Here is a 55617-nt window from a genome sequence, read left to right as displayed (position 1 = left end):
GCGGATGCGCCGGATTCTCCCGATCGATCTTCATGATCATCTCCTGACCGGTGTGGTCGCCGGATCTCCGCCCGGCCTCGTGTCGGCCGGGCGACCGGCATCTCAACGCGGGGCCGCCAGCGAATCAAGCAGACAGGCTCTGCGCAGATAGGCGCGCGCCGCCACCGGATCCGCTGCCAGCGAACGCAATTGGTCGCGATGGGCCGCATCGTCACCGCGCAACCGTTGCCAGTTGTCATGGCTGGTGCGCTGCACATGGTCGATGGCGACGGCCCGCCGCAGTGCGGCGGCATCATCGAGCCCGGCTTCCGAACCTCCGGCGAGCACGTCGGCCAGGGCATCGCCCAGCCGCACGGCATCGTGGATACCGCTGTTCATTCCCATGCCGCCGAGCGGATTGTTGACATGCGCGGCATCGCCCGCAAGCAGCACCCGGCCGATCCGGAAGGATTCGGTGACGCGCTGATGCACGCGATACAGCGAACCGTGCAGCACCCGCCACGGCCTGCCCAGGTCCGCGACCGCGGCCAAACGTGCCGGGAGCCGATCCATTTCGAGGTCGTCCGCGGTATCGGCGGGTGTGGGCAGCAGTACCCGCCAGTGCTGCGGGGTGCGCAACAGCACCAGCCATTCGTGCGGATCGAAGACGTAATTGATCGGTGCGATGCCCGGCAGCGCCGTCGCGAGATCCTCATCGACCGAGGCGACCAGGAAGCGTTCGGGATAGGTACTGCCGTCGAATCCGGCGTGTACGCCATTGCGCACGATCGAATGCGCACCGTCCGCGCCGATTACCCAATCCGCGCGCACCGGTCCGTGCGAGGTGTGCAGAATGACCCCGTCGGGTCCGGCGTGCAGGCCGTGCACCTCGTGGCCGAAGCGCACCCGGGCGTGATCGGGTAAGGCGTCCAACAGGATTGGAGTCAGCTTGCTCTGTTCGCATTGCACGCGAAACGGATAGGGGGTGTCGCGCGCGAGCACGCCGAGGTCGAGCGTGGCGATCTCCCCGCCGCCACGTGCTCGATACTGGAACGTCGTGGCGATGATTCCTTGGGCGAGTAGTGGTTTCAGCACCCCGAGGGTTTCGAGCATTTCGAGTGTCGGCGGATGGAAGGTGGAGGCGCGCGATTCGGTGGCGAGCTCCTCGCCACGCTCCAGCACGGTCACCGCGATACCGCGCCGGGCCAGGGTCAGCGCGGCGGTGAGTCCCACCGGCCCCGCGCCGACCACGACCACGGTGCTCATGAGGTGTGCAGGGCGAAGCGGCCCTCCACGCCCACGACGCGCGCGCCGGTGAAGAATCGCAGCGTCTCGCCGGTGCCCTCCTCGCCGAGTCCGGACCAGCCCCAGGCCGGGCGCGGTGTCATCAGGTGCAGGCTCATCACCGAGGAGCCGTTCACCTTGACTTCCCCGGCCCGAATCCGTTGTGCCACAGCCATCGCCGATTCCTCATCGGTGCCGCAGACGTAGCCTTCCAGGCCGTAGGGCAGCGCGTTGGCCAGGTGAACTGCCTCATCGACGGATTCATAGGTGACGGTTCCCGCGACCGGGCCGAAGACCTCCTCGGTGAGATCACCATCCAAGAGTGCGGGCGGAAAGTAGTTTCCCTCCTGCGGCGGCGTGCCATAGGTCTGGAATTCGCGGCCGGACAACGCGTCTCGTACGGTTCGCAGATGCCGCGAGTGCACCAGCGGGCCGAACTCGGTCCCGGGATCCAGCGGCGGCCCGAATCGCAAGTCCCCGAGCCGTTTTCCGATGGCTTCGAGCAATTCACCGGCGCGGTCGGAGGGCAGAATCAAACGCCCGAGCGCCCGGCACCACTGTCCGTTGAGGGTGGTGAGCAGTTCCGCCGCGATGCGCGCCGCGGTCTCGGTATCGGCATCGGGCAGCACGATGAGCGGATTGTTGCCGCCCAATTCCAACTGGCACGGCCGCAAAAGCGGAGCCGAGGCGGTCGCGACCGAACGCCCGCCCGCCAATCCGCCGGTGAAGGACACCGCTTTGACGCGCGGATCGGCCACCAGCTGTGCTCCGGTCTCGGCCCCGCCCTGTACCAGCTGGAACATCCCGGCCGGGACGTGTTCGGCGATCGCCTGCGCCAGCGGAATCGCACTGTACGGGGCGAGCTCGCTGACCTTCAGCAGCACCGGACAGCCCGCCGCGAGCGCGTTGGCCACCTTATGGGCGGCCATGGGGGCCGGGGCATTCCACGGCACCAGGCACAGCGCCGGTCCGAGCGGCAGGCGGCGCACGCGGATGCCTTCGCGGTCCTCGCGCAGTATTCCGGCGCGCACCTGCGCGGCGGCCAGCCGGAACGCCCGGGCGACGATGACACCGAATAGCTCGGTCTGCCGGATCGGCACACCTGTTGCGCGCGAATCCAATTCGGCAATGTATGCGAGCTGGGGCTCGAGATCGTCCGCGATGGCATCGAGGACTTCGGGGGTGATGATCCCGGTCGCGCCGTCGGCGACGGCGAGGGCGCGGTCGACCCGTTCCGGCGCACTGGCCACCGCTCGGGCCACGGGGGTACCGGTTGCCGGATCCTCCAGTGCCACATCGAGATCCACGCCGGGGGTCGCCCACTCGCCATCGATGAATTCGACGATCGGGGGCAACTCGCCGGTCATCGCGCGGCCTCGGCGGGTGCGGTGGTGAACAACTCGTTCGCGGTCGCGTCGGTCACTATGCGCGCCACCTCGAGCATGCCGCGCTCGGCGGGGAAGGTCATGACCAGACCCATGGCGAGATCACGCAGGGCCCGGCCCGTCACCCCGCTCATCGAAGCGGCCGAGGTGCCACCGGCTTTGAGCGCGCCCAGCGCCACCGCGAAACACGCCTCGGTGACCGCGCCCTTGCCGAGTCGCCACTGCGTGAACACCTCCTGTTTGGGTTTGATCGGCGGCTCCACCGTCTCGATGCCCAGCTGATAGCGCAGCCACAGGTAGGCCGACTGCAATTGCCGGGTCATCTCGCCGATGAGCACCTGGTGCACCGGTGACGAGGCGATCGGTTCGCCGGTGTCGGCGAAGGTCTTCCGGGTGGTCGCGGCCAGCGTCTCGTCGTAGACCCGCTGCGCGCAGCCGGTGTACACCGCCGCGATGGCGAGCTGATTGCCCACGAAACTGCCCCGGCTCATGGTGAGCATCTTGGGAAACGCGCCGGGTATCGCCAGCGCCTCGTCGTCGGCGATGAACACCTCGTCCAGGCGGATGCCGTTATTGGCCGTGGCCCGCATCCCGAGCCCGTCCCATGGCGCACGCACACTCACCCCGGGAGCTTCGCGCGGGACGAAGAAGGTCGCCAGCCCATCGGCGGTGTCGTAGCCCTCGAGTTTGGCCGAGGTCAGGTAGTAGTCGGCGACGCCGGTGGCACACCCGAAGGACTTCTCGCCCCGCAGGATCCAGCCGCCGTCGACCTTGCGTGCGGTGGTGGCGATGGTGATATTTGCCTTGGCCGTCTTGACCGATTCGGAGGCGAAATTCGCCAGCCATACGCCCTCGGCCATGCGGGTCAGTACCTTCTCGGCGAAGGCGCGCACCACCGGAATCTCGGCGTCGGCGAACAATCCGGCGTCGATCGCCTCCAACGGGAGCAGGCCCCGCGAGGCGCTGGTGTTGTGGAAGAAATACGCCAATGCCGTGGACGGGCAGGCGGTGCCCATGGCGTACGTGGCCGCGGCCAGATCGCGCAGGGTGCCCCCGAGACCGCCGAATTTCTCCGGCACCACCAGGCCGAGCAGGCCCGCATCGCGCAGGAGCGTGATATGCGTGGCGGGGAAGGTGGCGGTGCGGTCGGCCTCCTCGGCGGCGGCGCGCAGGGCGGGCAGGACCTCGTCCACCCGTTGCGCGCGTGCGCGTTCGGCGTCGGTCATATCTTCGACGAGTCGTTCGCCGATCATCGAGCTATCCCCTCGTAGTAGGTGCGATCGTGGTAGATCAGTGGCGGCGCGGGTCTGGGGGTGGCCGCGTCCTGGACCAGGCCGAGCACGATGGTGTGATCACCGGCCGGATGACAGGCCGCGACGACGCAGTCCACCCAGGCCACCGCATCGGTGAGCACGGCCGCGCCGGTGCTCGCGGTATCCCAGCGTCCGGTGGCGAACCGATCGCCGCGGGTGGTGGAGGTGGCGAAGCGGCGGCCGATGTCCTCATGGTCGTGGCCCAGCACATTGACCGCGAAAACCCCGCTGTGCCGGAGGAATCGGCAGGTGCTGCTCGCGGTGGCCAGACATACCGAGACGAGCGGTGGATCCAGGGCCACACTGGTGAAGGAGCTGGCGGTCATACCGTGCCGGCCGCCGCCGTCGCGCACCGTGGTGACCACCACGACACCGCTGGCCCACTGCGCCATGACAGCACGGAGATACGTCGTATCCACCCTGCATCTCCGTTTCGATAGAGGAAACGCTGTTACGCACAAGGTAACGCTGTGTGCGAGGCCGCGCAAGTGGGAACGGCGCTGTGACGCAGCGATTTCGGCGAATACATCAGGATTTCGACGGGCTGTTTCCCATGGGGAAATTCGGTGCCCTAAGCTGAGGGCGTGTCGGACACCGAGGCCGAGAACCAGAGTCGTTCCATCGCCGCCGTCGAACGGGCCATGGACGTGTTGTTGCTGTTCGGCCGCACCGGTCGTCCCGATCTCGGGGTCACCGAGATCGCCAATGAGCTCGGCCTGACCAAGGCCGCGGTGCACCGCATCCTCACCGCGCTGCGCAATCGCGAACTCATCACCCTGGAACCGACTTCGCGTCGCTACGCGCTGGGCCACGCGGCCATCGCGCTGGGGCGCGCCTATCTGGCCCGCACCGATCTGCGCGTGATGGCGGCCCCCGAACTGCGCCGCCTGGCCCCGCTCACCGGTGAAACCGCGACGCTGTCCATTCGGCGCGGCGATACCCGAATGTACGTGGATCAGGTTGTGCCGGACCAGGAATTGCGCATGGAGGTCGCGCTCGGAGTGCCGTATCCGCTGCACGCCGGGAGCTCGTCCAAGGTGATTCTGGCGAACCTGCGCAAGCAGGAGATCGACGAGTATCTGGACCGGCACGAGCTGACCCCGTTCACCGATGCCACCATCACCACCCCGCGCAAGCTGCGCACCGAACTGGCCGAGGTGCGCAAGCGCGGATACGCGATCTCGCTGGGGGAACGGCAGATCGGCGCGGCGTCGATCGCCGCGCCCGTGCTCGACCATGACGGCGGCGTGGTGGCGGCGATCAGCATTTGCGGCCCGCTCTCGCGGTTCGAGCCGAAGATGAAGGAGTACGTGCCGCTGCTGCAGAAGGCCGCGGCCGCGCTCTCGGCCCAATTGGGTTACACCGCTTAGCTTTCCGTATGTGCGAGCTCAGCCGCCCAGGTGCGCGCCGGGTTTGAACACGCCCAGCGCCGCCGCGGTGAGCACGCTGCCCCAGATGGCCCAGACGTATGGCAGACAGCCGTCCACGCTGCCGCGCAGGGTTCGCTCGACCTGAGCGGTGGAGCCGCTCGACATGAGCGTGCCGAAGGCGGGGCCGAAGGGGCGCAACGTCATTCGAATGCCGAGCCCGGCCGCGATGGCGATGGTGTACAGCAGGATTTTGCCGCCCAGCCACTTCGGATTCGTGGTGACGCCGAAGGGTTCGCTCGCCAGCAGGGTGTAGATCCCGGCCGCGGCCATGGCGACGATGACCGCGCACCGGATGGCGAGATCGGCGCGGTACACCACTGTGCGACTGCCGTGGGTGCGGTGCTGAATCACGGTGAGCGCCAACCAGATAGCGGCGAACAACCACACCGTGACCACGAGCCACCATGGGAACAGGTCGATCCCGAACAGTGACGCGCCGTGCGGATCCAATGCCATCAGGGTGATGCCGCTGGGCAGGAACAGCACCAGGCAGATCTTGGGGCCGAGATCGAGTCCGCTCATGATCGCCAGCGCGGTCGCGCGCGCGGGCGGGGTGAGATCCGGGTTGATAACGAACCTGCTCGAGTAGTAGACGCCCAGGTCGCCGCCCAGCCAGAACACGAACAACACCAGGTGCAACAGAATCCACCAGCCGTGTGGATGCGACCCCATGGGCGGGTCTCCGTTCTCTTGGGCGAAACGCTGTTTCGGAGTATGCTCCGCCGATAGTTTCACATCGAAACAGTGTTTCCACAAGCGAAACGGGAGACCCATGCGAGCCATCTCCGCGGCCGCCCTGTCCCTGCTCCTGCTCACCGCCGCACCCGCAAACGCCGACACCGACGGCGTTCGCCATACCGCGGCACATATCTCCTCCGACGACGCCACCATCTGGTATCCCGCGAACGCCGATCATCGGCTTCCGGTGGCCCTGTTCCTGCCCGGGGCCAATGTCGGACGCCAGTACTACAGCCAATTCGCTTCCGCCGTAGCCGATTACGGCTTCGTGGTGGTGGTCCCCGAGCGGTATCCGATGCCGATGGTCGACTACCGCCTGCCCAGCGAATTCCAATTATCCGATGTGCTCGCCTGGGCGCGCTCCCAAGCGTCGGACATCTCCTCCCCGATCGGTGCGATCATCGACCCCACCACCCTGGTTGTCGCCGGACACTCCTACGGCGGCGCCGCGGCCCTGTACGCCGCCGCCGACCGCTGCCAGGTGCCCTTCTGCCTGGGCTTGACCTACCGACATCCGCCGGAGCTCAAAGCCGTTGTCGGACACGGCACCAACACCACGATCGGCCCGGTGATCGACGCCGTCGCGGTCAGCGATATCCCGGTCATGTTCATCAACGGCACCCTGGACGGGGTCAGCGAGCCCGATGAGGCGCACCAGAGCTTCACCAGGCTCACCGGGGTCCCGGCGGCTGAATTCGTGAACCTCTTGGGCGCCAATCATTTCGGGCTCGCCGATGTCGACAATCCGCCCGGGGCCGCCCCCGATCCGCACCGGGAAACAGCACCGCGCGCGCAGACCATCGCCGCCGCTGCCCGCTGGACCGCCATGTGGTTCCTCGCGCAGTTGGGCAGCGAAGCCGCCCGCGACTACGTGTATCGGACGGGTCCGCGAGAGGATTCGGCTGTGACGGTGGAAATGCGGTGAGGTGGAGTCGTCGGGCTTGCCCTGATTCGGAAACGGTGACGAATCGCTGACAGACCGCCGGACAACGGCATTTTGAGCCGGGGCGGGGTCGAGAATCGCAGTGGTGACGGTGTGGGTGCCCTCGGCCCGGCCCCGCCCGGCTCATGCGTGACCCCCGATCGGACGACTACTGAAAGGTCCGCCGCGATGCCCGACTACAGCGATCTGCGCGCCCTGTTCATCAACTGCACCCTGAAACGGTCGCCGGACCGCAGCAATACTCAGGGCCTGATCGATCTCTCGGCCCACATCATGGCGAAGAACGGGGTTTCGGTATCGCATATCCGAGCCGTCGACTACGATATCGCCACGGGTGTCTGGCCCGATATGACCGAACACGGCTGGGCGAGCGACGAATGGCCGGCCCTGCAACGGCAGGTGATGGACGCGCACATCCTGGTGCTGGCGGGACCGATCTGGCTGGGCGACAACAGTTCGGTCATGAAGCAGGTCATCGAACGGCTCTACGCCAATTCCAGTGTGCTCAACGATGCCGGGCAGTACGCCTACTACGGTCGTGTCGGCGGCTGCCTGATCACCGGTAACGAGGACGGCATCAAACACTGCGCGATGAATGTGCTCTACAGCCTGCAGCACATCGGCTACTCCATCCCGCCGCAGGCGGATGCGGGCTGGATCGGTGAGGCCGGACCGGGACCGTCGTATCTGGATCCCGGATCCGGCGGGCCCGACAACGATTTCACCAACCGCAACACCACCTTCATGACCTGGAACCTCATGCATCTGGCGCGCATCCTCGTCGACGCGGGCGGCTTTCCCGCGCACGGCAACCAGCGCAGTGAATGGGACGCCGGTTGCCGTTTCGACTTCGAGAATCCCGAGTACCGCTGACCGCTCGGCCCGGCCCCGTGCCGGGCTAACGGATCAGGATGTCCAGTGCCGCAGCCAGATTCAGGACATCGGCGTACTTGGCGTTGAGGTCGTAGAGGTTGGCATCGTGCAGGCGGGGGTCGCGGTCGCCGCAGGCGTCGGCGACCACCAGCGGGCGGAAACCGTGCTGGAGGGCGTCGGTGGCGGTGGCTCGGACGCAGCCGCTGGTGGTGAGTCCGGTGATGAGCAGGGTGTCGATGCGGTCGGCGGTGAGGTTGGCGGCCAGCGGGGTGCCGTGGAAGGCGCTGGGGTACTGCTTGGTGATGATGGATTCGCCGGGCAGTGGGGCGGGGTCATCGATGAAGTCTCCCAACGGGTTTCCCTCCTCGAAGACCGCGAGCGTCGGTACCTTGCGGCGGAACAGTCCGCCCTCGGAGGTACCGGGCCGGTAGGCCACGCGGGTGAATATGACCGGAAAGCCGTTCGCGCGAGCGTGATTCACCAGCGTGGCCGCCGCCGCGACGGCGGCCTCCACCGGTGCGCGCAGCGGCGAATCATCGTCGAGGTAGGCGGCGCAGATATCGATCACCAGCACGGCGGGGTGATCGCCCGCGCCGAGCGGTGTTCCGTATCCCGCACGGCGGGCGTCTTCGGCGAGATCCTTCACGCCCATTCCCTTCAGACCACGCCGGTGCGGGCGAGTTCGGCGAGTTGGTCCGCGTCCAGGCCGAGCAGGGTGCCGTAGACCTCGGCATTGTGCTGTCCGAGATCCGGTCCCGCATGCCGGATCGCGCCGGGGGTGGCGCTGAGTTTGGGCACCACATTGTGCATCGGCAGATCACCGAGTTCGGGGTGGGTGATGCGCACGATCGCCTCGCGGGCCGCGAAATGCGGATCGGCGAACATATCTCGCGCGGTATAAATGCGACCGGCCGGAACACCGGCGGCGTGCAGCCGGTCCAGCAGCGTCTCGGCCGCGACGGTGCTGGTCCAGGCGGCGATCAAATCGTCGAGTTCGGCCATCCGGGCTCCCCGCGCGGTGTGGTTCGCATACCGTGCGTCCGATGCGAGTTCGGGACGGCCCATGAGTTCGGTCAACCGGGCGAATACCGTGTCCTGGTTGGCGGCGATGAGGATCATGTCACCGCTCGCGGTGGGATAGACATTGCTGGGCGCGACATTCGGCAGCACCGACCCGGTGCGCTCGCGCTGATATCCCGTGATCGCGTACTCCGGCAGCAGCGATTCCATCATGGCCAGCACCGCCTCGTAGATGGCCGAGTCCACCAGCTGGCCCTGACCGGTACGGGTGCGGTGATGCACCGCGACGAGCGTGCCGATGGTGGCGAAGACCGCCGCGAGCGAGTCGCCGAGCGAGATGCCGGTGCGGGCCGGGGCGCGATCGGGATCGCCCGTGGTGTACCGGATTCCGCCCATCGCCTCGCCGATGGAGCCGTATCCGGCGCGCGGTGCGTACGGTCCGGTCTGGCCGTATCCGCTCACCCGGACCATGATCAGGCCCGGATTGTGTTCGCGGAGAGCGTCATACCCCAGGCCCCAGCGCTCCATGGTGCCCGGCCGGAAATTCTCGATCACGATATCGGCCTCGGCGATCAGCTCGCGCGCCAGCCGCTGCCCCTGCGGATCGCGCAGATTGCACGTCACCGACTTCTTATTGCGCGCCACCACCGGCCACCACAGCGATTTGCCCTGTGCCTGTTCACGTCCCCACTGGCGCATGGGATCTCCCGAACCCGGGGACTCCAGTTTGATCACCTCGGCCCCGAAGTCGCCGAGCAACTGTCCGCAGAACGGCCCGGCCAGCAACTGGCCCATTTCCACGACCCGAAGGTCTGCCAAAGGTCCTGTGGCGGTGGTGGTTTCGGGTGGCATGCGGCGGCCCCTTCCGTGGCGAGAATGGATACACTGTATCCCTGAGTGAAACGGTGCGGCAAGATAGCAGGAGGAACCATGGGCGTCACGGTGGTCGAGGTAGCCCCGCGCGACGGCTTGCAGAATGAGTCCGAGATCATCGCGACCGCGGCCAAGGTGCGGTTGATCGAGCGTTCGATCGAGGCCGGACTGCGCCGTATCGAGGCGGTGAGTTTCGTGAATCCACAGCGGGTTCCGCAAATGGCCGACGCCGAAGCGGTGATGGCCGGGGCGCCCCGCGTGCCCGGGGTGTCCTATGCCGGGCTCGTGTTCAACGATCGCGGTCTCGATCGGGCGCTCGCCGCAGGTGTGGACGAAATCAATGTGGTCGTGGTGGCGACCGATACCTTCAGCCGTCGCAACCAGGGCTGTACCACCCAGGAAGGCATCGACCGCTGGACCGCGCTGGCCGAGCGGGCGGCGGCGGCCGGGCTGCGCCGCACCGTCACCATCGCCGCCGCGTTCGGCTGCCCGTTCGAGGGCGAGGTGCACCCCAGCGCGGTGCTGGACCTGGTCGAGAGCGTCGCGGCGGCGCACCCCGATGAGATCGCGCTCGCCGACACCATCGGCGTCGGCACCCCCGACCGAGTGCGCACGGCCGTGACCGGATCGATCGAACGCGCCCCCGGCATCCCACTGCGCTGCCACTTCCACAACACGCGAAATACCGGATACGCCAACGCCATTGCCGCCCTCGAGGCCGGTGCGCGCATACTCGACGCCAGCACCGGCGGAATCGGCGGCTGCCCCTTCGCCCCGGCGGCCACCGGCAATATCGCCACCGAGGACCTGCTCTACATGCTCGACCGCATGGGCGTCCGCACCGGGGTCACCATGGAGCAGGTGAGCGCGACCGGCCGCTGGCTCGGCGACCAACTCGGCACACCGGTACCCGCCCTGCTCGGCCGGGCGGGCGGATTTCCGGCCTGAGGCAAGGCCGTTCGCCCGGCCACACGCGGCCGGGCGAACGGGTCGTAATCAAGACAATGTCTGAATTGTTCCTGCGGTGCGCAGGCTTTCGTAGTATCCGCCGCCGGGGTAGTAATCCGCGGTGGTGGAGCCGCTGACGAAATCACCGGCCCAGGCGACCGAAAGCTTCTGCAATGCGTCGACGTTCTTGGCCTGCGGTGTGCCACAGGCGACCTTGTCGGGTGCGGGGGCGCTGGAACCCTCGACATCGATATGTGCGCCGCTGGTCAAGCGGACGCCCAGGAACGATCGGTGGATCTGATCGAGCAGGACTTTCGAGCCCGCGCCGTCCCGGTTGCAGGTGTAAGGCGGCGCGGTGATCGCCAGGATGGGCAATCCGGAGTTGTCCAGGTGATTGAGCGAGCTGCTCAGGTTATTGCCGATGAAGCTCTTCACCGGATCGAACAGGATCATCCCGCGCAGGTTCGCGAACGCGGACGCGTAGCTCGCCCGCAATTGCTGCGCGACATACGGCACCGCCTCACCTCCCGCCGAATGGCCCGCGAACACGATGGCGGTGGGCAGGGTCAGATCGGTGCGCCCCGCTTTGGCCTTGGCTTCGGTGAAACTGCGGCCCAGCTTGTCGTTGGCATCGGCGGCCTTGCCGAACAGGTCGGCGACATTGTGCAGGAAATCGGTGTTGTTGCCGAGGTTTTCGAGCGTGCAGCCGAGGATGTTGGCGGTGGGCAGGGTGGGCGCGAACACCAGGAAGCCCTGGGCGGCGAACTTGCGGGCCGAATCGTCCACCGAGTCATTGGAACTGGCGAAGCCGTGCTGCAGCCACAGCAGGGCCTTGGGGGTGCCGGCGGGGAAGTACCAGTCGCTGCTCTGGTGCAGGGTGCTGAACGCGCAGCGGATGTCGACCTTGTTGGAGACCTTCGTGATTGCCGCGTCAGCGTGGGCGGTGGGCGCGATCAGGGCGGGGAGGACGGTTGCGGCGGCGATGGAACATAACGCGGCCAGCGCTCTTCGGATTCTCAAGGGGACTGCCTTGTCTCTCATGGAGAAACGCTGTTTCGTTTCCCGCGCTCCATTAGCGGTCTGAAACATTCACAAGTCAATACCTGGATGTGCTGCGTCGATAATCGAATACTGTTGTGTCGCAACAGGTCAACGCGCACACCGATGGCCCGGCAACCGGAGCGGCCGGGCTGTGGCGAAAGGTCCGGGGTTAGCCCGAGACCTCCAGTTCATTGACCTCGAGCAGTGCCAGCAGCGCCGCGAATCGGCCGGGCGCGGCCAACTCGTAGACCGTCTCGGTGATGGCGTCGGCATGGGCGGTGGTCAACGTTCGTGCGGTGTTCAAGCGGAACTTGGTGGCGAGTTCTGATGCCGAGAGTGGGTTTCCGGGACCACCGCGATTGACGTCCACGCGTTCGGTGAGCGTGCGCCCGTCCCGTAGCCGGGCGGTGAGCACGGCTGGGAATTGGAACGGGAAGATTTGCTCGGCGCGGGCATCGGGAACGCATTCGACCTTGGCGGCCAGGGCGAGTCGTTGTGGATCCGCTGCCATGGCGTCGGTGAAATCCTCGTGGAAGAGGCCCAGTCCGCCGCCGCCCAGCAGGGCGGCGGCCACCGTGTATGGGCCGGAAAAGGCTGCGTGGTAGCCGGATTCGGGGCGGCGCTTGTGGTCGATGGGTTCGGCGATGGTGCGCAGGACGGGGGTTGGCGCGCCCAGGATCAGGCTGTCGACCTCGTCAGCGTGTACGCCGCGAGCGCGTAGGCGCAGCGCGGCGTCGATTCCCGCATGGGTGAAGTGATTGCAGGGATACGGTTTGAAGAAGACACCGGGCAGCTCCCAGCGTTCTCCGAGTTCGGCGGTGACGACATCCGGCGTCGCGTGATCTCCGCAAAAGGCTTGCAGCAGACCGAATCTGCCCTCGATGACCGTCGGCGGACCGGTCAGCCCGTGCCTTGCCAGTCCGGCCGCGGTGACCGCCGCGTGTGCCGCCCATCCGCAGTGCACCCGTTTCACGGTGCCGCCGGTGCGATTGGCTTCCAGTAGACCCGAACCCATACTCGACGCGATGCCGAGAGCGTGCGCGATACCGTTCGCATCGAGGTCGTACAGCATGGCCGCCGCGGCCGCCCCGCCGACCGCGCCGCAGATGGCGGTCGCGTGCTGACCGCGTTCGAAGAACACCGAATTGCCCAGTTCCCGGTCATATCCCGCCATACCGAGGCGCACGGTGACCTCCACGCCGACCGCGATCGCGTCCAGCAGCTCCGCGCCCGAAGCATCGGTGGCTTGGGCCACGGCCAGCGCCGTGGGGACCACGGTGGCGGAGGGATGCAGCACGGACGGCAGATGGGTGTCATCGAAATCCATTGCGTGCGCCAGGGTTCCGCCGAGCAGCGCCGCACTGGCGGCGGGAAATCCGCCGGGCTGCCCCAATGCGGTCGCCTGCGGCGTGCCCGCCCATTCCAGGACCAGCGCCCGCACCGCCGCCGCGGCGGGTGTGTGCAGCGCGGCGAAGCTGTTGCCCAGCACATCCAGGACCCGTCTGGTCGCGTCCCTGCGCAGCTCGGTGCCCACCCCGTTCAGACGTACGGTGACCGCGAAGTCCGCGAGCCGTTCAACGATCGTCGGAGCGCTCATCGGCTCACCGCCGCGAGCGGACGCACGGGCGATCCCGTGCCGCCGACGATGCGCAGCGGCGCGAGCACGAAGACGAACTCGTGCAGCCGCTGGGCCGCAAGCGCTTCCAGCGCGAGGTGTTCGAGGATGTAGATCCCCGACTCCACCAGCAGTACTCGATGCACCGGAAGCACGCTGTGCCCGGCTCCCGGCGCCAGGCATTCGTACGCGGTGGTATCAGCGCCGGTAGCGGAGATACCCTGTGCGGCAAGCCATTGCGCCCCGGCGATACCTACCCCCGGCACACCTGTCGCCGTACCCAGATAGGTGGGCGGATCGTCGAACCCCCGCGACCATCCGGTGCGAATGAGCACCACATCGCCCGATTCGACTCGTACCCCGGCGTATTCGGCCGCGCGCTCGAGATCTCGCACCGTGACCTCGTAGCCGCCGGGCAGGACGTCGGTGTCGTGCACCCCGGCGATATCGAGCAGGATGCCCCGGCACACGAACCCGGGCAGCTGTTCCGCGCCGTGTTCGGTGAATACCCCACCCTGTTGCGCGGCGAGGGCATCGACGCCGCCGTGCAGCATGCCGTTCTGGCTGACGTGGCTGAGCGCGTCGATATGGGTGCCCACATGCCCGCCGGTGACGATGATCTCGGCGGCGGCCGATCCGCCGTCCGGGCGAATCAGGTCACCGTGCCTGCGCGCCAGCGTCATTCGGAATCCGGGATGGTTCGGTGAACACGGCATACCGGTGAAGAACGGCTGACCCAGCTCGATCAACCGGACGCCGCCCTGCACCGCTCGCACCAGCGGGTCCGGCGCGCTCATCGCACCACTCCCGCCGCGCGCAGCTCGGCCAGTGCATCGGGATCCACCCCGTAGCGTCCCAGGACCTCGGCGGTGTGCGCGCCCAAAGGTGGTCCGGTCCAGCGGATTCGGCCCGGGGTGTCGGAGAGCCGGAACAGCACGTTCTGCATGCGCACCCGCCCCAGCTCCGCATCGGGCAGGTCGGCGATGGTGCCGAGCGCCCGATATTGCGGATCGTCCAGGACATCGGCGGCGGTGTAGACGGGGGCGATGGCGGCCTCGGCCTGCTCGAAGGCTTTCACGACCTCCGCGGTATCGCGCGCGGCGATCCATGCGCCGACCGCGGCGTCGAGTTCGTCCGCGTGCGAGGCTCTTTCGGCCCCCGAGCCGAACCACGGCTGTTCGATCAGATCGGGTCGCCCGACCAAGCGCAGCACTCGTTCGGCCACCGATTGCGCACTCGCCGAGACCGCCACCCACCCGCCGTCGGCGGTGCGATAGAGATTGCGGGGCGCGTTGTTCGAGGACCGGTTGCCCATCCGCGGTTGCAGTTCGCCGAGCTGGTCATAGGCGATGAGCTGGGGGCCGAGCAGGGTGAGAATGGGTTCGATAATGGCCAGATCGATCTGCTGGCCCAGTCCGGTGCGATCCCGCGCGCGCAATGCGGCCATGATGGCGAAAGCGGTTGCCTGCGCGGCGATTCCATCGGCCAAACCGAACGGCGGCAGCATGGGCGGTCCGTCGGGCTCGCCGGTGATGGCGGCGAATCCGCTCATCGCCTCGGCGAGCGTGCCGAATCCCGGACGCCGGGCGTAGGGCCCGATCTGCCCGAAGCCGGTGACCCGGGCCAGCACCAGGCCCGGATTGATCTCGCGCAGTTCGGAATAGCCCAGGCCCCAGCGTTCCAAGGTGCCCGGGCGGAAGTTCTCGACGAGGACATCCGCGTCGGCCACCATGCGCCGGAATATCTGCTGTCCGGGTGCGGATCCGAGGTAGAGCGTCACCGATTTCTTGCCGCGCCCCAGCATCTTCCACCACAGTCCCACGCCGTCGCGCTGCGCACCGTGGGTGCGCACCGGATCGCCGTCGGGGTGTTCGATCTTCACCACTTCCGCGCCGAAATCCGCCAGCAGGGTCGCCGCCAGCGGTCCGGCGAACAGCGTCGCCACATCCAGTACCCGGATTCCCGACAGTGGGCCGTCCATCGCTCAACTCCTACCCGCCGCAGCATGTTTCCCACAGCGAAACATGAAAGTGGGTGCGCGGCATTGACAGTCAGCGCATAGTACTGCGATGATCGCCCAATTGGTAAAGCTGTTTCGCACAGAGAAACTGGAGTGAGCCGTGGCGACCGACCTGCTGATCCGGAACGCCCGCGTCGTGTGCCCGGGCGACCCATCCACCGACAGCCCGCCGGCGGTCGATATCGCGGTCGCGGGCGGGGTCATCACCGCGGTGGGCGCACAGCTGCCGACCGCGGGTGCGGACAATGTGATCGACGCGCACGGGCTGCTGGCTTTTCCCGGAGTGGTTGACGCCCATCAGCATTGGGGTATCTACCAGGAACTGTCGGCAGACACTGATACCGAGAGTCGCGCCTGTGCCCAGGGCGGTGTCACCACCTCGATCACCTATATGCGCACCGGGCGCTACTACCTCAATCGCGGCGGGGCCTACCGGGACTTCGTGCCGGAGGTGCTGGCCGCGATGGCCGGGCGATCCTTCGTCGACCATGCCTTGCACCTGGCTCCGATGACCGCCGAGCACATCGCCGAAATACCCTCCCTGGTCGAGGATTTCGGCATCACCTCGTTCAAGATCTTCATGTTCTACGGTGGCCACGGCTTGCACGGCCGGTCCTCCGATCAGGCCGACTTCCTGATGATCCCGCCCACCGAACGCTACGACCTGGCGCACTTCGAATTCGTCATGCGCGCGATCCAGCACGCCCGCGCGAGCGTGGGCCGACACCTCTCGCTATCGCTGCACTGCGAGACCGCCGAGATCATGGCCGCCTATACCGAACTCGTCGAACGCGAGGGCACGCTCAGCGGTCTGCGGGCCTATAGCGCGTCGCGCCCGGCACATTCGGAGGGCTTGGCCATTACCACCGCGTCCTACCTCGCGCACGAAACCGGGTTGGCGAATATCAATCTGCTGCATCTGTCCTCGGCCAAGGCCGTCGAGGCAGCGCTCACCATGGCCGCGGCCTTCCCGCACGTCGACTTCCGTCGCGAGGTCACCATCGGGCACCTGCTGGCCGATGTCGATACCGCACACGGCCTGGGCGGCAAGGTGAATCCACCGCTGCGTGAGCGCGCGGATGTCGAAGCGCTGTGGCGGCATCTGCTGGCGGGGGACATCGACTGGGTCGTCAGCGATCACGCCTGCTGTCGCGACGAACAGAAATTCGGGCCCGATCGCGAGGATGTCTTCGCCGCCAAATCCGGGTTCGGCGGTGCGGAGTATCTGCTGCCCGGCCTGGTGGGGGAGGGGATGCGCCGCGGACTGCCGCTCTCGCGTATCGCCGAACTCACCGCGCGCAACCCGGCGCGGCGGTACGGACTGGTCGACAAGGGCGAGATCGCGGCCGGATTCGACGCGGACATCGTGCTGGTCGATCCGGACGCACGGTGGACCGTACGGGCCGTGGATTCCGAATCTGCCCAGGAATACACCCCTTTCGAGGGCTTCGAGATGCGCGCTCGTGTGGACAGCGTCTTTCTGCGAGGTCAACGCGTATATGGCGACGGCAAAGTGCAGGGTGATCCGCGCGGTCGCTACCTGCGGCGCGATCCGCGCGCCGACGGCCGTCGCGATCGCGTCCCGTCCTGAGTCGCATACCGCCTTTGCCGCGTCCGACGGTTCCTGAAGCAGTCATCCGCTCGTGAACTTCCGGCTGCATCTTCGGCATATCGACCGCGCCCCTGAGCCAGGTCAGCGAGCTCAGTCGCGGGGCGGGCGGTCGTGTTCGGGTGCGTCGGCCGCCTCGGCGGTTCGTGGGCCGGATGCCGGGGTGCCATCGAGTTCGTTGGAGAATTCGCGCAGGGCGCTCACTATCTGCACCATGGCGCGATGGGTCGTCTCCAGCTCATCCTCCGACAGCGATGACAGTGCGCTCCGCATGCGAGTGGCCAGCGGCATGAAAAACGCTGCGGCCACGGCCATTCCGTGATCGGTGTAGTGCAGTTTCACGCGCCGACGATCGGTGGCGTCCACGGCGCGTTCGAGGTGGCCGGACTCGATCATGCGTTCCACCAGGTAGGTGATCGCGGCGGGGGAGACGCCCGCCAGGGTGCCCAATTGCCCGGCGGTCAGCGGCGTGCCCTCGGCCTCCGCGGTCGCCACGTGGACCAGTGCGCGGAAATCATTGGGGCGCAGATCGTGTGAGCGCGCGAACGAGTGACCGATCTGCTCGGAGACCGCGGCAAGTGCGCGGACATCGCGGGCGATCTCGGTTTCGAGCGCGGAACGCTCGGTCGCCGGTGGGGGCGTACTCGCCGGGCGGTCGGCCACCGCTACCTCCTTCGTGGTCAGGTACCCAGCCTAGTGCCCCCGCGGGCTCGGTCTTTGCGCATTAGTTAAGTTTCTGAAATAGTTGCTCGCATGGGTGTATGGGATCGCTACGCGGACCTGGTCACCGGGCGCAGAGCGTGGGCCTTGCTGCTCGCGGTCGTGCTGTTCGGAGCGCTGATCATGGGCCTGGCCGGGAGTAACGACAGCTCGGGGCAGGGACCCAAGTCATTGCCGGATAGCGCGGAGTCCGCGCGTGTCGCCACCGCCGTCGAGCGGTTCCCGGGCGGTGACACCGCCGCCGCCGTGCTCGTGGCCAGTCGAGCCGACGGCGCGGAGCTGAGCCCCCAGGATCTCGCGGCGGTCGACGCGGCGGCGGATCGTATGCGTTCCGGTGGTGAGGGCGCACCGGCGGTGGTCTCGCCCGATCACAAGGCCGTGCTGGTCTCGGTGCCGGTACCGGCATCGCTGAGCGGGTTCGAGCTCTCCGATAAGGTCGCCGACCTGCGCGCGGCCGCGAATCGGGATGCACCGGCGCAGTTGGACTTTCAGGTCACCGGTGGTCCGGCCTTCGGGGCAGATATCGCCGAATCGTTCTCCGGGGCGAACGTGCTGCTGCTGGTGGTCACCGCGTTGGTGGTGATGGTGCTGCTCATCCTCACCTACCGCTCACCGGTGCTGTGGCTGCTGCCGCTGTCGGTGGTGGCGTTCGCGGATCGGGTCGCCACCGGGGTCGGCACCGCGCTGTCGCAGCTGACCGGACTCGCGTTCGACGGATCCACCAGCGGGATCACCAGTGTGCTCGTGTTCGGCGCGGGCACTAACTACGCGCTGCTGCTGGTGTCGCGGTATCGGGATGAGCTGCACCACAACGAGTCTCATCGAGACGCGTTGCGCGCCGCCGTCCGCCGGGCCGCGCCCGCGATTCTGGCCAGCAATGCCACCGTGGTGATGGCGCTACTGACCCTGCTGCTCGCCGCGCTCCCGAACACTCGCAGCCTCGGGGCCTTCGCCGCGGCGGGGTTGGTCGTGGCATTGGTGTTCGTGCTTTTCGCGCTGCCGCCGTTGCTGGCATTGTGCGGTCGAAAAGTGTTCTGGCCCTTCGTTCCCCGCCCCGATGGGCGTGATGAGGCGCAGTCCGGAGTCTGGTATTCGATCGCGCGCGGGGTGGTGCGGCGACCGGTGCTCGTGGTGGTGCCGGTGCTGGCCGCACTGCTGCTCTGCGCGAGCGGACTCCTGGTGACCAAGGTCGGGCTCGCGCAGACCGAGCAGTTCCGAGTGCGCGCGGAATCGGTGGACGGACTGGACACCCTGGCCGCTCACTTCCCTTCCGGCACATCCGATCCCGCTATCGTGCTGGCCCGTACCGATACGCGCGCCGCGGTTCAGGCCGCACTCGACCACACCGAGGGAGTCTCACGGGCGAGCGTCAGCGGTGACTCGGGCAGCGGGTTGACTCGATGGTCGGTGGTCCTGGACGCCCCGCCCGCGTCGGCCCAGGCGTTCACCACCATCGAAGCCCTGCGGTCCGAGCTGCGCGCCATCCCCGGCTCCGAGGCGATGGTCGGGGGTTCCGATGCCCAGGCGCTCGATATCCGGGATTCGGCTCGGCGCGATCAATTGCTGGTCATCCCACTGATTCTCGCGGTCATCCTGCTGGTGTTGCTCGCACTGCTGCGCGCGGTTCCGGCAGCGCTCATCCTGGTGGCGGTCACGGTGCTCAGTGCGCTGGCGGCGCTGGGTCTGGGCAGTCTGGTCAGTGACCACGTGTTCGGATTCCCCGCGCTCGACACCAATGTGCCCCTGTTCGGATTCCTGTTCCTGGTCGCGCTGGGTGTGGACTACACGATCTTCCTGGTCGTCCGGGCGCGCGAGGAAGCCGAGCGGCACGGGACCGTCGACGGCATGGTGCGCGCGGTTTCCTCCACCGGCGCGGTGATCACCAGCGCCGGAGTGGTGCTGGCCGCGGTCTTCTGCGTGCTCGGGGTGCTGCCACTGATCACCCTCACCCAGCTGGGCATCGTCGTCGGAATCGGCATTCTGCTCGACACCTTCGTCGTGCGCACGGTGGCGGTTCCCGCGTTGTTCGCCATTCTCGGCGACCGCATCTGGTGGCCCGGTACCCATCATTCGGACAGGTCCGGAAAGGAGGCCGAACCCGCAGTCGCGCACTGAACGAACCTTCGAGCTCGTCGGACGAGTACACCGCTAGGTAAGGACAAGCATCATGAATCGGAACCACTTACGAGTGCTGGCAACGACTTTCGCCGCCGCCGCGGCCGTATCCGTCGCTGGAATCATGCCTCTGGCGAACGCGCAATCCGATCAGCCGCAGCCGATCGCCTCGCTGGATCTGAGCCGGTACCTGGGTACCTGGTACCAATTGGCCGCAATGCCACAGTATTTCAACCTGGTCTGCGCCCGTGACACCCGCGCCGAATACGCGCTGGACGCACAAGGTGATGTGTCGGTGCACAATTCGTGCACCACCTGGACCGGCGGGCCGAACGAGATTCGCGGTACCGCCACCGTGACCGACCCCGTCACCAACGCGCAACTGCACGTCAGCTTCCCCGGGGTGCCCACCCAGGAGTCGCGCTACGGGTCACCCAACTACATCGTGACCGCGCTCGGCCAGGACTACTCGTGGGCGCTGGTCACGGATCCGAATCGCCTCTCGGGTTTCGTGCTCTCGCGCACCCCCGCCCTGGACCCCGCCCAGTGGAGCGATATCCGTGCCGCGATCACCTCGGCGGGGGAGAACACCTGCTGGTACCTCACCAGCCCCACCACCGGCGGACTCGAGACGCTCGCGCCGCTGTGCGCGGTCTGACCCGGACCTCCGGCGAGTGACTCGGCGACGGGTATTGCATCGATAGTGCATCGAATAGCGCTAGGGTGGAGGCATGAGCGCATCGATCGTGCTTTTCACCCGAGACCTGCGTGTGCACGACAACCCCGCCCTGGAAGCGGCATGCCGGGAGAGCGAGCAGGTGGTCCCCCTATTCGTGCTGGACGAGGACCTGCTCGCCAAGGTGTCCGACGCGCCCAACCGGCTACGGTTCCTGTACGCCGCGCTCGGTGAGCTCGACGCCGAATTGCGTTCTCGCGGTGGACAATTGGTGGTGCGTCGCGGCAATGTCGTCGATGAGGTCGAGCGGCTCGCGGCACAGGTGAAAGCCCCGAGCGTGCATATGGCGGCCGATGTCACCCGCTACAGCGTGAAGCGGGGGACAGCGCTGCGGGAACGGTTGTCCCGCAACGGTTGTGCGCTGCACGACCACCCCGCCTCCATCACCGCGGTGGACACCGCCACACTGCGACCCGACACCGGGCGCAGCCACTACGCCATCTTCAGCCCGTACTTCCGGCGCTGGCTGGACACCCCGATGCGGCGACCGCTGACCCCACCGGCCGCCATTCGGGTACCGAAGGTCGCTAGCGAGCCGATTCCGGATCCCACCACGGTCGAGGGCGGATCGCCCGACCTCGCCCTCGGCGGGGAGAGCACTGGACGGAAACTGCTGGAACAGTGGCTTTCCGGTCCGGTGCGCGAGTACGCGGACGTCAAGGACATCCCGTCGGTCGACGGCACCTCCGGGCTGTCGCCGTACCTGCATTTCGGTTGCCTGTCCGCGGGTGAAATCGCCTTCCGGACCGATGCGTCCGACCCGGGCGGCAATGCCTTCGTGCGGCAGGTGGCCTGGCGCGATTTCTACCATCAGGTGCTCGCCGACCGCCCCGAAGTGGCCATCGACGACTATCGCGAGACGAACGAGCCGTGGCGCAACGATCCACACGCGGTCGCGGCCTGGCAGGCCGGCCGGACCGGAATTCCGATGGTCGACGCCGGCATGCGCCAGCTCACCGCGACCGGCTTGATGCCCGGTCGTTCCCGGCTGATCGCCGCCAGCTTCCTGGTCAAGACCATGCGCGTGGATTGGCGTATCGGCGCGGGCTACTTCGAGCAGTGGCTGGTGGACGGCGATGTGGCCAACAACCGGATGAACTGGCAGTGGATGGCCGGAACCGGCACCGATACGCGATCGAGCCGGGTGCTCAATCCACTGCGCCAGGCCGAGCGCTTCGACCCCGAGGGTGACTATGTGCGGCGCTGGCTCCCGGAACTGGCGGATCTGCCGGGTGCGGAGATCCACAAACCATGGCGCGCGGGCATGCTCGCCGGGGACTATCCGCCGCCGATCGTCGAATTCAACGGTATGTGAACGGGATTCATCGCTCCGGGAGTCCGGCGACGGCCGCGCAGTAGCGCCACAGGCGCTCGCGGTCGGCGTCGGATTCGCGGGTGCGGCGCAGATAATGCTCGGGCCGGGCGCGCCGGTCATGCCAGAACCGCCCGGAGGGAACCTCGGTCGCGGCCAGCCAGATCGCGGTGTCCGCGCCCTCGGCCGGGGTGCGCAGCAGCGGCCGGGTCAGGGTGCGAAAACGCGGCAGCGAGGTGGCCACGCCCGGGGTGTCCACCCAGCCCGGATGCATGCCGTGCACCGAAATGCCCTCGGCCGCATAGCGATCGGAGAGTTTCGGGAGCAGGGCCACCTGCATGCGTTTGGTGCGCGCGTACGCGGTCGCACCGCGGTATTCGCCCGTCTTGTATTCGAAATCCTCGGTGGGCAGGGGCTGGGTGTACATCCCGCCGGAGGACACCAGGATCACCCGGCCGCCCGCCATGACCGGTGCGAGTCGTTCGGTCAACAGCAGCGGCCCCAGAACGTGGGTGGCCAGGCAGATCTCATGGCCCTGCGGGCTTTCCGTGCGCGTCGCGGGCAGCACACCCGCATTGTGCACCAGGACGTCCAGGTGCTCGTTGCGCTCGGCGAAGTCCGTGGCGAACCGGTGTACATCGGCCAGATCGGAGATATCGCAGCGTTCGACGCGGGGCTGCGGACCGGATCCGGCCGCCGCGATCTCGGCCGCCGCCTCCGCACCCCGCTGCTCATCCCTGACCAGCAGCGTGACCGCGGCCCCGAGTTCGGCCAACCCGGCCGCGATGGCCTTGCCGATGCCCGAGTTCGCGCCGGTGACCATCGCGGTCCGCCCGCGCAACGCCTGCGGCGGCAGCGGTGGCCAGGTTCGGCTGCGCAGCGCGAATCCGGTTCGGCCGTACCCGAGCACCACGGTGCGATCGAGCACGTCGTCGACAACGGTTCGGACGTCAATGGTCATTGGTCAGCTCTTCCGAGGTTCGCGTGGAGCGCAGGCTGCGAGGCGATGGGAATGCGGCGCCGCGATTGCATCGAATATGCATCGATTCAATGATAGCGTCGAAAGTGCCAACCCGGCAGCACCGAGCGCTCGACGGCGGAGGATCAATGAACGTCAACCCGGTCAGCAGCGGTCGATCCACCGAGCCCGGCCGATGAATCCCACCGCTCCCGGACGGATTCTCGGGGTCGTCACCGCGGCCTACGGTGCCGCCGTGGCGGTGCGACCGGCGATACTGCTGCGTCCCACCGGTTTGGGCATCGGCGACGAGCCGGAGCTGCGCGTTTTGGCTCGAATGGTCGGCCTGCGTGATCTGGCCTCGGGTCTGGCTCTCGCGGCAGCCTCGACGCCGCGTGCTCGCACCGTGGCCGCACTGGTGCGCATCGCCTCCGATACCGCGGACACGGCCGTATTCGCCCGTGCGCTCGCCGGACGTCCCGAACGCGCCAAAACCCTTGCGGTGACCAGCCTGTGGGGACTGTTGAGCGCGGCCGCGCTGCGCTACGAACAGCGTGGACATCGGGGTGCGGTGATCCCCACGGCGGCGCATCTGCCATGACCGGCGCGCCGGAGGCAGCGGGGAGCGCGGAGTTGGCGGAATTCACCGTCGGCGCGGTCGCGCGCCGCCTGGGCATTCCGGTTGCCACACTGCGCAGTTGGAATCGGCGCTACGGTATCGGCCCCACCCGGCTACCCGGTCGACACCGCCACTACACCGCCGCCGACCTCGCCGCGTTGAGCAGGATGGTCGAGCTGATCCGCGCGGGTGCGAGTCCCGCCAGCGCCGCCAAGGCCGGACGCCTGGTGCTCGAGCCGACTCCCGAACTCGGCGCGGTCGATCCGGTGGTGGCCGCCGCCGAAGCCATGGACGTCGCTCGCCTGCTACATCTGCTCGACGCGCACCTCGCTCATCACGGTGTGATCGCCACCTGGAATCGCCTGTGCCGCCCCGCATTCGCGCGGATCGTCGACCATCAACACCGGGGCGACGGATACATCGATGTCGAGCACCTGCTGTCCTGGGCGCTCACCACGAGCCTGCATCGCTGCGTGCCCGCCGTGGCCGCGCCGGGCGGGCAGGTGGATATCGTGCTGGCCTGCACTCCCGGCGAACAGCACGTGCTTCCCCTCGAGGTGCTGCGTGCCGCACTGGCCGAGAATCGCCGCCCCGCACTGCTGTTGGGCGCGAATGTACCCACTTCCGCCCTGGCACAAGCCCTCTCGCGATACCCGGAACCGCCGACGGTGCTGCTGTGGTCGCAATCGGCTCGGACCGCCTCGGTTGCCTCGGTGCATGCGTCCGAGCTCGGCCGGTGCGAGGTCCTGCTGGCAGGCCCCGGCTGGGCGATGTCGGCGGCCGTCCCCGAGCGATACGTCCTGCGCACACTCGAGGAAGCGGTCGAGGTGTTGTGCGGTGAGACCTCATGATCCCCACCGGGACTCGCCCATGACGAGGCCGACACGGGGCCAGGTTGCCGCCGATGGTGCGGCGAGCGCCGCCCGGCCGAAGCCGCCCGGGCAGGGTGGGCGGTGGCTACTCCCTGGGGTGCGGCCCCGGGTGGGTGCGATCTCTATGACGACAGGGCTACCCGCGATGCCGCCCGGGCTGTGCGCGATGACTGGCCTGCCTGCGATGACGTCCGGCTTAGACGCGGACGTTGTGGTCCTCGCGCACACCCAGGTGGGTGAGGGCCTCGGCCAGGGTGGTGACGCGGTGCGCCGAATCGGGCAGGAGCAGGCCATCCCAGCCCGGCCCGCCGACGTGGACCCGCGCACCGGCCGCGGCGCAGGTGCGCACCGCGGAGGTGAGCGCGGTCGCCTCCTGCTGCGACCACAGCAGCACCGTGGCGGGGGCGCGCAGTCGATTCAGCGTGTCGGACAGGGCGATCGAGGGCACATCGGGTCCGAGCATGCGCGCGCCGATACCCTGTTCGGCCAGCGCGGCCCGCAGCACTTCCAGTGGCAGCGAATGGGTTTCACCGCTGGTGCAGGCCAGCACGATCGGCACGGACTCATCGATCGCGGCGGGAGCCACCGCTCGATGCAGGGCCGTCACCACGCACCAGGACAGCAGATGCTCCACATCCACGCAGCCCTCGCCGTCGATCTGCCGGTCCACGATTCCCGCGAATACCGGGCGGCACAGGCGATCCCAGGTGTCGACGACCCCGTATTCGCGCAGATGGTTCTCCAGCAGTCCGCATGCCGTACTCGAATCGAGCGCGAAGGCCGCCGACAGCAGGGTCGCCTGATCGCCGAAGGACAATACGGGCCTGCGCACGGCTTCCGCTGCGGCGGCGGGCGTGGATCCCGCCCGGATGAGGTCGACCATTCGCGTCAGCGCGGCGATATCGCTTTCGGAGTAGAGCCGATGCCGTCCGGGCCGATCCTGGCGCGGCCCGATCCCGTAGCGCCGATTCCAACTGCGCAGCGTCGCGGTGGGGATGTCCAGCCTTTCCGCGACCGCGCGGACCGAGAGCTCGGTCGGTTCGGGCGCGGACATCGGGCGGTGCATGTCTTGATTGTGCCTGTTCGCGATCGAAAGGAGTGATCACGTGCGGTGTGTGGTTTTCGGGGCGACCGGCTATATCGGCGGCAGATTGGTGCCGGAGTTGCTCGCCGCCGGTCATGAGGTACGCGTATTCGCCCGGGACCCGGGCAAACTCGACGACGCGCCGTGGCGCGATCAGGTCTCGGTGAGCAAGGGCGATGTCATGCGCGCCGAGGACGTCCGGGCCGCCGTGGCGGATCAGGAGGTTCTCTACTATCTGGTGCATTCGCTGACCCGGTCCGATTTCGCCGACGTCGACCGTGACGCGGCGAAAATCGTTGCCGCCGAAGCCGACCGCGCCGAACTGGCCCGGATCGTCTACCTGGGCGGGATCACCCCGGCCGGGCAGGACCTGTCCCGGCATCTGGCCTCGCGTGCCGAGGTCGGTCAGATCTTCCTGGATTGCGCCACCCCGGCGGTGGTGCTGCGAGCGGCGGTCATCATCGGTTCGGGCTCGGCGAGTTTCGAGATGCTGCGCTATCTCACCGAGCGGTTGCCGGTGATGGTGACGCCGCGCTGGGTGCGCAATCGCATTCAGCCCATCGCGGTGCGCGATGTCATCTACTACCTGACCGCCGCCGCCGAGCTACCGCGAACGGTCAACGACGCCTTCGATATCGGCGGTCCGGACGTGCTCACCTACCTGGGCATGATGCGCGGCTACAGCGAGGTCGCCGAACTGCCGCACCGGCTGATCATGCCGGTCCCGGTGCTGACACCGTGGCTGTCGGCGCAATGGGTGAATCTGGTGACCCCGGTGCCCCGGTCGATCGCCGTACCGCTGATGGAATCGCTGGTCAACGATGTCGTCTGCGCCGATCATCGGATCGCGCAATGGATTCCCGATCCGCCGGGCGGTCTCACGCCGTATCCGCGCGCGGTGAGCCTGGCGCTGGAACGGATTCGAACCCTGGACGTCCCGACCCGCTGGTCCGATGCCAGCCCCTCGGACGCACCGTCGAACCCGTTGCCGACCGATCCGGAATGGTCCGGCGGTTCGGCGTATTCCGATGTCCGCGAACAGGATTCCACCGCTGATCCGGCGACGCTGTGGTCGGTGCTGGAATCGATCGGCGGTGTCAACGGCTGGTATTCGTTCCCCCTGGCCTGGGCACTACGCGGCTGGATCGATCGCCTGGTGGGCGGTGCGGGTCTGCGGCGCGGTCGGCGGCATCCGAATCTGCTGCGCGAGGGCGACGCCCTGGATTGGTGGCGCGTGGAAAGCCTCGAGCGCGGCCATCGCCTGCTGCTGCGCGCGGAAATGCGCGTGCCCGGCCGCGCGTGGCTGGAATTGACCGTGACCCCACGGGTGGGCGGCGGCTCACACTACCGCCAGCGCGCGCTGTTCGAACCGCACGGATTGGCTGGGCATCTTTACTGGCACGCCATTGCGCCGTTTCATACCGTCATCTTCGGCGGCATGGTTCGAAATATCACCGGTGCTGCCGAAAAGCCCGCGTAAACAGCCGAAATAGGTTGCGCCGGACCGGGTGCCGACCCGGTCGCCCGTCGTTCAGTTGCCGTCACGAAGGCGCTGGTTGTCTTCCTCGAGGCGGTCGTTATGCGCCCGCAGATCGGTATTGGTGTCTTCCAGTTCGAGGATGCGCGCGATCGCGGACAGGTTCACGCCCTGCTCCGCCAGTGCGGTGATGCGTTGCAGCACGGCGAGGTCGTCACCGCTGTATCGGCGGGTGCCGCCGGGGCTGCGAGCCGGGGTGAGTAGGCCGTGCTGTTCGTACAGCCGCAGGGTCTGCACGCTGATGCCCGCGAGCTCGGCCGCGACCGAGATGCTGTACACGCCGCGGCTTCCCTCGGGCAGATGTGGCTCCTGCGGGGTCGTCTCGGGGTTGGGCAATGCGAATCCTCCTTGCTGTGCGCGAGAAACTCTCGACGCGGGCCTTGCGTTTTCATCGTAGCGGAGCTACAAAATCTATACCTGCTGCCACAGATATTATTCGATACGCGAACCATAAACACTGACACCGTCAAGCAAGGAGGACCACCGATGACGCGCGAGCGGAACCCGGGCACCACGGGCGCGCATGAGGTATTTCTCCGGCACCGCGCTCCCGCGGCGGGGCCTGCCGGCACCGATTCCAAGACCACGCATGCCGGTGCGCATATGTCCGACCAAGCGGCGCCCTCGCACGCGGGCCCGGTCACCGGAAGCTTCCGGTTCTGGTTCGAAACGGAGCGCTGGGAGTGGTCGCCGGAGCTGTACCGCATGCACGGCTACCGGCCCGGCGAGATCGAGCCGACCACGGAATTGCTTCTGGCGCACAAACATCCGGAGGATCGCGAACACGTCGCCGCCGCGATCGCGCGATCGATCGAGCAGGGCGCGCCATTCTCCAGCCGGCACCGGTTCATGGACCGGGACGGGCACGAACATACCGTGATGGTGGTGGCCGATCGCATCTTCGACGATGAGGACACCCCGGTCGGCACCACCGGCTTCTATATCGATCTCAGCGAAACCCTCGCCGCCGCAGCGCGTCTCACCCTCGATGAGCGCCTGCCGGAGATGCTGGAGGCGCGCGCGACGATCGAGCAGGCCAAGGGTGTGCTGATGCGGATGTACCGGATCAACGCCGATCAGGCGTTCCGAGTGCTGACCTGGCGGTCGCAGGAGACCAACGTGAAGCTGCGTGTACTGGCCGAACAGCTCATCAAGGAATTGGCGTGCGTGCCGCCCGAGGTTCCTTCGACAGTGGCGGTTTTCGACCACGCGCTGCTCACCCTGCACGAGCGCATTCCGGCGCACTAGCGCGGACGCTCGGAATTTCCCGGCCCGGCGAGGTGCTCGCGGGGTCGGGCTCTTGACTTTCCCGGTGGGAAAGTGGATCGTTACTTTCCTAGTGGGAAAGTGAGCCCGCGCCTACCGAACAGGAGCTCGACATGGGAATCTTCCGCAAGAAGCGCGATCCCGAACCGGCGACCGAGCAGAAGTCCTCGACCGAGCAGCAGCAATCCGATCAGGACGCCAAACGCCGCCGGCGGCGTCGCCTCTTGGGCGGTGCGTACACCGGCGGCTGGAGTGGCAGCTGACCGAGCGAACCCGGCTCAGGCGCTTCGGGCGTACTCGGCCGGACCGAGGGCTTGTTCGCGCAATTCGGCCAATGTCTTGGTGAGGATGCGCGAGACCTGCATCTGCGAGATGTTCAACCGCGCGGCGATCTGTGCCTGAGTGCGATTCTCGAAGAACCGCCACACCAGAATCTGGCGTTCGCGCTCGGGCAGCGCCGCGAGCAGCGGCCGCACCGCCATCGCATCCTCGAGCAGTCGATAGCTCGGCTCCTCGCTCCCGAGGGTTTCCGCGATCGGCGCCGGGCCGGACTCCTCATCCCCGCGGGGGGTGTCGAGCGAACTGGTCTGGTAGGCATTGCGCGCGATCATCGCCTGGGTGACCTCCACCAGGTCGACATCGAGTTCGGCGGCGATCTCCCGGGCCGTGGGCATGCGGCCGAGTCGCTGCGACAACGCCTCGGTGACCGGGCCCAGCTGCTGCTGAAGTTCTTTGGCCCGGCGCGGCACCCGCACCGCCCAGGTGTGGTCCCGGAAGTACCGGCGCACCTCACCCATGATCGTGGGCACCGCGAACGACAGGAAGGTGGTGCCGCGCGAGACATCGAAGCGATCCACGGCCTGCACCAATCCCAAACGGGCGATTTGGTTCAGGTCGTCGAACGCCTCGCCGCGCCCGGTGAACCGGCGCGCGATATGCACCGCCAGCGGCAGGCAGGCTTCGATGATCTGGTCGCGCTTGTGCGCGCGCCGCGGATCGTCGGCCGGGAACTCGGCCAGCTCCTGGAACAGGGGCTCGATATCGTCATAGCTGTCCCCGGCTCCATGGGACTGCCGGGATGCTTCGGTGGGAAGTATTGCCTCGGACATGGCGATTCCTCTTTCAAAGTTGGCCGACTGGCCGAGTGCTACCCCGGTGATCGAACCTCAAACAGGATGCGCGAGATTCGATCTCGGATATCCGGCGAGTCGGCCGTGTCGGCCCCTCTGTCGCATGAACAGATGCGAGACTGGACCGTCTCGTAAACCGGTGAGCGCAACGGTCAGGACGGGGATGCCACAGAGTCGTCGGAGCATGGGCAGGCCGCGAGATGATCGTCTCGACAGCGCGCTATTGCGGGCTGCTCAGGAGTTGCTGGCCGAGGTGGGATACGACCGGCTGAGTATGGAAGCGGTCGCGGCGCGTGCCGGAGCGGGGAAGGCGGCGGCGTACCGGCGGTGGAAGGGCAAAGCCGAACTGGTGGTCGACGCCGTGCGAACGCTGGAGTGGAAGGCCGAGGCCCCTGACACCGGGACACTGCGTGGCGACCTGCTTGCCTTGGCGCGAGTTTTCTTGGAGCGCAACACTTTACGTGATGAGGTCCTGGCGGGCATGGCCACCGCGGTGGCAAAGGACGCCGCCATCCGCGCGGCGATCGCCCAGGTCATAGACCAGCCTCGTCACGACGCCTTCGCCGCCATCCTCGCCAATGCCCATCGGCGCGGGGAGATCGCCCGCGCCGACGGCTGGGAGTATGTGCGGGATATTTTCCCGGCCATGATGTTTCATCGTGTGGCTGTACTCGGCCGACCGCTCGATGAGGATTTCGTCCTGCATCTGATCGACGACATCACCATCCCGCTGCTGACTTTGCCGTCCGCTTCGGGGTAGGTGCCGACCGTGCTGCGGTCCCGGGGATTTCGCCGATTGTGATCTGTCTCACGATGTGAATCTGCGGCCTTCAGGGGCTGCTGCCGACCGGGGCGATGTCCGAAACGGCTCGGCGGCAGTTGCCCTCGCGTGAGCGTTATCGCGGACCCATCCGGTTGCCAACCGGCCACCTCGTACCCATCCTAGATATGGAACCGCACCGTATCGGTTCTGAGGACGAGGTAACAGGGCGGGACATCGTCATGAGTGCTCTACGTGTGCTATCGCTGGAGACGGCATCGATATCGGCAGGCCCCGGGGACGAACACTCCTTCATCCTCATGCACTGCCCGAATTGTCCACGTGAATACCACTTTCCGCAGGACCTTCCGCCGGGCGGCCGGATTCGCACGAACCCGGACCGCTCGATAGACATCCTCGACGCGGTCGACAACGTTGTGTCCCACACGAATCCGCCCTGGGCCTATGACGCTCTGGGGCGGCCGGTCCCCACTCGCTACGAAACCAATGGTCATGTGATCGTCCAGCACCTCATGCCCGATGCCAGCGACACGTATCCCATTCAGGCCGATGCCGCCGTCGTTCCCGTCGCCGGGCTGAGGTCTGCGGGCGAATCAGCTCGCCGTAGAGCGTGAAATCCGGGCTGTAAGTACCCGCACCCCATCGCCTTCGAGTTTCCCGAGACCGGCGGGGCGACCCGCTAGGCTCATCGCGATCGCCTCGCCGGGTCCGCGCACTTCGGGACCTTGCCCGTACTGCCAGTCCATATCGTCGGCGATCAGGCGCAGGCCCCGCATGCGTCGTGTCGCGCCCGCGAACGGGTCGGGATTGTCGAGTACGGCGCGCAGGCGCTCCGGGGGGATTATCCGCCCGCGACCCAGTGGGCGGCGGATGTCCTGATGGTGAATCACCAGGTCCACCAAGGAAAGTCGGGGGAGCATGCTCGCGCCCAGTCCGGTGTCGATCGAGGATTCGACGCGGTCGATCAGCTCATCGGTCGACCAGGTCGCCGCTCGCCGCACCTGAATGTCGTTGAGGCGGTTCAGGGATAGGCGCGCTTTGGCGGCATCGCCGAGATAGGTCGCGACCGGCATGGAGTCGTGCAGCAGATGAGCCACGACATCGCGCACCCGCCATCCGGTGCACAGCGATGGCGTTTCCCACTCCTGCGGTGACAAGGTGCGCAGCAGCGCGGCCAGATCCGCGCGTTCGGCGCGTATGAGCGGGCGCAGGTCGAAACCACCGAACAGCGCGAACGGTGACGTTCGAACCGAGTTCGTCATGGGCGAATCCCTTTCCCGATGGTTCGCGCGGATACCTGGTTCGCGCGAATATACGTATCGCCGAGGTCCTACAGCCCGACCCGGATGAAGTTCCCCAGCCCGTGTCGCCGCCATTCGACCAGCATCTTCGGAGTCGGCAGCCAGAACGGATCGGGAAGCGGTATCCCCGAAGGAGATTCGCGGGTGAGGCCGAAGCGGGGGCCGTTGCGCACCATGTTCGTCATCGAGAATCGCGGCTGATAGTCGTGGCCGAGGCGTCCTTTGCCGAGGCTTTCGGTGATGAGCGCCGCCATGTGTTCGGGTGCGCGGGTGATGCCGTGGATCTCGGGGTGTTGGTCCTGCCACTGCCTCGCGGCGTCCTCCGAGGCGAAAAAGCTGTTGTAGTCGCACCATCCGACTACTCGGTGCGGCATCTCCCGCACCGGATAACCCAGGTGCACGCGCAGGGTTCGCGGCTCGAAGTCGACCAGAATGCCATCCCGACCGACCAGGTGAATCGGCGCGCCGGTCTGCCTGCACACCGAATCGACCACGACCTCGGCTCCAGGGAACTGACCGGAGATCGCGCATGCTTCGACCGCGCATTCGGCGAACCAGCGCTGCGTGCCGTCGACGGTGACGCGGTAGTGGTTCGCGAACGCGGCGAACGGTCGCGCATAGACGATCTCGCCGAGCGGCGGTTGCGGGTCGGCCAGCGGCTCGTCCTGAAAGACCGAACTGCCCGCATGCTCGTCATCCTGCACGGCCACGCAGATCGCGCCTTCGAGATCGCGCAACGCACTGCGCATTTCGTCGTCCGGCAGCCCGAATTCCGTCCGCAATTCCGCGACGGTCGGCACGGTTCCCGAGTCCCGAACCTGGCCCATGATGCGCTCGCGGATGAGGTGAGCGCGAGCAGTGAGTGTGGCCACGAAGCCCTCCTAGGTCTGATCCCGCGTTGAAATGCACCCGATGATCACTATGCGATCAGTGTTCACTTTTCTGGCATCGGTGTCAACGATCGAGCCGCCACACCCTGGTCGACGGGCCGAATGCAGCAGTCGATTCGCGTACAGTGCTCACAATGTGAACAGGTTGGCGTTCTCCAGCGAGCACGCCGCCTCCGCGACGAAGGGATACCCCTCGATGCCGGACCCCGCCCCCGGGACGGTCACCCGCCGAGCCGAGCGCCGAGCCGCGACGGTGGCCGAGATCAAGTCGCACGCGCGACAGCAACTCGCGACCGAAGGCACCGGCGGCCTCTCCCTGCGCGGCATCGCCCGCTCGATGCGCATGTCCCCCGCGGCCCTGTTCCGCTACTTCGACAACCAAACCGCCCTGGTCACCGCCCTCTGCGTCGACGCCTACGACGCGCTGAACGATGCGATCACCGAGGCCCAAGCCAACGCCGACCCCAACCCCACCGCACAATGGCGAACCCTCTGCCTGGCCACCCGCCACTGGTCCCTGAACCACCCCGCCGACTTCGCCCTCATCAACGGCACGCCCATCCCCGGCTTCGAAGCCCGCCCCGAAGACACCGGCCCCGCCGCAGGCCGACTACTCACCCTCGTCTCCTCCGGCTACCTCGCCGCCATCGCCTCCGGCGCAGCCGACCCCTCCGCAACCCAGGTCCCACCACTAACCGCAGGCCCCCTCCTGAAATCCCTCCTCGCCACAGACTCACTCCCCGACACCCCCATCCCCGGCATCATCCTCAACGGCTGGGCCTCCATCCTCGGCTTCATAGCCGCCGAAGTCTTCGGCAGCCTCACCTCCCTGATCGCCAACCCCGACGCCCTCTTCGACGCCCACCTCCGAACAGTCATGCAGGGCATGGGTTTCAGTCAGTAACACCGTCCGAGGCAATGCGTTCGACGCACGCGTTGTTCGTGCCGTCGCTGGGTTCGGGATTCCAGAGACCGGTCATGGTCACTCCAGTCTTTTCCCGCCGGAAACGCTGGGCAGTGTCGACGTAGACCACATCGGAGGTAGCGACGATCTCGCCGACTGCTTCGTCATAGCTCAAATGCCTTGCACTGGGCCTGATTACGGCCTCAGCATCCTGACTCCACGCGACCGTTTTCAACTGCATTCTCGTCTGCCCTCCGCGGAGCCGCCCGCGCCGCAGTGGCCCATATGAACGCGGGTGAGATCGAACCCGCCGCAGCGCTGGGATCGGAGGCGTTGCAAATCTGAGGTGGGAACGCGATCGGCCCGCATCCCGCATAAGGTTCGGCACCTGTCGGGCATGATCGATGGCCAGCACGCAACCGGGCGTCGCGGAGTTCCAGGACGCCTTCTCTACCTGGAAGGCGCAGGAGTGTCCCGACCTCGTGTAGTTCTCTCCGTCGCCGTCAGCCTCGACGGTTATATCGATGACACCATTCCCGAACGCCTCTATTTGTCCAACGAGCGCGACTTCGACGGTGTTGATCAGTTGCGCGCCGAATCCGACGCCATCCTGATCGGCGCCGAGACCGTGCGCAGAGACAACCCGTGGCTGTGGTTACGCAGCCAGGAACGGCGAGAGTCGCGCGTTGCCGCAGGGAAACCGGCGAACCTGTTGAAGGTCACCGTGACCGCATCGGGTGACATCGACCCCGATGCTCGGATGTTTCACCAGCACATCGAGGCCGGAAAACCTTTGGTGTACACCACGGTTGAGGGTGCGGAAAAGATCGGAGTGAAGCTCGCCTCGGTGGCGGATGTTGTCGCCATTCCGGATGCCGACTTCTGGGGAACGCTCCTTGATGACCTCGGTCGGCGCGGGGTCGGGCAGTTGATTGTAGAAGGTGGCACACACATCCATACGGCTTTTCTGGAGGCCGGGCTCGCCGATGAGTTGCGTTATGCGTTGGCGCCCTTGCTGATTGGCCAGAGTGATGCACCTCGCTTCGTCAATCCGGCGCAGTTTCCCGGAGGAACGCGTCGGCGACTCGAGTTCGTTGACGCCACTACCCTCGACGATGTGGTGGTTCTGCGGTACCGCCCCAAGAACACCAGCGTGACCGTGCATGGTCAGTAGAGGTCGCCAGAAGCACGGCTATTCCACTGCGGCTGTGACCTTCTCGACCCAAGCCACGTAGTACTCGGTCGCCCATTCGACGGGGGTTGCGACGATTTCGGCTGCACCTGCCCAGGGATGAAGCTCCTGAATTCGTTTGGCGAGCTTGTTCCGAACCATGACCGACGTCTTGAGCGTGACTCGCCATTCCTGATCTTCGCCAAGTTCGTCGTTGTGCCAGAACACCGACATAGCCGGGCCTGACACTTCGGCTCCGGCGGCGAGCTGCTCAGCCACCACGGTCCGGGCGATCATCTGCGCATCCTCCACGGTTGGCGTTGTGGAGGTAACTGACCACACCCTTGCCTCTGTCATGTCCTCGACCCTATTCGGACCAGGCCCTGCGTGGCCGTGGCGGTAGTCCGGAATCCGGTCGACGCGTCCGGTATACAAGGGTGATGCGGACATCGTGGTCGAGGTCGATGCTTCGATGAGCAGGGCGTTGGCGGTTGCCGCAGGTGGTGGTGGTGATGCCGTCACTGCGGCCGTTATCGCGGCTGCGATGCCGGACCTCGGACTGTCAGCCATCCTGACGTACTCGTGGGACCGGCTCATGATCGATCCGACTCCCGGCCCGCGGTCGGTGGCGGACTTCGACGGACTGATCAGCCTGAGCGGGTCAGTCACGGAGGTTCCTGCGACAGCCAGCCTACGGACAGGCGGGCGATCTACGATTCCCCGCCTCGCGCAACATCTTTCGCTGCCGCTGCTCCTGATGGATGCCAGCGCGGGCGCGCCGGGGCTGGCATCTCAAATCTGCGGCGCTGCTGAGGTTTTCGGCGCGGATTCCATTGTGGTTATCGATGTCGGGGGAGATATCCTCGGCGAAGGGCACGAAGCGAGTCTGCGGAGTCCGCTTGCCGATTCGTTGGCGCTGGCGGCAGCGGTGATGACGAAGCTTCCGGTGCGAGTACTGGTCGCAGGGATCGGGCTCGACGGAGAGTTGACCGAGGATGAGCTTCACGGATGCCTGGATCGCCTTGGTGGGCGAGTCGTGAAGCAACTCATTCCATCGGATGTCCTTGCCTATGAAGGAATTTGGGAATGGCATCCGTCCGAAGCGAACGCTCTGCTCGCGGCTGCGGCAGGCGGATGGCGTGGCCAGGCCGAAACTCAACGTGATGCCCTGGTCCGGATTACCGACGGTTCTGCAGCGGTGTACGAAGTCCCCACCGCTGATCTGTACAAATCGTCGCTGGCTTCGCGCCTGTCTCACGCACCGACACTCGCCGAGGTCGAACAACTCCTTCGGCGAGATCGTGGCTACAGCGACATCGATATCGAGCGGCGGCGATTGCGGACACGGCCGCCGACACGGCGACCTGCCGAGGGCGCGATGGATGTCATCGATCGATACGCGGGTGATGCCTCCGCTCGTGGCATCGACGCATTGACGATTCGGCGAGTTGCGGAGTTGGTCCACGCGACCGACTTCGAAGCAACTGACGCACTTCGTATTTCGCTGATGCGTGAGCGTTCGAGCCATTTTTGTCCGCCCCTCTACCTCACCCGGCCGACGGCGGGAATCGATTGATCGGATGGTTGGCGCGGTATATAGGTGGGCATGACTCGCATCGGTGTTACGGGGCACATGAACATCACGTGGGATTCGGTGTCAGCGATCTATCGCGAGATCGCTCGAATCCTCTCGGCTGCAGGCGATCCGGCCGGGTTGGTCGGTGTCAGCTGTATCGCGCGGGGTGCCGATAGTGTGTTCGCGCAGGCTGTCCTCGATGTCGGCGGTCAGCTGGAGGTTGTGCTGCCGTCGCGGAGTTATCGAGAGCGGAAGGTCAAGCCGGATCACGCGGGGGTGTTCGATGGCCTGATCGCGCGAGCGACAATCGTGCGCGTCATGGATTTCGAGGATGCGGGGCGCGAGGCGTACGAAGCTGCCAACGAGGCGGTTGTCGGCACCTCTGATCAGCTGATCGCGGTGTGGGACGGCCAGCCCAGCGAGAAGGGCGGCACCGGCACCGTGGTCGAGCTGGCCCGAGCCAAAGGCGTTCCCGTCGATATTGTTTGGCCGCCAGGTGCTGCTCGAGGATGACCGAGCGAGCGCTACCGGATTCTTCAAATAGCTGCGGTGTCTTGGCTGCGAGCTGTGGTCTGGGAGAGTGCCTTTGGTGTCGATTCAGCGGGCGGGGCATGAACCGCCGACGCGCCGGAGTTGGTCTGCGGGAATGGTGGCTGGTTGGTCGTTGCGCACTGCGGCGAGGACTGCGTCGATGCAGGCGGCTACCAAGGCGGGTTGGTCGGCTGGGACGTGGTGTCCGGCTGTGTCGGCGACGACGAGGAGCGCGTCCAGGGTGTCGGCGAGCGTTCTTTGTCCGTGCTGCCACCGGTTCTCGAGTTCTTCGGGGGTAAGGGGCGCATACTCGGCTGCCTCGTCCGGTGTCAGTCGCAACCATCGACCCTGCGCACTGGACAGGACCACGGCCGGCATCGGCGGGACGGCCGCGGTTTGCAGCTCGACGAGTGATGCGGCGGGATCCAATTTCGACGATCCGGGACTGGGTTGGTCCTGTTCGTCGCCTTCGTGTTCGGGCCAGTCCGCGTCGATCAGGTGATCCAGGGTCGTCGCGTCGACGAGAACGATCCCGGCGGTGTCGGCGCCGTATCGCGCGGCGTACATCATCGCGATCAGGCCGCCGATCGAATGTCCGACCACCACATGGGGCGAGTCGATCTCCAGTCCGTTGACCAGCTGGTGCAGTTCGTCGGCGAGGGAGCCGAGCGTGCGTGGTTGCTCAGCCAAATGCCTTGGGAGCGAACCGCTGTCACCTATGCCGGGCCGATCGTAGGTGAGAGTGGGATGCCGATGCGGTTGCAGCAGAACCTGATCCCATTGATCTCGGCCTGTTCCCATGGCATTGATATGGATGACAGGCACATCGGAATCTCCCGGGTCGAGGGATGCTGCCAGCTCGTAGCCGAGGTCGACCATTTCGAATCGCCGCACGCCCAATTGATACCACCGCGTGTAGCCCTCGGTCGCGGGAATTTCCACTGTCTGAATCCGTCTGTGCTCCAGGTCGATTCGTGGCCGGGGCTCGAAATCACCACGGAATCCACACTTGCTCGCTTCGACACGCATCGGTGCGCGGTCATGCGCGTCATGACCCTCATGTGTGACGCTAGCCACATTGTTGCTAACTATTTGCTTATTGTGTTCGATGATTGCTTTGTGATCAATGATCACGTTCCAGGAACCGGCAGTGAGGAGCTTCGTCATGAAACGTGTAGCACTGGTGGCCGCCGCTATCGCGGGTATCGCGGTCCCGATTGCCGCGATACCCGCGGCCAACGCCGCACCCGAGGGCTCGGTGTACTTCAACTACGGCGGGAAGAACTGCGCGATTACCCCCGATGGCGTGATCGGGTGCGATGGCTGGGGGCCGGTTCAGGTGTTGTCGATTCCGCTGGGCGGTGGGATTCCGGTGTCGATTCCCGCGCCGCAGTCCATCCAGGACGCGGGCGGTCTTCACCCCAGTTACGACTTCAGTCAGCCCTTCACTCAGCCCGGTGGCAATCCCGACTTCTTCGCGGTCGCCAATGACCAGGGTCCGTTCGGGCCGAAGCTGTCTCATGCCGGTGCCTTCTGCGAAATCAGCTTCCATGGCTGGTTCCGCTGCGTCGCTCGCGGGCAGTAGCAATCAGCGTCGCGACCATCCTCGTGTGACTCGAGAAAGGCTCTGACCAGTGAAGCGTCTATTCATAGCCCTGGCGGGACTGGCTCTGATCGCCGGTGCCGCAGCATGTTCCAGCAGCTCCACGACCTCGCCGAGCACCACCGCCGCCTCGACCACTCGAGCGGTCGCGACGACGACGTCGATCACCCCCACCTCGGTGCAGCCCGCTCCGACTACAACCGAGAAGCGCGGAGCGGACGGCTCCACCGGCAACAACCTCAGCGCCGAATACTGCGCGAAGAATCAAGATCCGGGCTGCCCGCTCGGCAGTTACGTCGGCCCCAACGCCATCCCGAATCCGAACGGCGACGGCACCTGGGTCCCGTGCGAGGGCACCATCTGCACCAACCCCAATCACGGTGCGGGACCGGATATTACGACGCCACCGCCGGTCGAGACGACCACCCCGGCGCAGAACGGCGACAAGGTCGCGAGCGCGCCCTGTGAAGGCGATGGCCGCTGGGTTCATCTCGAGGGCGGCAATGCCGGACACTACGGCACCGAATGGCTCTGCCAACACTGAACGCGGCCGGAAGACTTCCGACCGCCCAACCGCGTTGTCTACGACCAGGGGGTGCCTTATGTCAGGATTCGGGCGATTTGCGACCGCAGCGTGCGCGGCAATCGCCGTCCTGGCAGGTTCCGGCACGGTCGCGCACGCGCAGTCACTGCCTGTGCCCTATGGCAATAGCGAGATGATTCGGGTCGCGGTGAGCGGATGGGACGGCCCTGTTCCGGGCGCGAACGATTACTCGTGCCACCCGTCCGCCGACCATCCCGCGCCGGTGGTCCTGACCGGCTCGACATTTCTGTCTGCGGCGGTGAATTGGACCTCCCTGGCTCCCTACCTGAGCAATCTCGGATTCTGTGTCTTCACAGTGGATTACGGGCGCACGGTCTACCGCATTCCGCCGGGGCTCAACGGTATGGATCCGATTCCGGATTCGGCGGTCGAGGTTCGCGATGTGGTGGATCGGGTGCTGGCCGCGACCGGTGCGGCGCGGGTCGATCTGGTCGGGCATTCCCAGGGCGGACTCGTCGACCGCTATTACCTCAATGTCCTCGGCGGTGCGGACAAGGTCGGGAAAATGGTGCTGATGTCGTCGCCGTATGCGTCGACCGGGCTTCCGGTCGACGTTACGGCGTTGGCGCGCAACATCATTCCCGAGTCGCTGTTTCAAGCGATCCTGAACAACGGACGTATTCCACCGCTGTACCTGAACTTTGCCGACCCGTGGGCATGGGAAAAGATCCAACCGCTGCAGCCGGCGATCGAATACACCCAGATCACCGATCTCACCGATGAGATCGGCCTGCTCGGCGGAATGCACGCACCGGCTGGTGCGTCCAACGCCGTCACCCGATACATCAATGACGCTTGCCCCATTGATCTTTCGCAGCATTTCGCGCAGCCGTACTCGCCGGCCGCGGTCGCGATGGTCGCGAACGCGCTCGACCCCGCGCATGCCCTCACACCGCCGTGCACCTTGGTGCCGCTCTACGCCCTGGGCTGAGTGCGGGCGGACATACCTTGGATACGGCATGTCATGGGCGCGATTGACGATGTGCTCGCGTAGCAGACGAGTGTGGGGGAGTATCGGCGCAGATCAGCGGACGAATGCCACAAAGCTCGGCCGCGATGCGGAACAGTCGAACGCGCGTCGATGAGCAGCTCTCGTCGGGGGAATCGCCTGCCTGACTGTAGATCTGCTGAAGTACGCGGTCGGCCGCGTCGGCGGAGTCGAGCATGAGCGCACAGAACAGTCTCAGTTGTGCGCGCAGTGCGGAGTCGGCGGAGTTCTCGGATTCGGACATGGCGCTGCCCGGTCAGAGTCCGAACAGCGGGAACAATCGGGCGCCGTGGAATGCCACGACCCTGCTGATGCCCTCGGCGTCGAATGTCAGGACGTGCACGGCGTGCGGTCGGCGGGTGCCGTCCACACCGCGCCGGTACACCGCGAAAGCGGGCTGACCATTGGCGGAGGTGGCGACCACGTCGGCGGGGCCGATGATCCGCATCTGTCGCGCCAGGAAGGCGCACACGGTATCGCGACCTTCGAACCATAGTGCGATGGGCGGCATTTCCCACCGCGCGTCTTCGGTCAGGACGGTTACGAGTTGATCGACATCGGCGGTTTCGAAGGCGAGGGCGTAGCGGTTCAGCAGATCTCGCTGGTGTGGCTCATCCGGTTCGGTGAGACCGTCCTGGCTGAGCGGGATCTGGGATCGTGCGCGTTGCAGAGCGCTGTTGACGGCCGCGGTTGACATCTGGAGCAGTTCGGCGACTTCGGTTGTGCGCCACTGCAGTACATCCCGCAGGATGAGCACGGCGCGCTGTCGTGGTGGGAGCTGTTGCAGTGCCCCCATCAACGCCAGGCGCAGTGATTGTCGCTGCACCACAACGGTTTCCGGATCGTCTGGCGCGCTGGTGAACAGATAGTCGGGTATCGGCTGTAACCACGGTATTTCCGGGTTTCGCGGGATCGGCCCGATGCCCGGATTCGGCTCGGGGTCACCGAGGTCGGCGGGCAGTGGTCTGCGCCGGATCCTTTCCAGCGCTTTGAAACATGCGCGGGTAGCGATGCGGTAGAGCCAGGTGCGCAATGACGAACGGGCTTCGAATCGGTCATATGCGCGCCAGGCGTCGAGATAGACCTCCTGCACCACCTCCTCGGCATCCTCGACCGAGCCGAGCATGCGGTAGCAGTAGGCGAGCAACTCCCGTCGGTACGGTGCGCTGAGCTGTCCGAAATCCTCGTTGCCGGTGTTGGTTTCGGTCATGGAATGCATGATCCGGTGATCCTGTCGCGTGTAGGGGTCATCTCATCGAACGGTGATATCGGCCATGTCGATGGCGACCAGCACGATCTGGTCGCCGCCCATCGTGGTGTAGGCCCGCCGGGTCGCGGGAATGATGATGCCGTCGACGTCGCGATAGTCGGTGGCGTACAGATGTGATTCGGTGGCCGGGTCGACGATGTCGATGGTGAAGTCGTGACGGCGCAGCAGCCCGTCCGGGCCGAAGCAGAAGGTCTGTTCACGGGTGTGGGTCTTGATGTGGTCGGGGAACCTCACGCGTAGCCGCCGCCAGGTTTCACCGCCGGATTCGATGGGCGCGATCTCGTCGCACACGAACCCCGGCCACATGAACAGGAACGGCGTGTTCAGATACGTCCACAGTGCCTCACCGGTGAAGTACGCGAGATGCAGCTCGTCCCAAGGCGTTTGGAACTGGTGGCCGTCGAACGACCGCTCCGGGTCCTCACGTGCGCCGATGATCGTCCCATCGGCACGCTCGAGCACGACCCGGTCGGGCGCAAACACCGACCGTCGGTCCTGACCGGTGAAGTCCATGGTCAGTCGCTCTCGCGTGGTGTCAACCTCCACGTGAACGTCCTTCAGCGCGTCACCCTGCCCCTTGATCTGCCAGAATGCCCCGGTGATCGTGGCATCGAGGTGAATTGTCCGGATGCGACTCCACCGATGCGAACCACCATGTGCGGCAATGGCGTTCGCGATAAGATCATTCATTGCTCTGCTCCTGTGTCGGATTGTGCTCAGTCGACGATGAGTCCGCCGGTCAGATTGGCGACGGTGCCGGTCATCGCCGACGCGTGATCGGAGGCGAGAAACACCGCGACCGCGGTGAGCTCGGCCAGCGTGGTTGGACGCTTGCGATGGGTCAAATCAATTGCGGCAGCCGTGAATTGGTCCCTGGTGATGCCCAGCGCATCGGCATGCAGCCCATACACCACATCGATTACCGGCGTCTCGACCATGCCGGTCGTGCGCAGGCATACCGAGCGCACGCCGTGCCGCCCCCATTCCGCGGACAGCGCGCGATTGAGCGCCTCCATCGCCGCCCAGCCCACGCTCATCCCACCGACCAGCGGCATACTCGCGCGGGCGGGTTCGGGCGTATGCATCATGATCACGCCTGAGCCGCGGGGAATCATGTGCCGTGCAGCGGATTTCGCTGTTACGAAATGCGCCCGCGTGTACGTCGTGATCGGAAGCAGGAAATTCTCGACCGGCAGCTCCGCCAGCGGAATGCCCTGCAATCCCCGCGGCGAGATCCCGATCGCATTGAACGACACATCGATTCCACCGGTCGCGGCGACCACTGCCTCGAGATGCCCGGCGACGGCCCGCTCATCCACCGCGTCGACCACGGCGGTCTCGGCAACCCCGCCCGCCGCCGCAATCTCCTTGGCGGCGGCATCGAGAGCGCCAGAATCTCGTCCGGTCAGAAAAACCCTGGCCCCCTCACGGGCGAATCCGCGAGCCACCGCACCGCCCACGGCCCCGCCCGCACCGTAGATGACCACGTTCTTGCCTTCGAGCAACATCTTCTTCTCTTTCCGGTTGTTCAGCCCGGCGTAAGTCCGCCTACTCATACAGAGGCGACAGCACCGCGAAAGTCATCGGTGGCTTGTCACGCGCGGTCGACCGGATGGCACCACAAGATCCGCGGCCATGACGGAAGCAGGCCGTGTGCACCTGTGACCGCTCGAATATTGTTCTGGGAGCGAAGGGGTTTCGCCGCTCAGGTGTGCCCGTCGATCTCGTCCGGGAGGTATGGGGGTTGCTGGTGGAGGGATTTGTCGAGCACGGGTTCGAGGCGGTGCGGGACGGTTTCGCGCGGGCGCACGACGGTGACGAGGGCGGGGCGCAGCTCTGCGTCTATCGGCGTGGGCGGGTCGTCGTGGATCTGTGGACGGGGCAGGACCCGGAATCGGGCAAGAGCTGGGACGCGGAGTCGCTGACGGTGCTCATGTCGGTGTCGAAGGGGATGACCGCGACGTGCGTGCACATCCTGATCGATCGCGGCCTGCTCGATCTCGATGCGCCGGTTCGGGAGTACTGGCCCGAGTTCGCGGCGGGCGGTAAGGCTGGGATCACGGTGGCCGATCTGCTGTCGCATCGTGGTGGCCTGTCCAGTTTCGATGCCGAATCCGCCATCGGGGCGCGAGAATTGACCGATTGGGCGGCATGCGTGTCCGCGCTGGCGTCGATGACCCCGCTGTGGGAGCCGGGCACCGCGTTCTACTATCACTCCCTGACCTGGGGTTACCTGGCCGGTGAGCTGATTCGGCGGATCACCGGCAAGAGCGTTGGTGAGTTCCTGGCCGCCGAGATCGCCGAACCGCTGGGATTGAGCTTGTGGATCGGCTTGCCGGAGAACCAGGAACATCGTGTGGTTCCGCAATTCACTCGGCGGCGAGAACCCGGCGTCGCCGAGGTCGAGGCGCTGCTGACCCGCATGGGAGTCGATGTGAGCGAGCGGCTGATTCGCGCCACCCTCGCGACGGTCGCGACCCGCGATGAAGGCATGAGACTGCTCAACAGCCGCGAAGGGCATGCGGCGGAGGTGCCCTCCGGCAATGGCATCGGGAACGCGCGTTCGGTAGCGCGCATGTTCGCCGCGACCATCGGCGAGGTCGACGGTATTCGACTGCTCAGCGCCGAAGCTGTGCGGCGGGCACGGCAACCGCAAACCGAAGGGCTGAATCACCCGGGACCGCTGCGAATCATGCCGCGTAGCAACTATTTCGCCCACGGCTATGAACTCACCCGTCCGGTTCAACTGCTCGGCGAAGGCGCGTTCGGGCAGGTCGGCACCGGCGGCCGCATCGGCTTCGCGCATCCCGAATCCGGTGTCGCCGTGGCTTATACGTGCACCAATATGGTCGGCGACGATACGGGCGGACCCGATCCGCGCTGGCTGCCCTGGTCCGAGCCGCTGCGCCGGGCGTGCGGGGAGGTCAGCGATAGACCGCGTGGCTGAGGGCGGCCAGGACTCGGCCGGTGTTGGGGCCGAAGCAGAGTAGGACGTCGTCGGACATGTCGATGATGCGGTGGTCGCGGCCGGCGGGGGTTTGGGCTACGCCGGGGAGTTTGTAGAGGGCGGAGGGGCCGCCGATGGAGGCCAGGCCGTCGGTCATGACCAGCAGGATGTCGGGGCGGGCGGTGATGAGGGCTTCGCTGGTGATGGTGACGAAGGGTTCGGTGAGACCGGCCGCGGTGCCTGCGTCTTGGGCGCGCAGGCCGGTGATGAGGGCGTCGGCTCCCGAGCCGGGGCCCGCGAGCATGGTGAGGGCGGTGCCGCGCAGGTAGATGAAGGCGATGCGGGGCTGGGGGTTGGGCGGGGTGATCGCCGCGGTGGCGGCTTGGATCTCCGTGGTGGTGCGGGCGGCGAGGGCGGTGCCCGCATCGTGGACGCCGAGGGCGTCCGCGACCGCTTGGATCTGCGGGCCGGTTCCGGCGAGTGTTCTTGCGGGATCGAAGAATACGAGGGTGACCCCGGCCGCGCGCAGCTGTTCGAAGACCGCGGCGGTGCCGGTGGTGGCATCGGTGAGCAGCACCGTGGGGTGCAGGGCCAGGACCGCTTCCACACTCATGGATTCCCCATTGGGGGTGACATCGGGGCGGTTGATGATCGCCGGAAGCTTCGCGGCGGTGCTGCGGCCGACCAGATGCGGGCCGAGGCCGAGCGCGTAAACGGTTTGGGCCAGGGTGCCGAAGCGGTCGACGGCGATGATGCGATCGATATCGGAGACCGTGACGGTGGCACCGTCGAAACCGCGGAGCGTGACCGGTAGCACCGGATGCGGCTCGGACGCGATCGGCGTCGGATCGGGATCGGCCAGGGTTGCTGTAACTTCGCCGCCAGCTGAGACTTTGGCGGGCGACTGTGATGAGCACGCACCGAGGGCGAGCGCGAGGGAAAGCCCGATGGCTAGGATTCCGAGTTTGCCGCCGCTGAACATGATTGTCATGATATGCGGTCGCAGCGCACCGCTCGCTACTCAATTTTAGCGGTTGCGGGTGTGGAAATCGGCTTCCTGCAATGGTTTTGCGGATTTCACCCGGTGTTCACGCGCGCACCGCGGCTGCGCCCGGAAGTCACCAGGTGGGGGTATTGCGGGCGGCCGCGCGACTCCGGAGATGAACGCGACGCGTCGCAGGTGAACGTCTTCCGAAGCCCGAGCTAATAGGTCGATTGACCAGTAGTTTTCCGGCGGGTGCTGTCCGGTACGCCCGGTATTGGTCCGGTCGATGACCTTGCGATTGTTGGGTAGAGTGCCGTTAACCCGAGGGTATCGGTCAGTTGATATCCCGGCGCACCGTGGGTGGGACGCAAAGGGGAAAATCTGAAATGGCAACCGTGGCATGGATATTGCGCTGGCGCCGAGCGATTGTGCACGGTCATCATTGCCACGGGATTGCCGAATGTTCGCGCATCCGGGAGTTCGGCGCATGAGCCGGGATCCGGGCACGGTGGCGGAGCTGCTGAAGGCGCGACAGCAGGACGTACTCGACAGATATCGCCGCGAACTCGAACTCATCGGCAGCGCACTGGTCGCGGACCCCGAGGTCTGGGACGAATGCGTCATACAGGCGTGCCGGATCATCGGCGAATGCGCCGAGACCCTGGATGAGGACGGGCAGCCGACCGGCGTGCAGGTTCCACTCCAGGCGATCGTGGATATGGCCGAACGCCGTGGCGGCCGGGGGATTCGGCCGGACTCCTCGGTGCGCGCGGCCATGATCCTGTTCGAACTGGTGCTGGCCGAGGCGACGGATGTGGTGAAATCCGGGCGGGTCGAGGCACGGCATCGGATCGCGGATCTGGCCACACAGCTGAGCCGCAGTCTGTTCACCCGGCTGGAGGCGGGCGCGAAGGGGTACGACGCCTTCCTGCTCGATCAGATCCGCATAGTCAACGATGCCGACCGGCGCATGCTCGCCCGCGAGATCCATGATCGCCTCGGCAACACGCTCAGCCTGGCCATGCATCAGCTCGAGATCATCGCGGCGGGAGAACCCAAGGGCCGCAAAGGCATTGAGTCCGCCGCCGATGTGCTCTCGGACGCGATCTCCGAATTGGCCGCGATCACATCGGGATTGCGCACCGTCGAGGGCGGCACGTCGCTGCGAGATGCGCTGACGGCCTTCGTGCAATCGCTGTGCCGGACGGTCCCGGTCGTGGACATTCGGGTCAACGGTTCGCAGTCCTGGGTGTCCGCCGAAGCGCTGGACGAGGTCTTCCTGGTACTGCGCGAGGCACTGCGCAACGCCTTCGCGCATGCGCAGGCGACCAAGGTATCCGTCGAGGTCGATCTGGCACCGCACGAGGTCTGGGCGCGCGTGGTGGACAACGGAATCGGCTTCGATCCCACTCGGCCGCGCCGCGCTAACGGGCTCACCTCGATGCGCGAACGCGCCGAAGCGCTTTCGGGTTCGGTGACCTTCGGCTCCTGCCCCGGAACCGGTACCCGCATCGCGTTATGGATTCCGCTGACGATCGACGAGGCGCGCTGACCGCGATGATATCGGTGCTGGTGATCGACGATCACAACATGCTGCGCGGCGCCCTCTGCGAAATCCTGGACCAGGCAAGCGATATCACCGTGATCGGTGAGGCGGCCGACGGCCGCGCCGGTGTGGAGCGGGCCGAGTTGCTGCAACCGGATGTGGTGATCCTCGATGTCGAGATCCCGGGGGATGACGTCGTGCAGACATTGCGAAAGTTGCAGCAGGCCAGTCCCGCATCGCGGGTGCTGATCGTGAGCATGCATCAGGATATGAGCCTGATCCGGGAACTGGTCGAGCACGGCATCGCCGGCTATCTGCACAAGAGCGCCCGGCTCGAGACGCTGCTGTCGGCGATCCGCACCGCCGACGGTGACGGCGAGGTCATCGTCTACGTGTCCTGGCAGGAGGATCGCCGGGCGCGGGCCGACAGCCGGTCGGAATCGCCCGATCAGGCGCTCACCGCGCGCGAGGTGGAGATCGTGGAACTGGTGGCGAGCGCGATGAGCAATCGGCAGATCGCCAATGCCCTCGGCATTACCGAGGGCACGGTGAAGCGGCACCTGCGCAATATCTTTCGCAAGCTCGGCGCGGTCTCGCGTCTGGACACCGTCAAACGCGCGACCGCGGCCAAGCTCATCGGTCCGTATTCGCCGGAGTGATCACACCGGCAGAACGCTCAGCACCGCACCGAAATTGGCGGCCATCTGAGTGATCATGAACGCTCGGTAGGGCCGCCTGCTCACCGGTCGCGGATCGCGATAGCGAGTGGTGAGCGTGTAGCCGATGACCAGCGCGGCACCGAAAATCACCGCAGCGCAGGGGTATTCGAGTACGGGCAGGTGGTACGCGCCGATCGCGAGTCCACCGGCGACCGCGGCCGCGGCCACGGAAATCCAGGTGCGCAAACGCATTTCACCGACCAGCAGGGTCAGTACGCGCCGATGCGCGGCCCGGTCACCCGCGACATCGGAGAAGTCCTTGACCACGGCTCCGACCAGCCCCATCCACAGCGACATCGCCACGGCGAAGACGATCAGATCGGCGGTGCGCGGTGCCCCGGTGGCGACGGCTCCGGCCAGATAGGTGCAGAGCCCACCGAGGGTGACGATCAGACTCGACCCGGCCCAGGTGCGGCTGAGCCGGAACGGGGGCATCGAATACGCGTAACCCAATGCCAGGAACGCGATCACCAGCACGGTCATGGTGAGGCCGACGAATACCGCGAATCCGAGCGCGGCCGCCGCGATGACCCAGGCGGCGGTGGTGGCATCGCGCGGATCCAGCTCACCGCGTCCCACCGGCCGCCCCACCCCGTTGATCCGGTCGTTCACGCTGTCGGCGATGCCGTTGAGCAAATAGACGTGGACGGTCGCCAGGAACCAGGCGAGCAGCGCGCACAGGTAATCGGTCCAGGCAGCATGCGGAATGCCGGAAAACTGCGATGCGGTCAAACTCGATGCCGCGATGAAACGTAGTGCGAACATCAATTGAACAGCCGGTCGCGCTTCGATGAAACAGAGAAATAGAATTCGTACTGGTTTAACAATCGGGAGGGCTGCGGTTCTCATGGAATATTCCGACGTTCGACTGTTGATCGCCATGCTCGCAGTCTTACAGATCGCACGCGAAATGGTCCACCCACCAGCCGTTTTCTATAACTCGTTTCATTTTAAATGCGGCCGTGTACCACTTTAGATACACGTCCGTGTGCTCCCTTTGTGACCTTCAGTGCGGCGGCCGATCCTGTTTAGATGAGACGGAATCGTGATCAACCGTGAAGGGGTAGGCATGGCAAAGGTGGCAGTGATCGGCGCCGGAATAGCAGGCATATCGGCTGCTTATCACCTGCGCGGGCATGCCGAGGTGACGGTATTCGAAAAAGAAGCCGTTGCCGGCGGACACGCGAATTCCGTCGAAGTTACCGATGCGGGCCGGACGCTCGGCCTGGATACGGCCTTCATTGTCTACAACGAGCCGCACTACCAGAAAATCACGCAGTTCTTCGCCGATCTCGGCGTGGCCTGCCAGGCGCATCCGGGCCGGTTCAGCTTCCACAACGCCGACACCCGGGTCTGCTACGTCTCCGATGATTTCGAACTGGACGAGGCCGCGATCCGGGCCAAATATCCGGCCGATTTCGTCCAGCTGTGGGCCGAGGCCGAGCGCTTCTACACCGAATCGCCGGGGCACTTCATCCGCAAGCAGGCCGAGATGTCACTCGGCGACTATCTGACCGCGAACGGTTACAGCGACACCTTCCGCTACGGATTCATCGTGCTGGTCGCCACCGCCGCGTGGTCCGTGCCCGCCGACCGCATCTGGGATATGCCCGCCGCGACGGTGATCGCGTTCTTCCTCGGACACGGTCGCGAAGGCCTCGGCGGCCGAACCGCGCCGTGGCGCACGGTAACCGGAGGCAGCATCAATTACGTGCGGGCCGCGCTCGAGCGGTTGCGCGCGGCCGGACAGGACATCAGGCTCGGCACCGCGGTCGAGCGGGTCGCCGAGGACGCGAGCGGGGTCACGGTGACGACCGCCGAGGGCACCCAGCACTTCGACGAGGCGATCATCGCCCTGCACGCCGATGACGCGCTGAATGTGCTCGCCGCTCCGACCGAACCCCAGCGTGCGCTCGAGGCGATCCAGTACAACACCACGCGCGCCGCGCTGCACACCGATGCCGCCTGTATGCCGCTGGATCGGGAGAAATGGCGGAGCTGGAATTACGCGCGCTCGGGCGGTAACGACGATATGAGCACGTGGGTCGTCTACTACCTGAATTCGCTGCACGACTTCACCAGCGAGACCGATTACTTCCTCACCCTGGACTATCCGTTCGTTATCGATCCCGAACGAATTATCCGGGAATTCGACTACCGGCATCCGGTGTTCACCACCGCGGCCCGGGCGCTGCAATCCACCATTCACACCATCAATGCGGGCGATTCGCGGGTGAAGTTCGCCGGATCGTATTTCCACTCGCGGAAGATGGGCATCGATATCGTCGGCAGCCACGAGTCCGGTTTCGATTCCGGCACGGCCGCGGCCGACGCGGTGCTGCGCAGTCTCTCCATCGATAGTGCACTCTGACCATTTCGAACAGCTGCTGGAGTTTTCATCATGACCGAAAAGGTTGACGTCCCCGCCCTCACCGTCGAACAGGTCCAGGACTGGCTGGCCGAGAAGATCGCCTTCAAATTGCAGGCCGAGCCCTCGGAAATCTCCTTCGACGACTTCTTCGATTCCTTCGGACTCGATTCCACCGAAGCCCTGGTACTGGGCAACGAACTGGAATCCTGGCTCGGTTTCGAGCTGGAGACCACGGCCCTGTGGTACCACCCGACCATCGCTGAGCTGGCCCGCTACATCGTCACCGAGAAGGACCGCCTCGCGGCGGCCTGACCGGTCGAACATCGCCGAGGATATGCAATGGACAATCGGATGAAGCTGAGCGATACCCCGATCGCGATCGTGGGACTGGGCGCGCTGTTCCCGCGTTCGGCCGACCTGTCGGAATTCTGGACCAATGTGGTCGAGGCCGCCGACTGCATCGAGGATGTGCCCGAATCGCACTGGAAGATCGAGGACCACTACGACCCCGATCCCAGCGCCCCGGACAAGACCTATGCCAAGCGCGGCGGATTCATTCCGACGGTCGACTTCAATCCGCTGGAGTTCGGTCTGCCGCCGAACCAGCTCGAGGTCACCGATGTACTGCAATTGCTGAGCCTGGTGGTGGCCAAGCAGACCCTCGCGGACGCGGGCGCACCGGATTCGACGTGGTACGACTCGAGCCGCACCGGCGTCATTCTCGGTATCACCGGCGCGAATTCGCTGACCCAGCCGCTGGCGACCCGTTTGCAGACCCCGGTGCTCAAAGAGGTCGTGCGCAGCTGCGGTCTGAGTGATCAGGACGCGGAGGAGATCGCGGCCAAGTTCGTCAAGGCGTTCGCGCCCTGGGAGGAGAACTCCTTCCCGGGCATGCTCGGCAATGTCGTGTCCGGGCGCATCGCGAATCGCTTCGATCTGGGCGGCACCAACTGCACGGTCGACGCCGCCTGCGCGAGCTCGCTGGCCGCGGTGCACATGGCGGTGGCCGAATTGGTCTCGGGCCGTGCCGATCTGATGATCAGCGGCGGCTGCGACGCCGAGAACACCATCCTGATGTACCTGTGCTTCAGCAAGACCCCCGCGCTGTCCAAGTCCGGGGTGATCCGGCCGTTCGACGAGAACTCCGACGGCACCATGATCGGTGAGGGCATGGGCATGCTGGCGCTCAAGCGCCTGGCCGACGCCGAGCGCGATGGCGATCGCATCTACTCGGTGCTGCGCGGTATCGGCAGTTCCAGTGATGGGCGCTTCAAGAGCATCTACGCCCCGCGCAAGGAAGGTCAGATCGTCGCGCTGCAGCGGGCGTACGACGACGCCGGTTTCGGTCCGGAGCAGATCGGCCTGCTCGAATGCCACGGCACCGGCACCGCGGTCGGCGATGTCACCGAATTGTCCGCGCTGCGTGCGGTTTTCGCCGAGGCGAGCGAGGACAAGCAGTTCTGCGCGGTGGGCAGCGTCAAATCCCAGATCGGCCACACCAAGGCGGCGGCCGGAGCGGCCGGGCTGATCAAGCTGTCGATGGCACTGCACCAGAAGGTGTTGCCGCCGACCATCAATGTCGAAAAGCCCAAGGAATCGGTCGATTTCCCGAATTCGCCGTTCTGGGTGAATACGACCACGCGGCCCTGGGTGCTGGAGCCCGCGCGTGAGCGGCGGCGGGCGGCGAGCTCGTCGTTCGGCTTCGGCGGCACCAATTTCCACTGTGTGCTGGAGGAATACGATCCCTCCGGCGCGGATGCGCGTGCACTGCACCGGGATTACCAGGTGCACCTGTGGCAGGGCGCGGATGTGGACGCACTGCTGGCCGAGGTCGCCGCGAAGCCGTCCGGCGCATCGCTCGAGGGCGCATTAGAAGCCGACCAGCCGCGCCTGGCAGTGGTCGCCCGCGACGTTGCTGAATTGAATACCCTGCGGGACAAGGCAATTGAGCGGCTGCGCGCAGAACCGACGATCGAATCGTTCGAACTGCCCGGCGGGGCGTGGTACCGGCGTCGCGCCGAGGTGCCCGGTAAGGTCGCCGCGCTGTTCGCCGGACAGGGCAGCCAGTACGTCGGCATGGGCGGCCGAGCCGCACTCGCGGTACCGCCCGTCCGTGCCGCACTGGACGCGGCCAGCCGCATCTCCGATCCGAGTGAACCGTTGAGCCGGGTGCTCTTCCCGCCCCAGTCCTTCGACGCGGACACCGCGTCCGCAGGCGAGGAAGCGTTGCGCCGCACCGATTTCGCGCAGCCGTCGATCGGTGCGCTGTCGGCGGGGCAGTACCGCTACCTGACCGAGCTCGGCTTCGCGGCCGAGGGCGCGATGGGTCACAGCTTCGGTGAACTCACCGCGCTGTGGGCCGCCGGAGCCGTTGATGAGGACGGTTTCCACCGTTTGGCCCGAGCACGTGGCCGGGCGATGGCGCAACTGCCCGAGGGCGAATCGGATCGCGGCACCATGGCCGCATTGCGGTGCGCCCCGGAGCAACTCACCGACCTGCTGGCAGCGCATCCCGATGTCGTGGTGTGCAATCTCAACGCCCCCGAGCAGACGGTGGTGGGCGGCGGCACCGACGCCGTGCGCGCCTTCGCCGAAGCTGCCAACCAGCTCGGGCTCGGCGCGAACCTGCTGCCGGTGTCCGCCGCATTCCATACCCCCTATGTGGCGCACGGGATTCCGGCGTTCCGGGACGCGGTCGCACAGGCGTCCTTCACCCGGCCGCTCATCCCGGTGTTCGCCAATACCGCGAACGCCGAGTACACCGCGGACCTCGAAGCCAATCGGTCGGTGCTGGTCGAACAGCTCTCGCAGCCGGTGGCTTTCGCCCCGCGAGTGCTCGAGATGTACGAGGCCGGGTACCGGGTGTTCGTCGAATTCGGTCCCAAGTCGGTGCTTTCCGGTCTCGTGCGCAAGATCCTGGCCGATCGGGACGACGTAGTCGTGCTGGCCGCCGACGCGGGCCCCGGAACCGACGGTGACCGTTCGCTCAAACAGCTGGCCGCGCGGCTCGCGGTCCTCGGACTGCCCCTGGCCGGATTCAACCGCTACAGCGCACCAGCCCCCGAAGTAGTCGAGACCAAAGGAATGAGGATTCCCTTGAACGGCATCAACTATGTGTCCGAGGAGCGCCGCGAGGCCTATCGCGACGCGCTCGAGAACGGGTACCAGGTCCCCGCACCCGCCGCCCCGGTCGCCGGAAACGGCAACGGGAATGGCAATGGCAACGGAAATGGCAACGGCCACACCGTGACCGCTCCGGCTCCGGCTCCTGCCGCGCACCCGACCGGACATGACAGCATGGCGGGCGACCACCTGGCCCTGCACCGCGAATACCTGAGCAGCCAGCTGCGGGTCGCCGAAAGGCTCAGCGGCATCCTGGAATACGACGCCCTGCAGGGCACGCTGAGTGACCGCACGGTGGCCGGACTGGCCTCGGTCAGCGATCAGAGCGTCGCGATCGGTCAGGCCCACGGCCAGGCCAGCGAGGTTCTGCTGGGCTTCGCCTACCTCGAAGCCGGACTCGGTGGCGCGGCTCCCGCCGTGCGCCGCCCGGTCGAGCGCGTTTCGCGTCCCGAGCTGGAGGTCGGCCACTCCTCCTACGCCCCGGCGATTTCCGCTCCGGTCCAGGCCCCGGCTCCCCAGCCCGCGGCATACGCCCAGCCGGTAGCCGTCGCCCAGCCGGTTGCGGCCCCCGCTGCTCCGGTCGCCCCCGCTCCGGTCGCTGCCCCGGTTGCTGCTCCGGCTCCGGTTGCCGCGCCTGTCGCTCCGGCTCCGGTCGCTGCGCCCGTGGCTCAGGCCCCTGCCACTACCGCTCCGGTCGGTGACGTCACCGAGACCGTCCGCCAGGCCCTGCTCGAGGTCGTGGCCGAGAAGACCGGCTACCCCACCGACATGCTCGACATGGACATGGACGTCGAGGCCGACCTCGGCATCGACTCCATCAAGCGAGTCGAGATCATGGGCGCGCTCGGCGAGCGCTTCCCCGACAGCCCGCAGGCCGGACCCGAGCAGATGGGTGAATTGCGCACCCTGGGCGGCATCGTGGACTTCATCAGCGGCGCGCTCGCCGGTGCGAACGGTGCGGAGGCGAACCACCCAAAAGCTGATGGCGCGTCCCGCATCGCCCGGATGCAGGCGCGCCTTACCGAAATCCCCTCCGTCTTCACCCTGGTCGGCGCGTACGCCGAAGCGCCGGTGGCTTTGGTCGCCGGCGCCGGGAGCACGCTGGCCGACTCTCTCACCGACGCCTTGACGGCGGCGGGCTGGACCGTGCAGCGCGGCACGGAACTGCCGGTGGGCCGGGTGGATCTGGTGCTGTTCCTGGCTCCGGATGCCCCGGCCGACTGGACGGAAGCCATTGCGACCCTCGAGTCCGCGCTGCTGCTGGCGGGCTCGGCTCAGCGTGCGCTCGAAGAGCGGGCCGAGACGAGCCGTGCGGGCTTCGTCACCGTCAGTCGCATCGACGGGCTACTGGGTCTCTCGGGTTCCGCCGATGCCGCCGGACTGCTCGGTGGCCTGCCGGGCCTGGTGAAAACCCTTGCGATCGAGGCACCTTCGCTGTTCTGCCGGGCGATCGACGTGAGCCCCGCGCTCACCGTTGAGCAGGCGGCAGCACAGTTGGTCGCCGAGATCAGCGATGCGGACACCGCTACGGCCGAGGTCGGCATCGCGGCGGATCTGATCCGTCGCACGCTGGCCGCCACGGTCGAGGACGGGACCGATCCGCTGCTGCCGCAGGGCGATTCGGTGCCCGATCCGACCACCGCCGACCTGCTCGCCGTCACCGGCGGCGGGCGCGGTGTCACCGCGGCATGCGCCATCGGCCTGGCCCGCCGCTACCGCTGTGGCCTGCTGCTGCTGGGCCGCAGCGAGCTCGCCGACGAACCCGCTTGGGCCGCAGGGGTTCCCGACAGTGCCCTCAAGGGCGCGATCGTCGCCGAACTGCGGTCGGCGGGCACCAAACCCACTCCGCGTGAGGTGGAACGGATCTATCGCGGCATGGTCGCCGGTCGAGAGATCCGGGAAACCCTGGCGGCGATCCGGGCCGCGGGAGCCACGGCCGAGTACGTGGCCGTGGATGTCACCGACACCGCCGCCACCGCAACAGCACTCGCACCGTACCGGGCTCGGATCACCGGCCTCGTGCACGGCGCGGGCGTACTCGCCGACAAGGCGATTGTCGATCAGCGCGCCGCCGATGTCGGCCCGGTGCTGGCGACGAAGCTGGCCGGATTGCGCTCGGTGCTCGACGCGCTCGGCGAAGAGCGGCTCACCCATGTGGTGCTGTTCTCCTCCATCGCCGGATTCTTCGGCAATCGCGGCCAATCCAGTTATGCCAGTGCGAATGAGGCTCTGAACCGGGTCGCCACCGCATTGCGCCGCCGACTCCCGCGAGCCCGGGTCACCTCGGTGAACTGGGGCGCGTGGGCGGGCGGCATGGTGACCCCGGAACTGGAGCGCATGTTCGCCGAGCGCGGGGTCACTCTCATCCCGCTCCCGGTCGGTGTCGATTTCTTCACCGAGCAGTTCAGCGCCGCCCGCGCACACGATGTGGTGAGTGTGGTCGGTCCGAATCAGCCGCTCTCGGTCAAACCCTCGCGTGAGATCGGCTCCGGCACAGCGATTCTGCGGGTGCCGCTGACCGGTCTGGCAGACGATGAGGTGCTGTCCGACCATGCCATCGGCGGCATCGCGGTACTGCCGGCCACGGCGGCGGTCGGGGCGATCCTGGGAGCGGTGCAACGGCTGCGCGGCGGTGTGTTCTCCCGGCTGACCGATTTCTCAGTGCTGAAAGGTCTGGTGTTCGACGAGAATTCGCCGCAGCACCTGGATCTGGCGGTGACCGGGGACAAGGTGCTGGTGACGGATTCGTCGGGACGCCCGCGCTTCCGCGCACTGGTACCGGCGCAGATCTCCACCGCCGCACCCGCTCTCATGCTGCCCGACCTGGCAGGCGTCGAGCCGACCACCGCCTACACCTCGGGAGTGCTCTTCCACGGCCCGTCGCTGG

54 protein-coding genes and 1 pseudogene (2 of these 55 running past the window's edge) are annotated in these 55617 nt (G+C 66.5%); 28 read left to right on the top strand and 27 right to left on the bottom strand.

From position 1 onward, the window contains the following. The 5 genes from ACFC0O_RS19870 to ACFC0O_RS19850 all read right to left on the bottom strand — a co-directional run. Positions 1–34: the beginning of an aldehyde dehydrogenase family protein gene (locus ACFC0O_RS19870; RefSeq protein WP_375959810.1), read on the bottom strand. The gene continues 1382 nt to the left of window position 1, outside the view; 34 of the gene's 1416 nt are visible here — the first part of the coding sequence; it begins with the start codon at positions 32–34; its stop codon lies off the left edge, out of view. A gap of 68 nt (positions 35–102) precedes the next feature. Further along, positions 103–1245 (bottom strand): FAD-dependent oxidoreductase, encoded by a 1143-nt coding sequence (locus ACFC0O_RS19865; RefSeq protein WP_375959808.1) that lies wholly within the window; start codon positions 1243–1245, stop codon positions 103–105. Then, positions 1242–2630, bottom strand: coding sequence for an aldehyde dehydrogenase family protein (locus tag ACFC0O_RS19860; protein WP_375959806.1), 1389 nt, complete (start codon positions 2628–2630; stop codon positions 1242–1244). Before ACFC0O_RS19860 ends, ACFC0O_RS19865 begins: the two co-directional genes overlap by 4 nt. Then, a complete protein-coding gene (locus ACFC0O_RS19855) occupies positions 2627–3901 on the bottom strand; it encodes an acyl-CoA dehydrogenase family protein (RefSeq protein ID WP_375959804.1) in 1275 nt (424 codons plus the stop codon). The genes ACFC0O_RS19860 and ACFC0O_RS19855 overlap by 4 nt, the downstream gene beginning before the upstream one ends. Further along, entirely contained in the window at positions 3898–4380 is a 483-nt protein-coding gene (locus tag ACFC0O_RS19850) for a flavin reductase family protein (RefSeq protein WP_375959802.1), read from the bottom strand. The genes ACFC0O_RS19855 and ACFC0O_RS19850 overlap by 4 nt, the downstream gene beginning before the upstream one ends. A gap of 165 nt (positions 4381–4545) precedes the next feature. On the opposite strand from ACFC0O_RS19850, the gene ACFC0O_RS19845 reads away from it, so the two are divergent. Continuing rightward, entirely contained in the window at positions 4546–5331 is a 786-nt protein-coding gene (locus ACFC0O_RS19845) for an IclR family transcriptional regulator (RefSeq protein ID WP_364648522.1), read from the top strand. Positions 5332–5349: 18 nt separating this feature from the next. On the opposite strand, the gene ACFC0O_RS19840 is transcribed toward ACFC0O_RS19845, so the two are convergent. Continuing rightward, positions 5350–6063 (bottom strand): hypothetical protein, encoded by a 714-nt coding sequence (locus ACFC0O_RS19840; RefSeq protein WP_375959800.1) that lies wholly within the window; start codon positions 6061–6063, stop codon positions 5350–5352. A gap of 100 nt (positions 6064–6163) precedes the next feature. On the opposite strand from ACFC0O_RS19840, the gene ACFC0O_RS19835 reads away from it, so the two are divergent. Continuing rightward, positions 6164–7054, top strand: coding sequence for a hypothetical protein (locus tag ACFC0O_RS19835; RefSeq protein WP_375959798.1), 891 nt, complete (start codon positions 6164–6166; stop codon positions 7052–7054). Between the two features lie 186 nt (positions 7055–7240). Next, positions 7241–7945 (top strand): flavodoxin family protein, encoded by a 705-nt coding sequence (locus ACFC0O_RS19830; protein ID WP_375959795.1) that lies wholly within the window; start codon positions 7241–7243, stop codon positions 7943–7945. A 25-nt stretch (positions 7946–7970) separates the two neighbouring features. Here ACFC0O_RS19830 and ACFC0O_RS19825 read toward each other — a convergent pair whose 3' ends face one another. After that, positions 7971–8591 (bottom strand): isochorismatase family protein, encoded by a 621-nt coding sequence (locus ACFC0O_RS19825; protein WP_375959793.1) that lies wholly within the window; start codon positions 8589–8591, stop codon positions 7971–7973. A gap of 11 nt (positions 8592–8602) precedes the next feature. After that, positions 8603–9817 carry a CaiB/BaiF CoA transferase family protein gene (locus ACFC0O_RS19820; RefSeq protein ID WP_375959791.1) on the bottom strand — a complete coding sequence of 405 codons (1215 nt, stop codon included), beginning with the start codon at positions 9815–9817 and terminating at the stop codon, positions 8603–8605. A 78-nt stretch (positions 9818–9895) separates the two neighbouring features. Here ACFC0O_RS19820 and ACFC0O_RS19815 point away from each other — a divergent pair, with 78 nt between their 5' ends. After that, entirely contained in the window at positions 9896–10786 is an 891-nt protein-coding gene (locus ACFC0O_RS19815; protein ID WP_375959789.1) for a hydroxymethylglutaryl-CoA lyase, read from the top strand. 48 nt (positions 10787–10834) lie between these two features. On the opposite strand, the gene ACFC0O_RS19810 is transcribed toward ACFC0O_RS19815, so the two are convergent. The 4 genes from ACFC0O_RS19810 to ACFC0O_RS19795 form a co-directional block, all read right to left on the bottom strand. Further along, on the bottom strand, positions 10835–11806 hold the full coding sequence (locus ACFC0O_RS19810) for a hypothetical protein (RefSeq protein ID WP_375959787.1): 972 nt from the start codon (positions 11804–11806) through the stop codon (positions 10835–10837). Between the two features lie 190 nt (positions 11807–11996). Continuing rightward, a complete protein-coding gene (locus tag ACFC0O_RS19805; protein WP_375959785.1) occupies positions 11997–13424 on the bottom strand; it encodes an MmgE/PrpD family protein in 1428 nt (475 codons plus the stop codon). Then, a complete protein-coding gene (locus tag ACFC0O_RS19800; RefSeq protein ID WP_375959783.1) occupies positions 13421–14239 on the bottom strand; it encodes a cyclase family protein in 819 nt (272 codons plus the stop codon). Before ACFC0O_RS19800 ends, ACFC0O_RS19805 begins: the two co-directional genes overlap by 4 nt. Beyond that, complete coding sequence (locus ACFC0O_RS19795) at positions 14236–15423, bottom strand: CaiB/BaiF CoA transferase family protein (protein WP_375959781.1); 1188 nt, start codon at positions 15421–15423, stop codon at positions 14236–14238. The genes ACFC0O_RS19800 and ACFC0O_RS19795 overlap by 4 nt, the downstream gene beginning before the upstream one ends. Before the next feature lie 139 nt (positions 15424–15562). Here ACFC0O_RS19795 and ACFC0O_RS19790 point away from each other — a divergent pair, with 139 nt between their 5' ends. Beyond that, positions 15563–17053, top strand: coding sequence for a dihydroorotase family protein (locus ACFC0O_RS19790; RefSeq protein WP_375959779.1), 1491 nt, complete (start codon positions 15563–15565; stop codon positions 17051–17053). A gap of 111 nt (positions 17054–17164) precedes the next feature. On the opposite strand, the gene ACFC0O_RS19785 is transcribed toward ACFC0O_RS19790, so the two are convergent. Continuing rightward, entirely contained in the window at positions 17165–17734 is a 570-nt protein-coding gene (locus tag ACFC0O_RS19785) for a MarR family winged helix-turn-helix transcriptional regulator (protein ID WP_375959777.1), read from the bottom strand. 90 nt (positions 17735–17824) lie between these two features. On the opposite strand from ACFC0O_RS19785, the gene ACFC0O_RS19780 reads away from it, so the two are divergent. The 3 genes from ACFC0O_RS19780 (at position 17825) to ACFC0O_RS19770 (ending at position 21957) form a co-directional block, all read left to right on the top strand. After that, positions 17825–19906, top strand: coding sequence for an MMPL family transporter (locus tag ACFC0O_RS19780; RefSeq protein ID WP_375959775.1), 2082 nt, complete (start codon positions 17825–17827; stop codon positions 19904–19906). A 52-nt stretch (positions 19907–19958) separates the two neighbouring features. Next, on the top strand, positions 19959–20564 hold the full coding sequence (locus ACFC0O_RS19775; protein ID WP_375959773.1) for a lipocalin family protein: 606 nt from the start codon (positions 19959–19961) through the stop codon (positions 20562–20564). 73 nt (positions 20565–20637) lie between these two features. After that, complete coding sequence (locus tag ACFC0O_RS19770) at positions 20638–21957, top strand: cryptochrome/photolyase family protein (protein WP_375959771.1); 1320 nt, start codon at positions 20638–20640, stop codon at positions 21955–21957. 7 nt (positions 21958–21964) lie between these two features. On the opposite strand, the gene ACFC0O_RS19765 is transcribed toward ACFC0O_RS19770, so the two are convergent. Then, the gene (locus ACFC0O_RS19765; protein ID WP_375959769.1) at positions 21965–22915 is read right to left on the bottom strand and encodes an SDR family NAD(P)-dependent oxidoreductase; all 951 of its coding nucleotides are present in this window, start codon (positions 22913–22915) and stop codon (positions 21965–21967) included. Between the two features lie 193 nt (positions 22916–23108). Here ACFC0O_RS19765 and ACFC0O_RS19760 point away from each other — a divergent pair, with 193 nt between their 5' ends. Next, positions 23109–23513 carry a hypothetical protein gene (locus ACFC0O_RS19760; RefSeq protein WP_375959767.1) on the top strand — a complete coding sequence of 135 codons (405 nt, stop codon included), beginning with the start codon at positions 23109–23111 and terminating at the stop codon, positions 23511–23513. Then, positions 23510–24382, top strand: coding sequence for a MerR family transcriptional regulator (locus ACFC0O_RS19755; protein WP_375959765.1), 873 nt, complete (start codon positions 23510–23512; stop codon positions 24380–24382). The genes ACFC0O_RS19760 and ACFC0O_RS19755 overlap by 4 nt, the downstream gene beginning before the upstream one ends. A gap of 217 nt (positions 24383–24599) precedes the next feature. Here ACFC0O_RS19755 and ACFC0O_RS19750 read toward each other — a convergent pair whose 3' ends face one another. Continuing rightward, positions 24600–25469: a MerR family transcriptional regulator gene (locus tag ACFC0O_RS19750; protein WP_375959763.1), complete on the bottom strand. Its 870-nt coding sequence runs from the start codon at positions 25467–25469 to the stop codon at positions 24600–24602. Between the two features lie 40 nt (positions 25470–25509). Between ACFC0O_RS19750 and ACFC0O_RS19745 the strand changes: the two genes are divergently transcribed. Then, a complete protein-coding gene (locus ACFC0O_RS19745) occupies positions 25510–26967 on the top strand; it encodes an SDR family oxidoreductase (protein WP_375959761.1) in 1458 nt (485 codons plus the stop codon). 51 nt (positions 26968–27018) lie between these two features. Here the strand turns inward: ACFC0O_RS19745 and ACFC0O_RS19740 are convergent, their stop codons facing one another. Next, entirely contained in the window at positions 27019–27360 is a 342-nt protein-coding gene (locus ACFC0O_RS19740; protein WP_375959759.1) for a MerR family transcriptional regulator, read from the bottom strand. Between the two features lie 267 nt (positions 27361–27627). On the opposite strand from ACFC0O_RS19740, the gene ACFC0O_RS19735 reads away from it, so the two are divergent. Next, positions 27628–28272, top strand: a complete 645-nt coding sequence (locus ACFC0O_RS19735) for a PAS and ANTAR domain-containing protein (RefSeq protein ID WP_375960766.1) — start codon at positions 27628–27630, stop codon at positions 28270–28272. A 131-nt stretch (positions 28273–28403) separates the two neighbouring features. Beyond that, positions 28404–28553 carry a hypothetical protein gene (locus ACFC0O_RS19730; RefSeq protein ID WP_375959757.1) on the top strand — a complete coding sequence of 50 codons (150 nt, stop codon included), beginning with the start codon at positions 28404–28406 and terminating at the stop codon, positions 28551–28553. 15 nt (positions 28554–28568) lie between these two features. Here ACFC0O_RS19730 and ACFC0O_RS19725 read toward each other — a convergent pair whose 3' ends face one another. Continuing rightward, positions 28569–29399: an RNA polymerase sigma factor SigF gene (locus ACFC0O_RS19725; protein WP_375959755.1), complete on the bottom strand. Its 831-nt coding sequence runs from the start codon at positions 29397–29399 to the stop codon at positions 28569–28571. Positions 29400–29604: 205 nt separating this feature from the next. Here ACFC0O_RS19725 and ACFC0O_RS19720 point away from each other — a divergent pair, with 205 nt between their 5' ends. Together ACFC0O_RS19720 and ACFC0O_RS19715 are read left to right on the top strand one after the other, a co-directional pair. Further along, positions 29605–30180, top strand: coding sequence for a TetR-like C-terminal domain-containing protein (locus ACFC0O_RS19720; protein ID WP_375959753.1), 576 nt, complete (start codon positions 29605–29607; stop codon positions 30178–30180). Positions 30181–30368: 188 nt separating this feature from the next. Then, positions 30369–30815, top strand: coding sequence for a hypothetical protein (locus ACFC0O_RS19715; RefSeq protein ID WP_375959751.1), 447 nt, complete (start codon positions 30369–30371; stop codon positions 30813–30815). Here the strand turns inward: ACFC0O_RS19715 and ACFC0O_RS19710 are convergent. Together ACFC0O_RS19710 and merB are read right to left on the bottom strand one after the other, a co-directional pair. Further along, positions 30795–31463 (bottom strand): maleylpyruvate isomerase family mycothiol-dependent enzyme, encoded by a 669-nt coding sequence (locus ACFC0O_RS19710; protein WP_375959749.1) that lies wholly within the window; start codon positions 31461–31463, stop codon positions 30795–30797. The two genes, ACFC0O_RS19715 and ACFC0O_RS19710, sit on opposite strands and share 21 nt — an antisense overlap. Before the next feature lie 68 nt (positions 31464–31531). Continuing rightward, complete coding sequence (gene merB / locus ACFC0O_RS19705) at positions 31532–32374, bottom strand: organomercurial lyase (RefSeq protein WP_375959747.1); 843 nt, start codon at positions 32372–32374, stop codon at positions 31532–31534. A 214-nt stretch (positions 32375–32588) separates the two neighbouring features. On the opposite strand from merB, the gene ACFC0O_RS19700 reads away from it, so the two are divergent. Next, positions 32589–33296, top strand: a complete 708-nt coding sequence (locus tag ACFC0O_RS19700) for a TetR/AcrR family transcriptional regulator (RefSeq protein WP_375959745.1) — start codon at positions 32589–32591, stop codon at positions 33294–33296. On the opposite strand, the gene ACFC0O_RS19695 is transcribed toward ACFC0O_RS19700, so the two are convergent. Beyond that, positions 33286–33537, bottom strand: coding sequence for a hypothetical protein (locus ACFC0O_RS19695; protein WP_375959743.1), 252 nt, complete (start codon positions 33535–33537; stop codon positions 33286–33288). The two genes, ACFC0O_RS19700 and ACFC0O_RS19695, sit on opposite strands and share 11 nt — an antisense overlap. Before the next feature lie 156 nt (positions 33538–33693). Between ACFC0O_RS19695 and ACFC0O_RS19690 the strand changes: the two genes are divergently transcribed. Beyond that, positions 33694–34470, top strand: coding sequence for a RibD family protein (locus ACFC0O_RS19690; RefSeq protein ID WP_375959741.1), 777 nt, complete (start codon positions 33694–33696; stop codon positions 34468–34470). Positions 34471–34488: 18 nt separating this feature from the next. Here ACFC0O_RS19690 and cutA read toward each other — a convergent pair whose 3' ends face one another. Further along, a complete protein-coding gene (cutA, locus tag ACFC0O_RS19685; RefSeq protein WP_375959739.1) occupies positions 34489–34824 on the bottom strand; it encodes a divalent-cation tolerance protein CutA in 336 nt (111 codons plus the stop codon). A 94-nt stretch (positions 34825–34918) separates the two neighbouring features. Here cutA and ACFC0O_RS19680 point away from each other — a divergent pair, with 94 nt between their 5' ends. Together ACFC0O_RS19680 and ACFC0O_RS19675 are read left to right on the top strand one after the other, a co-directional pair. Further along, a complete protein-coding gene (locus ACFC0O_RS19680; protein WP_375959737.1) occupies positions 34919–36043 on the top strand; it encodes a DUF1152 domain-containing protein in 1125 nt (374 codons plus the stop codon). Positions 36044–36073: 30 nt separating this feature from the next. Next, the gene (locus ACFC0O_RS19675) at positions 36074–36556 is read left to right on the top strand and encodes a hypothetical protein (RefSeq protein WP_375959735.1); all 483 of its coding nucleotides are present in this window, start codon (positions 36074–36076) and stop codon (positions 36554–36556) included. A gap of 84 nt (positions 36557–36640) precedes the next feature. Here ACFC0O_RS19675 and ACFC0O_RS19670 read toward each other — a convergent pair whose 3' ends face one another. After that, positions 36641–37516, bottom strand: coding sequence for an alpha/beta fold hydrolase (locus ACFC0O_RS19670; protein ID WP_375959733.1), 876 nt, complete (start codon positions 37514–37516; stop codon positions 36641–36643). A gap of 223 nt (positions 37517–37739) precedes the next feature. Here ACFC0O_RS19670 and ACFC0O_RS19665 point away from each other — a divergent pair, with 223 nt between their 5' ends. The 3 genes and pseudogenes from ACFC0O_RS19665 (at position 37740) to ACFC0O_RS19655 (ending at position 39712) form a co-directional block, all read left to right on the top strand. Continuing rightward, positions 37740–38159: a hypothetical protein gene (locus ACFC0O_RS19665; RefSeq protein WP_375959731.1), complete on the top strand. Its 420-nt coding sequence runs from the start codon at positions 37740–37742 to the stop codon at positions 38157–38159. Between the two features lie 226 nt (positions 38160–38385). After that, positions 38386–38721, top strand: a pseudogene (locus tag ACFC0O_RS19660) (hypothetical protein); the annotation flags it as partial. Continuing rightward, a complete protein-coding gene (locus tag ACFC0O_RS19655; RefSeq protein WP_375960764.1) occupies positions 38651–39712 on the top strand; it encodes an esterase/lipase family protein in 1062 nt (353 codons plus the stop codon). The pseudogene ACFC0O_RS19660 and the gene ACFC0O_RS19655, both read left to right, overlap by 71 nt. A gap of 313 nt (positions 39713–40025) precedes the next feature. Here the strand turns inward: ACFC0O_RS19655 and ACFC0O_RS19650 are convergent, their stop codons facing one another. The 3 genes from ACFC0O_RS19650 to ACFC0O_RS19640 are packed head-to-tail and all read right to left on the bottom strand — an operon-like array spanning position 40026 to position 42595. Continuing rightward, the gene (locus ACFC0O_RS19650; RefSeq protein WP_375959729.1) at positions 40026–40979 is read right to left on the bottom strand and encodes a sigma-70 family RNA polymerase sigma factor; all 954 of its coding nucleotides are present in this window, start codon (positions 40977–40979) and stop codon (positions 40026–40028) included. 42 nt (positions 40980–41021) lie between these two features. Next, positions 41022–41729 carry a hypothetical protein gene (locus ACFC0O_RS19645; protein ID WP_375959727.1) on the bottom strand — a complete coding sequence of 236 codons (708 nt, stop codon included), beginning with the start codon at positions 41727–41729 and terminating at the stop codon, positions 41022–41024. 26 nt (positions 41730–41755) lie between these two features. After that, positions 41756–42595: an SDR family NAD(P)-dependent oxidoreductase gene (locus ACFC0O_RS19640; protein ID WP_375959725.1), complete on the bottom strand. Its 840-nt coding sequence runs from the start codon at positions 42593–42595 to the stop codon at positions 41756–41758. Positions 42596–42750: 155 nt separating this feature from the next. On the opposite strand from ACFC0O_RS19640, the gene ACFC0O_RS19635 reads away from it, so the two are divergent. Further along, a complete protein-coding gene (locus ACFC0O_RS19635; RefSeq protein WP_375959723.1) occupies positions 42751–43986 on the top strand; it encodes a serine hydrolase domain-containing protein in 1236 nt (411 codons plus the stop codon). Here ACFC0O_RS19635 and ACFC0O_RS19630 read toward each other — a convergent pair. Continuing rightward, positions 43964–44968 (bottom strand): hemin ABC transporter substrate-binding protein, encoded by a 1005-nt coding sequence (locus ACFC0O_RS19630; RefSeq protein ID WP_375959721.1) that lies wholly within the window; start codon positions 44966–44968, stop codon positions 43964–43966. The genes ACFC0O_RS19635 and ACFC0O_RS19630 overlap by 23 nt on opposite strands. Positions 44969–45458: 490 nt before the next feature. On the opposite strand from ACFC0O_RS19630, the gene ACFC0O_RS19625 reads away from it, so the two are divergent. Together ACFC0O_RS19625 and ACFC0O_RS19620 are read left to right on the top strand one after the other, a co-directional pair. After that, on the top strand, positions 45459–46523 hold the full coding sequence (locus ACFC0O_RS19625) for a sensor histidine kinase (protein WP_375959719.1): 1065 nt from the start codon (positions 45459–45461) through the stop codon (positions 46521–46523). Further along, a complete protein-coding gene (locus ACFC0O_RS19620) occupies positions 46490–47176 on the top strand; it encodes a response regulator (protein ID WP_375959717.1) in 687 nt (228 codons plus the stop codon). The genes ACFC0O_RS19625 and ACFC0O_RS19620 overlap by 34 nt, the downstream gene beginning before the upstream one ends. Here ACFC0O_RS19620 and ACFC0O_RS19615 read toward each other — a convergent pair whose 3' ends face one another. Further along, on the bottom strand, positions 47177–48001 hold the full coding sequence (locus ACFC0O_RS19615; RefSeq protein WP_375959715.1) for a UbiA family prenyltransferase: 825 nt from the start codon (positions 47999–48001) through the stop codon (positions 47177–47179). 304 nt (positions 48002–48305) lie between these two features. On the opposite strand from ACFC0O_RS19615, the gene ACFC0O_RS19610 reads away from it, so the two are divergent. The 3 genes in view from ACFC0O_RS19610 to ACFC0O_RS19600 are tightly spaced (at most 30 nt apart) and all read left to right on the top strand, a layout consistent with a single transcriptional unit that may run on beyond the window. Beyond that, positions 48306–49607: an NAD(P)/FAD-dependent oxidoreductase gene (locus ACFC0O_RS19610; RefSeq protein WP_375959713.1), complete on the top strand. Its 1302-nt coding sequence runs from the start codon at positions 48306–48308 to the stop codon at positions 49605–49607. Between the two features lie 30 nt (positions 49608–49637). Then, entirely contained in the window at positions 49638–49919 is a 282-nt protein-coding gene (locus ACFC0O_RS19605) for an acyl carrier protein (protein ID WP_375959711.1), read from the top strand. Between the two features lie 27 nt (positions 49920–49946). Next, a protein-coding gene (locus ACFC0O_RS19600) for an SDR family NAD(P)-dependent oxidoreductase (protein WP_375959709.1) crosses the window boundary here: on the top strand, positions 49947–55617 show its 5' portion. It continues 404 nt past the right edge of the window; only the first 5671 of its 6075 coding nucleotides appear in the window; its start codon is at positions 49947–49949; the stop codon falls past the right edge of the window.

This window comes from Nocardia sp. NPDC056100 (assembly GCF_042266325.1).
Lineage (GTDB): Bacteria > Actinomycetota > Actinomycetes > Mycobacteriales > Mycobacteriaceae > Nocardia.
The sequence above is the reverse complement of the archived record's forward strand: the minus strand, read 5'-3'. Positions and strand labels throughout refer to the sequence as shown.

Excerpts from the sequence above, each read along its gene's own strand:
- ACFC0O_RS19865 (WP_375959808.1), bottom strand. The coding sequence starts at position 1,245 with ATGAGCACCGTGGTCGTGGTCGGCGCGGGGCCGGTGGGACTCACCGCC.
- ACFC0O_RS19860 (WP_375959806.1), bottom strand. The coding sequence starts at position 2,630 with ATGACCGGCGAGTTGCCCCCGATCGTCGAATTCATCGATGGCGAGTGG.
- ACFC0O_RS19855 (WP_375959804.1), bottom strand. The coding sequence starts at position 3,901 with ATGATCGGCGAACGACTCGTCGAAGATATGACCGACGCCGAACGCGCA.
- ACFC0O_RS19840 (WP_375959800.1), bottom strand. The coding sequence starts at position 6,063 with ATGGGGTCGCATCCACACGGCTGGTGGATTCTGTTGCACCTGGTGTTG.
- ACFC0O_RS19835 (WP_375959798.1), top strand. The coding sequence starts at position 6,164 with ATGCGAGCCATCTCCGCGGCCGCCCTGTCCCTGCTCCTGCTCACCGCC.
- ACFC0O_RS19830 (WP_375959795.1), top strand. The coding sequence starts at position 7,241 with ATGCCCGACTACAGCGATCTGCGCGCCCTGTTCATCAACTGCACCCTG.
- ACFC0O_RS19820 (WP_375959791.1), bottom strand. The coding sequence starts at position 9,817 with ATGCCACCCGAAACCACCACCGCCACAGGACCTTTGGCAGACCTTCGG.
- ACFC0O_RS19815 (WP_375959789.1), top strand. The coding sequence starts at position 9,896 with ATGGGCGTCACGGTGGTCGAGGTAGCCCCGCGCGACGGCTTGCAGAAT.
- ACFC0O_RS19805 (WP_375959785.1), bottom strand. The coding sequence starts at position 13,424 with ATGAGCGCTCCGACGATCGTTGAACGGCTCGCGGACTTCGCGGTCACC.
- ACFC0O_RS19800 (WP_375959783.1), bottom strand. The coding sequence starts at position 14,239 with ATGAGCGCGCCGGACCCGCTGGTGCGAGCGGTGCAGGGCGGCGTCCGG.
- ACFC0O_RS19795 (WP_375959781.1), bottom strand. The coding sequence starts at position 15,423 with ATGGACGGCCCACTGTCGGGAATCCGGGTACTGGATGTGGCGACGCTG.
- ACFC0O_RS19780 (WP_375959775.1), top strand. The coding sequence starts at position 17,825 with ATGGGTGTATGGGATCGCTACGCGGACCTGGTCACCGGGCGCAGAGCG.
- ACFC0O_RS19775 (WP_375959773.1), top strand. The coding sequence starts at position 19,959 with ATGAATCGGAACCACTTACGAGTGCTGGCAACGACTTTCGCCGCCGCC.
- ACFC0O_RS19770 (WP_375959771.1), top strand. The coding sequence starts at position 20,638 with ATGAGCGCATCGATCGTGCTTTTCACCCGAGACCTGCGTGTGCACGAC.
- ACFC0O_RS19765 (WP_375959769.1), bottom strand. The coding sequence starts at position 22,915 with ATGACCATTGACGTCCGAACCGTTGTCGACGACGTGCTCGATCGCACC.
- ACFC0O_RS19760 (WP_375959767.1), top strand. The coding sequence starts at position 23,109 with ATGAATCCCACCGCTCCCGGACGGATTCTCGGGGTCGTCACCGCGGCC.
- ACFC0O_RS19755 (WP_375959765.1), top strand. The coding sequence starts at position 23,510 with ATGACCGGCGCGCCGGAGGCAGCGGGGAGCGCGGAGTTGGCGGAATTC.
- ACFC0O_RS19750 (WP_375959763.1), bottom strand. The coding sequence starts at position 25,469 with ATGCACCGCCCGATGTCCGCGCCCGAACCGACCGAGCTCTCGGTCCGC.
- ACFC0O_RS19735 (WP_375960766.1), top strand. The coding sequence starts at position 27,628 with ATGTCCGACCAAGCGGCGCCCTCGCACGCGGGCCCGGTCACCGGAAGC.
- ACFC0O_RS19730 (WP_375959757.1), top strand. The coding sequence starts at position 28,404 with ATGGGAATCTTCCGCAAGAAGCGCGATCCCGAACCGGCGACCGAGCAG.
- ACFC0O_RS19725 (WP_375959755.1), bottom strand. The coding sequence starts at position 29,399 with ATGTCCGAGGCAATACTTCCCACCGAAGCATCCCGGCAGTCCCATGGA.
- ACFC0O_RS19720 (WP_375959753.1), top strand. The coding sequence starts at position 29,605 with ATGGGCAGGCCGCGAGATGATCGTCTCGACAGCGCGCTATTGCGGGCT.
- ACFC0O_RS19715 (WP_375959751.1), top strand. The coding sequence starts at position 30,369 with ATGGAACCGCACCGTATCGGTTCTGAGGACGAGGTAACAGGGCGGGAC.
- ACFC0O_RS19710 (WP_375959749.1), bottom strand. The coding sequence starts at position 31,463 with ATGACGAACTCGGTTCGAACGTCACCGTTCGCGCTGTTCGGTGGTTTC.
- ACFC0O_RS19700 (WP_375959745.1), top strand. The coding sequence starts at position 32,589 with ATGCCGGACCCCGCCCCCGGGACGGTCACCCGCCGAGCCGAGCGCCGA.
- ACFC0O_RS19695 (WP_375959743.1), bottom strand. The coding sequence starts at position 33,537 with ATGCAGTTGAAAACGGTCGCGTGGAGTCAGGATGCTGAGGCCGTAATC.
- ACFC0O_RS19690 (WP_375959741.1), top strand. The coding sequence starts at position 33,694 with ATGATCGATGGCCAGCACGCAACCGGGCGTCGCGGAGTTCCAGGACGC.
- cutA (WP_375959739.1), bottom strand. The coding sequence starts at position 34,824 with ATGACAGAGGCAAGGGTGTGGTCAGTTACCTCCACAACGCCAACCGTG.
- ACFC0O_RS19675 (WP_375959735.1), top strand. The coding sequence starts at position 36,074 with ATGACTCGCATCGGTGTTACGGGGCACATGAACATCACGTGGGATTCG.
- ACFC0O_RS19665 (WP_375959731.1), top strand. The coding sequence starts at position 37,740 with ATGAAACGTGTAGCACTGGTGGCCGCCGCTATCGCGGGTATCGCGGTC.
- ACFC0O_RS19655 (WP_375960764.1), top strand. The coding sequence starts at position 38,651 with ATGGCCGCTGGGTTCATCTCGAGGGCGGCAATGCCGGACACTACGGCA.
- ACFC0O_RS19650 (WP_375959729.1), bottom strand. The coding sequence starts at position 40,979 with ATGACCGAAACCAACACCGGCAACGAGGATTTCGGACAGCTCAGCGCA.
- ACFC0O_RS19645 (WP_375959727.1), bottom strand. The coding sequence starts at position 41,729 with ATGAATGATCTTATCGCGAACGCCATTGCCGCACATGGTGGTTCGCAT.
- ACFC0O_RS19640 (WP_375959725.1), bottom strand. The coding sequence starts at position 42,595 with ATGAGTAGGCGGACTTACGCCGGGCTGAACAACCGGAAAGAGAAGAAG.
- ACFC0O_RS19630 (WP_375959721.1), bottom strand. The coding sequence starts at position 44,968 with ATGTTCAGCGGCGGCAAACTCGGAATCCTAGCCATCGGGCTTTCCCTC.
- ACFC0O_RS19625 (WP_375959719.1), top strand. The coding sequence starts at position 45,459 with ATGAGCCGGGATCCGGGCACGGTGGCGGAGCTGCTGAAGGCGCGACAG.
- ACFC0O_RS19620 (WP_375959717.1), top strand. The coding sequence starts at position 46,490 with ATGGATTCCGCTGACGATCGACGAGGCGCGCTGACCGCGATGATATCG.
- ACFC0O_RS19615 (WP_375959715.1), bottom strand. The coding sequence starts at position 48,001 with ATGTTCGCACTACGTTTCATCGCGGCATCGAGTTTGACCGCATCGCAG.
- ACFC0O_RS19610 (WP_375959713.1), top strand. The coding sequence starts at position 48,306 with ATGGCAAAGGTGGCAGTGATCGGCGCCGGAATAGCAGGCATATCGGCT.
- ACFC0O_RS19605 (WP_375959711.1), top strand. The coding sequence starts at position 49,638 with ATGACCGAAAAGGTTGACGTCCCCGCCCTCACCGTCGAACAGGTCCAG.